Origin of the sequence: Chryseobacterium sp. c4a (assembly GCF_009900745.1) — a bacterium.
Taxonomy (GTDB): Bacteria; Bacteroidota; Bacteroidia; order Flavobacteriales; family Weeksellaceae; genus Chryseobacterium.
This window is the reverse complement of record NZ_WXVU01000020.1, coordinates 1-57671: the sequence shown is the minus strand read 5'-3', so window position 1 is coordinate 57671 and position 57671 is coordinate 1. Positions and strand designations below refer to the sequence as shown.

52 protein-coding genes (1 of these 52 running past the window's edge) are annotated in these 57671 nt (G+C 36.3%); 34 read left to right on the top strand and 18 right to left on the bottom strand.

Annotation, left to right across the window (positions count from 1 at the left end; genetic code table 11):
- The 12 genes from GTR01_RS21070 to GTR01_RS21015 all read left to right on the top strand — a co-directional run.
- A protein-coding gene (locus GTR01_RS21070) for a cupin-like domain-containing protein (RefSeq protein WP_160139698.1) crosses the window boundary here: on the top strand, positions 1-647 show its 3' portion. 235 nt of this gene lie to the left of the window's left edge; 647 of the gene's 882 nt are visible here — the last part of the coding sequence; its start codon lies off the left edge, out of view; it ends in the stop codon at positions 645-647.
- Between the two features lie 88 nt (positions 648-735).
- The gene (locus GTR01_RS21065) at positions 736-1458 is read left to right on the top strand and encodes a hypothetical protein (RefSeq protein ID WP_160139697.1); all 723 of its coding nucleotides are present in this window, start codon (positions 736-738) and stop codon (positions 1456-1458) included.
- A 274-nt stretch (positions 1459-1732) separates the two neighbouring features.
- Positions 1733-2269, top strand: a complete 537-nt coding sequence (locus GTR01_RS21060) for a TetR/AcrR family transcriptional regulator (RefSeq protein WP_160139696.1) — start codon at positions 1733-1735, stop codon at positions 2267-2269.
- Between the two features lie 44 nt (positions 2270-2313).
- The gene (locus GTR01_RS21055; RefSeq protein WP_160139695.1) at positions 2314-3174 is read left to right on the top strand and encodes a tail fiber domain-containing protein; all 861 of its coding nucleotides are present in this window, start codon (positions 2314-2316) and stop codon (positions 3172-3174) included.
- A gap of 91 nt (positions 3175-3265) precedes the next feature.
- Positions 3266-8908, top strand: coding sequence for a hypothetical protein (locus GTR01_RS21050; RefSeq protein ID WP_160139694.1), 5643 nt, complete (start codon positions 3266-3268; stop codon positions 8906-8908).
- Between the two features lie 486 nt (positions 8909-9394).
- On the top strand, positions 9395-10228 hold the full coding sequence (locus GTR01_RS21045) for a sigma-70 family RNA polymerase sigma factor (protein ID WP_160139693.1): 834 nt from the start codon (positions 9395-9397) through the stop codon (positions 10226-10228).
- 83 nt (positions 10229-10311) lie between these two features.
- Positions 10312-10668 (top strand): nuclear transport factor 2 family protein, encoded by a 357-nt coding sequence (locus tag GTR01_RS21040; RefSeq protein ID WP_160139692.1) that lies wholly within the window; start codon positions 10312-10314, stop codon positions 10666-10668.
- A gap of 186 nt (positions 10669-10854) precedes the next feature.
- The gene (locus GTR01_RS21035) at positions 10855-11238 is read left to right on the top strand and encodes a hypothetical protein (RefSeq protein WP_160139691.1); all 384 of its coding nucleotides are present in this window, start codon (positions 10855-10857) and stop codon (positions 11236-11238) included.
- Between the two features lie 101 nt (positions 11239-11339).
- Complete coding sequence (locus GTR01_RS21030) at positions 11340-12482, top strand: DUF4236 domain-containing protein (RefSeq protein WP_160139690.1); 1143 nt, start codon at positions 11340-11342, stop codon at positions 12480-12482.
- 164 nt (positions 12483-12646) lie between these two features.
- Positions 12647-15457: a TonB-dependent receptor gene (locus GTR01_RS21025; RefSeq protein WP_160139689.1), complete on the top strand. Its 2811-nt coding sequence runs from the start codon at positions 12647-12649 to the stop codon at positions 15455-15457.
- 3 nt (positions 15458-15460) lie between these two features.
- A complete protein-coding gene (locus tag GTR01_RS21020) occupies positions 15461-16495 on the top strand; it encodes a phytase (protein WP_160139688.1) in 1035 nt (344 codons plus the stop codon).
- Positions 16496-16919: 424 nt separating this feature from the next.
- The gene (locus tag GTR01_RS21015) at positions 16920-17198 is read left to right on the top strand and encodes a hypothetical protein (RefSeq protein ID WP_160139687.1); all 279 of its coding nucleotides are present in this window, start codon (positions 16920-16922) and stop codon (positions 17196-17198) included.
- Positions 17199-17371: 173 nt separating this feature from the next.
- Here GTR01_RS21015 and GTR01_RS21010 read toward each other — a convergent pair whose 3' ends face one another.
- The 9 genes from GTR01_RS21010 to GTR01_RS20970 form a co-directional block, all read right to left on the bottom strand.
- Positions 17372-18094, bottom strand: a complete 723-nt coding sequence (locus tag GTR01_RS21010) for a sterol desaturase family protein (RefSeq protein WP_160139686.1) — start codon at positions 18092-18094, stop codon at positions 17372-17374.
- Between the two features lie 103 nt (positions 18095-18197).
- A complete protein-coding gene (locus GTR01_RS21005; RefSeq protein ID WP_160139685.1) occupies positions 18198-18467 on the bottom strand; it encodes a hypothetical protein in 270 nt (89 codons plus the stop codon).
- A 33-nt stretch (positions 18468-18500) separates the two neighbouring features.
- Positions 18501-19844: a S41 family peptidase gene (locus GTR01_RS21000; RefSeq protein ID WP_160139684.1), complete on the bottom strand. Its 1344-nt coding sequence runs from the start codon at positions 19842-19844 to the stop codon at positions 18501-18503.
- Between the two features lie 6 nt (positions 19845-19850).
- A complete protein-coding gene (locus GTR01_RS20995) occupies positions 19851-20591 on the bottom strand; it encodes a hypothetical protein (RefSeq protein WP_228452304.1) in 741 nt (246 codons plus the stop codon).
- Positions 20592-20769: 178 nt separating this feature from the next.
- Positions 20770-21696, bottom strand: a complete 927-nt coding sequence (locus GTR01_RS20990) for a T9SS-dependent choice-of-anchor J family protein (RefSeq protein WP_160139683.1) — start codon at positions 21694-21696, stop codon at positions 20770-20772.
- A 77-nt stretch (positions 21697-21773) separates the two neighbouring features.
- Complete coding sequence (locus GTR01_RS20985) at positions 21774-23072, bottom strand: hypothetical protein (RefSeq protein ID WP_160139682.1); 1299 nt, start codon at positions 23070-23072, stop codon at positions 21774-21776.
- A 335-nt stretch (positions 23073-23407) separates the two neighbouring features.
- Positions 23408-24712 carry a hypothetical protein gene (locus tag GTR01_RS20980; RefSeq protein ID WP_160139681.1) on the bottom strand — a complete coding sequence of 435 codons (1305 nt, stop codon included), beginning with the start codon at positions 24710-24712 and terminating at the stop codon, positions 23408-23410.
- 30 nt (positions 24713-24742) lie between these two features.
- Complete coding sequence (locus GTR01_RS20975) at positions 24743-28030, bottom strand: TonB-dependent receptor (protein WP_160139680.1); 3288 nt, start codon at positions 28028-28030, stop codon at positions 24743-24745.
- A 54-nt stretch (positions 28031-28084) separates the two neighbouring features.
- Entirely contained in the window at positions 28085-29032 is a 948-nt protein-coding gene (locus GTR01_RS20970) for a FecR family protein (protein WP_228452303.1), read from the bottom strand.
- A gap of 241 nt (positions 29033-29273) precedes the next feature.
- Here GTR01_RS20970 and GTR01_RS20965 point away from each other — a divergent pair, with 241 nt between their 5' ends.
- Entirely contained in the window at positions 29274-29900 is a 627-nt protein-coding gene (locus GTR01_RS20965) for an RNA polymerase sigma factor (RefSeq protein ID WP_160139678.1), read from the top strand.
- Between the two features lie 78 nt (positions 29901-29978).
- Positions 29979-30464 (top strand): hypothetical protein, encoded by a 486-nt coding sequence (locus GTR01_RS20960; RefSeq protein WP_160139677.1) that lies wholly within the window; start codon positions 29979-29981, stop codon positions 30462-30464.
- Between the two features lie 159 nt (positions 30465-30623).
- On the opposite strand, the gene hxpB is transcribed toward GTR01_RS20960, so the two are convergent.
- Together hxpB and GTR01_RS20950 are read right to left on the bottom strand one after the other, a co-directional pair.
- Entirely contained in the window at positions 30624-31271 is a 648-nt protein-coding gene (hxpB, locus tag GTR01_RS20955; protein WP_160139676.1) for a hexitol phosphatase HxpB, read from the bottom strand.
- 34 nt (positions 31272-31305) lie between these two features.
- A complete protein-coding gene (locus GTR01_RS20950) occupies positions 31306-31926 on the bottom strand; it encodes a helix-turn-helix transcriptional regulator (protein WP_160139675.1) in 621 nt (206 codons plus the stop codon).
- A 193-nt stretch (positions 31927-32119) separates the two neighbouring features.
- Here GTR01_RS20950 and GTR01_RS20945 point away from each other — a divergent pair, with 193 nt between their 5' ends.
- From GTR01_RS20945 to GTR01_RS20915, 7 genes are all read left to right on the top strand, one after another.
- Entirely contained in the window at positions 32120-32746 is a 627-nt protein-coding gene (locus tag GTR01_RS20945) for a superoxide dismutase (protein ID WP_160139674.1), read from the top strand.
- Complete coding sequence (locus tag GTR01_RS20940) at positions 32746-33267, top strand: DUF2480 family protein (protein WP_228452302.1); 522 nt, start codon at positions 32746-32748, stop codon at positions 33265-33267. The genes GTR01_RS20945 and GTR01_RS20940 overlap by 1 nt, the downstream gene beginning before the upstream one ends.
- 6 nt (positions 33268-33273) lie before the next feature.
- Complete coding sequence (locus GTR01_RS20935) at positions 33274-33837, top strand: NADPH-dependent FMN reductase (RefSeq protein ID WP_160139673.1); 564 nt, start codon at positions 33274-33276, stop codon at positions 33835-33837.
- 11 nt (positions 33838-33848) lie between these two features.
- Positions 33849-34901 carry an NAD(P)/FAD-dependent oxidoreductase gene (locus tag GTR01_RS20930; protein WP_160139672.1) on the top strand — a complete coding sequence of 351 codons (1053 nt, stop codon included), beginning with the start codon at positions 33849-33851 and terminating at the stop codon, positions 34899-34901.
- A 5-nt stretch (positions 34902-34906) separates the two neighbouring features.
- A complete protein-coding gene (locus GTR01_RS20925) occupies positions 34907-35230 on the top strand; it encodes a 2Fe-2S iron-sulfur cluster-binding protein (protein ID WP_160139671.1) in 324 nt (107 codons plus the stop codon).
- Between the two features lie 135 nt (positions 35231-35365).
- A complete protein-coding gene (locus tag GTR01_RS20920) occupies positions 35366-35716 on the top strand; it encodes a 4Fe-4S dicluster domain-containing protein (RefSeq protein ID WP_160139670.1) in 351 nt (116 codons plus the stop codon).
- Positions 35717-35826: 110 nt separating this feature from the next.
- Entirely contained in the window at positions 35827-36711 is an 885-nt protein-coding gene (locus GTR01_RS20915) for an alpha/beta fold hydrolase (protein ID WP_160139669.1), read from the top strand.
- Between the two features lie 104 nt (positions 36712-36815).
- On the opposite strand, the gene GTR01_RS20910 is transcribed toward GTR01_RS20915, so the two are convergent.
- The 5 genes from GTR01_RS20910 to GTR01_RS20890 all read right to left on the bottom strand — a co-directional run bounded on the left by GTR01_RS20910 (position 36816) and on the right by GTR01_RS20890 (position 41796).
- Complete coding sequence (locus GTR01_RS20910) at positions 36816-37760, bottom strand: ketopantoate reductase family protein (protein ID WP_160139668.1); 945 nt, start codon at positions 37758-37760, stop codon at positions 36816-36818.
- A gap of 365 nt (positions 37761-38125) precedes the next feature.
- On the bottom strand, positions 38126-38704 hold the full coding sequence (locus GTR01_RS20905) for a Crp/Fnr family transcriptional regulator (RefSeq protein ID WP_160139667.1): 579 nt from the start codon (positions 38702-38704) through the stop codon (positions 38126-38128).
- 213 nt (positions 38705-38917) lie between these two features.
- Entirely contained in the window at positions 38918-39712 is a 795-nt protein-coding gene (locus GTR01_RS20900) for a class I SAM-dependent methyltransferase (RefSeq protein WP_160139666.1), read from the bottom strand.
- Between the two features lie 238 nt (positions 39713-39950).
- Complete coding sequence (locus GTR01_RS20895) at positions 39951-41417, bottom strand: T9SS type A sorting domain-containing protein (protein WP_160139665.1); 1467 nt, start codon at positions 41415-41417, stop codon at positions 39951-39953.
- A gap of 94 nt (positions 41418-41511) precedes the next feature.
- Complete coding sequence (locus GTR01_RS20890; RefSeq protein WP_160139664.1) at positions 41512-41796, bottom strand: hypothetical protein; 285 nt, start codon at positions 41794-41796, stop codon at positions 41512-41514.
- A 363-nt stretch (positions 41797-42159) separates the two neighbouring features.
- Between GTR01_RS20890 and GTR01_RS20885 the strand changes: the two genes are divergently transcribed.
- From GTR01_RS20885 to GTR01_RS20830, 12 genes are all read left to right on the top strand, one after another.
- Positions 42160-42717: a GNAT family N-acetyltransferase gene (locus tag GTR01_RS20885; RefSeq protein ID WP_160139663.1), complete on the top strand. Its 558-nt coding sequence runs from the start codon at positions 42160-42162 to the stop codon at positions 42715-42717.
- A gap of 556 nt (positions 42718-43273) precedes the next feature.
- Complete coding sequence (locus GTR01_RS20880; protein ID WP_160139662.1) at positions 43274-43636, top strand: hypothetical protein; 363 nt, start codon at positions 43274-43276, stop codon at positions 43634-43636.
- Between the two features lie 118 nt (positions 43637-43754).
- The gene (locus GTR01_RS20875; protein ID WP_160139661.1) at positions 43755-44108 is read left to right on the top strand and encodes a hydrogenase maturation nickel metallochaperone HypA; all 354 of its coding nucleotides are present in this window, start codon (positions 43755-43757) and stop codon (positions 44106-44108) included.
- Position 44109: 1 nt separating this feature from the next.
- The gene (hypB, locus tag GTR01_RS20870; protein ID WP_160139660.1) at positions 44110-44823 is read left to right on the top strand and encodes a hydrogenase nickel incorporation protein HypB; all 714 of its coding nucleotides are present in this window, start codon (positions 44110-44112) and stop codon (positions 44821-44823) included.
- A gap of 1 nt (position 44824) precedes the next feature.
- Complete coding sequence (locus GTR01_RS20865; protein ID WP_160139659.1) at positions 44825-45286, top strand: urease accessory protein UreE; 462 nt, start codon at positions 44825-44827, stop codon at positions 45284-45286.
- Positions 45287-45291: 5 nt separating this feature from the next.
- A complete protein-coding gene (locus GTR01_RS20860) occupies positions 45292-46305 on the top strand; it encodes an ABC transporter substrate-binding protein (protein ID WP_160139658.1) in 1014 nt (337 codons plus the stop codon).
- Positions 46305-47315, top strand: coding sequence for a FecCD family ABC transporter permease (locus GTR01_RS20855; RefSeq protein ID WP_160139657.1), 1011 nt, complete (start codon positions 46305-46307; stop codon positions 47313-47315). The genes GTR01_RS20860 and GTR01_RS20855 overlap by 1 nt, the downstream gene beginning before the upstream one ends.
- Positions 47312-48082: an ABC transporter ATP-binding protein gene (locus GTR01_RS20850; RefSeq protein ID WP_160139656.1), complete on the top strand. Its 771-nt coding sequence runs from the start codon at positions 47312-47314 to the stop codon at positions 48080-48082. Before GTR01_RS20855 ends, GTR01_RS20850 begins: the two co-directional genes overlap by 4 nt.
- 5 nt (positions 48083-48087) lie before the next feature.
- Positions 48088-48609, top strand: coding sequence for a GNAT family N-acetyltransferase (locus tag GTR01_RS20845; RefSeq protein ID WP_160139655.1), 522 nt, complete (start codon positions 48088-48090; stop codon positions 48607-48609).
- A gap of 26 nt (positions 48610-48635) precedes the next feature.
- Positions 48636-51071 (top strand): TonB-dependent receptor, encoded by a 2436-nt coding sequence (locus GTR01_RS20840; protein ID WP_160139654.1) that lies wholly within the window; start codon positions 48636-48638, stop codon positions 51069-51071.
- A 280-nt stretch (positions 51072-51351) separates the two neighbouring features.
- Positions 51352-52107: a helix-turn-helix domain-containing protein gene (locus tag GTR01_RS20835; protein WP_160139653.1), complete on the top strand. Its 756-nt coding sequence runs from the start codon at positions 51352-51354 to the stop codon at positions 52105-52107.
- Positions 52108-52132: 25 nt separating this feature from the next.
- Positions 52133-53296, top strand: a complete 1164-nt coding sequence (locus GTR01_RS20830) for an FAD-dependent oxidoreductase (protein WP_160139652.1) — start codon at positions 52133-52135, stop codon at positions 53294-53296.
- Between the two features lie 909 nt (positions 53297-54205).
- Here the strand turns inward: GTR01_RS20830 and GTR01_RS20825 are convergent.
- Together GTR01_RS20825 and GTR01_RS20820 are read right to left on the bottom strand one after the other, a co-directional pair.
- On the bottom strand, positions 54206-55534 hold the full coding sequence (locus GTR01_RS20825) for a hypothetical protein (RefSeq protein ID WP_160139651.1): 1329 nt from the start codon (positions 55532-55534) through the stop codon (positions 54206-54208).
- Positions 55535-55736: 202 nt separating this feature from the next.
- Positions 55737-57164 carry a tetratricopeptide repeat protein gene (locus GTR01_RS20820; protein WP_160139650.1) on the bottom strand — a complete coding sequence of 476 codons (1428 nt, stop codon included), beginning with the start codon at positions 57162-57164 and terminating at the stop codon, positions 55737-55739.
- Positions 57165-57465: 301 nt separating this feature from the next.
- Here GTR01_RS20820 and GTR01_RS20815 point away from each other — a divergent pair.
- Positions 57466-57671, top strand: a 206-nt coding sequence (locus GTR01_RS20815) for a helix-turn-helix domain-containing protein (RefSeq protein ID WP_160137680.1), incomplete at its 3' end; no start/stop codon positions are given.

Genomic DNA, 57671 nt, shown 5'->3' with positions numbered 1-57671 from the left:
AAATGCCTTTTGGAGAATATGTAGATCTTATTCAGCGTGAACCTACAGATCTGAGAATTTTCTTTTTTGATCCTATTAAATTCGCTCCTAAGCTGCTTAATGATTATATCCCGCCTAAAAACCTAATGGGAGGATTTCTGGATAAATATCCGAGTATGTTCTTCGGTGGTAAAGGCTCTGTGACATTCCTTCATTATGATATCGATATGCCTCATATCTTCCATACCCATTTCAACGGAAGAAAGCATGTCCTTCTTTTCGAATACAAATGGAAAACCCGTTTGTATAAACTTCCTTATGCTACTTATGCTCTGGAAGACTATGACATTGCCAATCCCGATTTTGAAAAATTTCCTGCGCTAGACGGTATTGAAGGGATAGAATGCTACCTGGAACATGGAGATACCCTATTTATGCCTACCGGATGGTGGCACTGGATGAAATATCTGGATGGTTCTTTCTCTCTTTCTCTTCGTGCATGGGATAAAAGCTGGGCAGTAAAAGCTCATTCTTTATGGAATCTGGCTATTCAACGAAACTTTGATAATTTCATGAAAGGAAGGTATAAAAAAAGATACATGGACTGGAAGGAAAGAAAATCTGTAGAAAAAGCGAATATTGCCCTAAAAAAAGGACTTCCAAAATAAATAGCCTTTAATTCACTGGTATTATGCGATATGCAATTTAAAAAATGATTAAATTGCATAGTGAACCCGTTCCCTTAATACCTCGTGTATGTTCGAAAAATTGATTGACAGCTTTGAGAAGCTATGTCTTCAGATCATTATTGAAATATTGCTGGTACCGGTGACAATTTTCAAATTGTTTCAGGATTCCCGGCGTTGTTATGACCTGCCCGTTCATGAAATGGAAAAGGAAAAAACTGAACGCTTTCATGATTATCTGTCTCCCATCAAGCTCTCTGTATATACTTCAGTAATTATTTCTGTTCTTTTAATGGATTACAGCGGCCAGCAGAACATCCTTTCAAAGATCAAGGGATTGAGCATGGTAGAAAAAGCTTTATTTATCTTTTTGATGAACAATTTTACGGCAGTGTTGTTCAGTGTTATATTGCTATGGTATAAAAAGGAAAAGGTAAATACGGCGACTTTCCGCACCTTCCTTTTTTCTTTTATCTATACAACCGTTTACACTTCTACTCCATTTTTCATTCTGATTATTTCAACCATGTTTTTGGGACAGACCATCAATGTGCAGTCTTATCTGGGGCATCTTAACCAGGTATTAGATTCTGGAGATTATAGTTCAAGGGATTATATATTTTTTATTATTTTTTTTCTGTTTTTTGCTTTAGGAATAATTGGATTGATCAAACTATTCAAAGCACTCCATTATATTCTGAAGGAAAACTTTCGATATCATCCTTATGTAGTATGGTTCTTTACTTTATTATTTTTCCTGATTCAGCTTTATTATGCGAGAGGGTTTGTATAATGAAAGATGAGAACAAATAACTAAAAAGGACAATTAACAGCTAATTACAGTGGAAAAATATAATCAATTAAATTACGAAAGCTTTTTCTCCTAAAAACCTCTAAAAAAGACTAAACAAAGCACCTCTATTCAGTAAAAACCTTGTATGGCAGCGACTATTTGCCTCGGCTCCCATTTGTTAGTTTCGTATTAATAATAAGGAAGTTATATGTTTTTTTTAACAAACATACCAGTCTGTTCATTTTTTAATTACATTTGTGAAAATTTTCAACCAATGGCTCGACCTCGCGAAAGAATATTAAGTACCACTTTGCTTTTGTTTCATACACAAGGTTTTAATAGTACTGGCATCAATCAAATCATTGAAGAAGCCAAGGTTTCAAAGGCAAGCTTTTATCAGCATTTTAAGTCTAAAGATGATCTGTGTATTGAGTTTCTCAACAAAAGGTATGACTATTGGGTATCTGAATTGGAAAAATTCATATCTGGAGCTTTAACCTCTGAAGAAAAGATTCTGAGATCTTTTGATTTTCTCATTGAGATGAATGCAAGAGAGAACTTTCGCGGGTGCAGTTTTTGGAATATTCTATCTGAAATACCGGCTGATAAAGAGGAAATTCACGTTGTTCTTCGTTACCATAAGAATAAATTGAGATTATTCTTCAACGATGAAGCTAAGGATGAAGCTATTGCGGCTCATATCTATCTTCTTTTTGAAAGTTCAATCCTGACCAGCCAGCTCTACCGATCAAACGAATTTATCGAGACCTCAAAAACAATTATTAAAAATATCCTTCATTCCTCACACTAGGGAAGAATTAATATACTCAATCAAAAAAAACAATTAAAAAAACTATGCAAAACTCTACTTTTCTGCAGAAGACTCATTCTGCAATGTTCAGGCTATGTCTTATCGGAAGCATCACTACCAGTTCGCTGATATACTCTCAGGCCGGAAGAATCGGGATGAATACTCCAAACCCGAAAGCTACTCTGGACATCACAGCTAAAACAGATGGAAGCTCACAGGCAGAAGGTCTTATGATTCCCAGGCTTACCGGAGATCAGATTCAAACCATGACGGCAAGCATACAACCCGGAACAGAGTCCTTGATGATCTACGCAACGGCTTCTCCTGCTTCTCCCACTTCAAAAGTGGCAAAGATCACGCAACCTGGGTATTATTTCTGGAACGGAAGCAATTGGGAAAGCATGGGGGTAAACTCCAATATTTATACCTCAGATGGAGCCATCACAACTTCTTTGGCCTCAAGAAATGTAGATTTGAACGGTAAAAACCTTGTCTTTTCCGGAAGTGGCAGTGTAGGGATTGGAACCGCTCCCTCCGCTTCTGCTAAACTAGATGTTGCCGGAACTGTAAAAGCAAGCGCAATAGACTATAATTCTGACGAGAGATTGAAACAAAATATCACTGAAGTAAAAGCATCCAATGCAATCATCAATAAGCTAAGACCAGTGTCTTATTTCTGGAACGAAACAGGAAAAAAGAAAGGTGGGAATGCCCAATTACAGTATGGCCTTGTCGCTCAAGAAGTAGAAAAAGTCTTACCCAATATTGTCAGCACAGATAATGATGGATATAAGTCTGTTAATTATAATGAGCTGATTCCTCTATTACTACAGTCCGTTCAGGAACAGGGAAAAAAAATCGAAGAATTACAAAGAGAAATACAGCAGCTGAAAAAATCGAAATAACTCATAGAGAAAATGATTTTAATGTATTCGATCTTATCAAAGTCGGATCATTTTATCTCAGCTCATTATTAATCTTATAATTCAAAAAAACATGAAATTAAAATTATATTTCACTCTACTCTTTCTAATCAGTCAGAGTATTTTCGCCCAGAATAATTATTACTGGGTAGGCGGCACAGGTAGCTGGAATGACCTGAATCACTGGCGGATAGGTTCAGCATCCGGACAGGCTGCCACTATTATTCCTTCCCGCTATGACAATGTTTATATTACTTCAGGGAGTGGTTTCCCAGCCAGTGGCGGAACCCTTACAATTCCGTCATCAGCAACCTGTAAAGATTTTATTATAGATGATTCCTTTACTACTAAACTCAACTTTCCGTCAGCAAGTGTTTTTAATGTATACGGAAATCTGAAGTGGAAGTCTAATGCTTCTGCATTATATAATCTTACTATGAATCTGTTTTCAGACAGCTCTAATCCGGCTCCCAATCTGATTGACATTCCTGATAATATGATTGACCCGTCCTATATCAGTGGCGGTTATCAATCTAATTTTAATCTTAATGGAAACGGAACCTTTAAGCTTGTTAAAAATTTTGCAAGCAATGGCTTTTTCTTTTTCAATGTCAATGACAGTGCTTTTTTAGATACTGATCATAAAAATATCAATGCTATGGTATTCAGCCATAGTTCTACAGCAGCCTCGAATTTCAGATCTTCAACAGTGACGGTCACGAGTACAATGACATTAAATTCAGCCGCTAATCTTACTCAGGCTACTATTTCATTTCCTATTCTGACAATACAGACTAGTCAGAATATCAAAAAAATACTCCTGACTGCTTCAGGTTTTTCCCAAATAACAGGCGGAAATCTTCTTACAGTAGATGAGGTAACAGGAGTAGGTACTGCAGGGGGTAGTTTTACCGGAACTCAATTTAATATTAACAAAATTAATTTATATGCCTGTGTCATTAATGCCAATTTATTTAAAGGCAATGATATGGTTTTGGGTGATGGAAGCGCCGAACTGGCCGGAACCCGATTTGAAGTAAAGAATATGACCCTTGGGAAGGGAAATAATATATTGAGAGCCACACAGTTTGACATTAATAATCTTATCCTGAATGGCGGACAGTACAATTTTCGGCAGACTGTTGCCAATGCCACTTTTCAGGTTAATCAAACTCTCATCACCAATATTCCATGTAACGGAAGCATCCCAAAATTTGGGGCTGTAGAACCTACATTACCCATAAATTTGATTCTTCCGGGTAGTATCAATGGAAACGGAACAGCCTCTTTTAATGGTTATAATTTTACTTCTGTAAAACTCACAGGAGGAGCTGCTGTAACAGCGGGTATAGATGGTGGAAGTAATACGGGGAATATCACTTATCCTGGAATACCAGCAAAAACCTATTACTGGATAGGTGGCGGAGGGAACTGGAATGATCCGTCCCACTGGTCGTTCACATCTGGAGGGCCTTCTGCCAACTGTACTCCTATTATGTATGATGATGTGATCTTTAATGAAAACTCAGGGTTTACCTCAGGAAACAATACCATCAATAATGGTGGAACAGTAGCCATGATAAGAAATATGACCTGGAATAATGCTCCTGCCAATCCTGTTTTGAATATTAACACGACTCTGTATGGTCATCTTTATCTTCAGAAAGATATGTCCCTTCCTGTGTCAGTCAATTTTCTTAAATATAACACAACAGATCCGGCAGTCAACCGTTATATGAGTTTTGAAGGGCAGAGAGTTTATCAACTGACAATCTATGGGGCTGATAATTTCTATCTCATGCCTTCTAATTCCGGAACTCCCTATGATGTAGAAGTGGGCGGTATTTTCAATTTTGATAACAATGCTTTAACAAGTAACCTTTATGCGGATGGAAGAAAGATAAAAGCTGGTGAACTTTGGCTGGGCGGAAACAATGTTAATATAGATAATGCCTTATTAAGTCAGGGTATCCTAAATATTTTAACCAAACAAACCATTACCGCGCCTAATACTTCTGTATACTTCCAAAATTACAATGGACGATATTACAGCTCAGGAAATACCAATCATTTTTTTGGTAAAACCTATAAGGAAGGAAGCAGTATCGGAAGCATACAATATCTGAATACTGATACCTTTCAGGTAAATAGTGGTGATATCAGGCTTTTTGGAGTTAATAAGACAAAAAATGTAGTCATCAATGCAGCTTCCAATATTGCTTTTTTTGATACTACGGCAAAATTGACGATTACTGACAGTTGGTTATTCAATCGTACAGACTGTGATCTTATTCTTAATTTAACAGGTCAGGGTGGAAATAATCTTATTCTGGGGAACAATATTAATGGGAATGGATTTGTTGAGCTAAACAGAATGAATATCTCAGGAATCAATGCAGGTTATGTTACTCCTGTTGCAGGTGCTAAACCTATCAATGCCAGCAACTCTATTGACAATGGAAATAATTCAGGGATCAATTTCAAAGCCACCACTTCTAAAAACTTTTACTGGAAAGGCGGATACGGAAGCTGGAATGACCTCAGCCATTGGTCTTTGGATCCATCAAGCACCAGAATAACAGCGAACTGCGGTCTTCCTACCATTAACGATAATGTTTTCTTTGACCAATACTCAGGTTTCTCTACTACTGGAATTACAGCTATACAGTTGACCAATGATGTTTCAGTAAATGATATTACATTCAGTGGATTAGCTCCCGGATCAAGATCTTATTTTGCAGGAAATAACAATTACTACAAGATGAATGTTAACGGAAATATGGTGCTGCATCCCGGATATTATGATGCCGGATACTTCAGTGGATTTACGTTGGTCAACATTAGTAAACCTGCAGGAACTTTAAAAATTATAACTCCCAATGGAGCCGCCACTTCTTTAAATTTTTCAGGCGATGCCCAGTGGAAAATGAACAGAGGAACTTCACAGAATGACCTTAGCAACAGCTCAAATATCACCCAAACTGATATTTCCGGTAATAGCCTGGATATAAGCGGTACCGTAATGAATATCAACAGTTTTAATCTAAACGGTTCAAAACTGATAATGGATAATGCTGATCTTACGGTTAATAACGGCTTTGCAATCAATACTAAGCAACCTGTTGTAAATACGGCTAACAGTGTTATCAAATTATTCAGATCTACTGGTGGTTCTGATTTTGACATTGCCTTCAGTAATGTAAATCATTATTTTGAAAAAATAGAATACACTAATACAACAACTAATACGGACTATATTATTTCTTTTAATTTTCCTGGTGGAGTTATCAATAATTTCGTCATCCACTCAGCAATAGCCCCAAGAATTGATAAAGTAAACCCTTCCATTATTCTTAAAACCCCTATGTCCGTCAATAATCTGACCATAGAAAAGAATAATAATGTTTCTTTAGAAGGTAATCTACAGGTTAATCAATCATTGAAGATCCTTGGAGACTGTTTAGATCGTATTACTTTAGCTTCATCAGGCTCACCGTTGAGAACTTTAATACTTCCTAATTACAGCGCTAATCCAACCAATTATGTATTGGATAAAGTGCAGATAAAGTATATCTCTTCTTCTGGTGGACAAACCTATACTGCGACATCAAGTACGGATCTTGGCGGAAATAGTGGAATTAACTTCCTTGATGCTATTCCTTCTACTTCAAGAAATCTTTACTGGATCGGAGGACAGGGACAATGGAGAGATCCTCAGCATTGGTCATTAACTTCAGGTGGAACTCCTGTAGGAGCATGTGATATTCCGACTGCCGTTGATAATGTTTTCTTTGATCAGAATTCAGGGTTTACGCCTACTTTGAATAAAATACAGATCAGGGGAAATTATCTTTCAAAAACTAATAATATTACCTTCAATAATGCAACCAACCAGCCTGTTCTTGATTTTACGACAGATGGTGGGAATCCTTATTACCTTAGCGTTTATGGAAATCTTACATTACAGAGCGATGTAAAAATTATAGTTCCGATGTCTACTTTTGGTCTGACCCGAAATATCATTATGGCTCAGGGAGCTGCCACTGGAAAAACAAGGTATATTGATACAAAAGGAGCCTTTACCCATGTGAATGTGAATGCTCAGGATTATTTTGAACTGAAAAGCCCATATCAGGGCGATATTAATTTCCTTAATGCAGCAGGGTTCAAAACCAACAGCCATCCTATGACATTGGTAAATTTCAGCTGGAATCAATCTATTAACAATAATCCGGTTGTAGATCTTGGACAGTCTGTTCTTACAGGTACAAGAACGAACAGTTTAGGTACTGTCAATTATTATATGCCATCTATTCCGTACTATAATTTTTACAGTCCTTATTTCTTTATCTCTACAGGTAATAATCTACTCACGTTAAATGCTGCTGATGCGAAAGCCGATATGGGATATTTTACTACCAATACTCCCACAGCTTTCAATTTTGGAGACTTAACGATTTGGAAGGATGGAATTGTAAATACCGGAACAAGAGTCTGGAATTTCAATAAAATGACCTTCCTTGGAAGTACAACTGCCAATAGTGTAAGTACTTTGAGTTCCTCAGGTAAGTACAAAACCCTGTACTTTAATCCAGGATCTTATCAGATTGACAACCATCAAACCGTTACTGAAAATCTCTTTATGACCGGAACTCCGTGTAACAGAATTTCTGTATTAAGATCTACGGCAGGACAAAATACAATCAATCTCGATCCTACAGCAGCATACACCATGTTCTATGCTTCTATCAGAGATATGAATTTCTCCCGTGCTGTAAGTGCCTATGGAAACAGCCAGGATTTAGGAAATACAGCAAACCTTTCCATCATCCCTACAGATGTTCAGGCTGCTGGATTTGGAGGAAACAAAGCAATCTGTGCTTCAGAATTCCCTAAAACCTATGATGCTTCTACCTTATTCGGTACGGATCCTAATGCTGCCTATACCTGGACTAAGCTTAACAGCCCTAATTCGGGAGTGATAGGTACAGGACGTTTAGTCACGTTTACCCAACCAGGGAACTACAGAGTAAATGTCACTTACAGTCAGGATGGTTGTAATATTACAGAAGACTTTACCATCTCTTCTATTGCTCTACCGGCAGACAATACCACATCTTCATCCATGAGTGCAGCAAAACAAGCTTCAGGAGATATACAAGTAAAGTTTAAAGGTTCACTTGCTCAAACCTATATTTTCACTTATACCGTTAATAATGGCCCGGATCAGACCATTACTTCTGCTGCAAACGGAGAAGCAATTATTCTTCATTCCAAAGGTCAAACGGGAACAGTGGTATACCGTCTCAAAAGCATCCGTTTTGCGACCGGAGAAGCTTGTCCTGTGGCAATCAACAATAAAGAAATTATTGTAAACATCAATCCGGATTGCCCTACTCCAGGGGTGATGATGGTAATGGATAATGTATTGAGAGGCTGTACTTCCGCCTTGGGAGCAAGACGTTTATCAGAACTAAATCCGGTAACTGTTTCCAATCCTCCGACAGATGCTGGTGTGACAAGAATAATCTCAGGAACAGGTGTTGTAGTGAAGGAAGGAGGTGATGTATTGATGATCCGAAATAGCAATGCCTTACCAGAAAACCTTACTCTTCCAGCCAACAAATCCCATATTCAGGGGGCTATCATTTATCATAATGACCATTTCTATGAAGGAGTAGAAAACGGAAAATGGATCAGAGTAGATAATGATTAGAAATCATCAGAAATTCATTCAAGCCAACTAATAACCATGAGCCGCATTGATGTATTGTCAATGCGGTTTTTTTATTGCATGAAAGTTGAGGGAGAAAATAAAATTTGAAAATACACTTCAGTTGATACAAAAAACATCTGAATTTTTCCAATATTACAATTGAAGGACTACAATATTCCCCTCTCCTTGAGGGGTGTCAAAAATTTTTTAAATTTTTGACGGGGCGGTTTTATAGCGCAAAGAATATTCTACAACCCTTTCTAAATGGGATAATTATTTTAGGTTTTGGCTAAAGCCAATGGAATTTTATTTATTTAGCCGGCCCCTATTGATGTTGACATCCGGATGGATCATTAGATAATTGATAATAGTTGTTTAATGACAAAAACTTTTTACTTTTTACTTTTTACTTTTTACTTTTTACTTTTTACTTTTATCCAAACTTGTCACGTTTTCTTCACTAAGTTTGTCTTAAAAAGAAATATCATGCAGGAACATTACAACAGGCTGCTCACTTATGCCTATAATATTACCGGTTCTTACGAAGATTCTCAGGATCTGGTACAGGATGTAATAGAAAAATATATTTCTTTGGACAAGTCAGAAATCAGAAATGAAACCAACTTTTTGATCAAAAGCACTATTAATCACGCGATTAATTTCAAAAACAGACACAGCAAAAAAATGGTCTATGGAGAATGGCTTCCTGAACCTCTTTCTTTTGAAAATGCAGAAAATAAACTCATTAAGGAACAAACGACCCGCTATACCCTGCTCGTTCTTTTAGAAAAACTGAATCCAAGAGAGCGTGCCGTATATATTTTAAAGGAAGCATTTGATTATTCTCATCAGGAGATCGCAGAAACTCTAGACATTTCGGTAGAAAATTCCCGAAAGCTGCTAAGCCGTGCAGGAAAACAATTACAAAATATACAATACAAACCGGATAACATTAATACTTCCATTCATACTGATATTCTTCAACAATATCAGCTGGCATTAAGTGAGGGAGATGTTCCCAATATTGAAAAGCTTCTTATTGATGAAATTAAGCTGTCTGCTGATGGTGGAAAACGTGTTCGTGTCATCAAAGCTGTAGAAGTTGGAAAATCGGCTGCCGCTCAACTTTTGGCATTTGTACAACAGCAGTTTCTGGGTAAAAAACCTCATACTTTTCATACTTTTAATCATCAACCCGCTATTTGCTTCTGGCAGGATGGCCGTATTTATAACTGTCATATTCTGGACATTGATTCTGAAGGAATGATCCGTGAAATCTACTCTATTGTTGATCCTGAAAAATTAAAAAGACTGCAATAATCTGTCACGTTTTAAAAATACGGAGTGTCTTTAAAGAAAATGATCTTACAACAGTTTGAAACTTTAAAACACCTAGATTCATTATGGAACAGATTAAACTAGCCATCGAAAAGTTCATTAAAGGTGGCGATAATAGTGATACCGCTCTTTTGGAAGATATTCTTCATAAAGATTACCAGAATATCCAGGACGGATTCTTTGATAAACCGGGAATCTTTGTTATTCCCAAACAGGAATATATTGGGTTGGTACGGGATAAAATTTTTGGCGGAAAACCTCGTAAAATTACTTATCATTTTGTGGAACAAAAAAATAATATTGCCTATACCCATGTATCTCTGGAAAGTCATGTATTATTATTTTCATCCCTTATCACTTGTGTACGGGAAAACGGAAAATGGCAGGTTATTACCAATATACCCTCTATAGAAAACAAGTAAAAGCAACCTGAATACTCATTGGCCATAGCTACACCAATAAAAATGTATGAGTGAAAATAATTTTATTATTTGTGGATTCATGGCTTAAGAAAGAATCTGTATGAATATTTTCTGAACAAACTGTTTACAAATGTTATCATTTACTCTTCAACTTTGATCATAACTTTGTTTCATAACAATATCCTTATGAAATATATTATCCAAAAGGTTTTCACCAATGTTCTAGAAAATCCTGTATTTGATTTATCATTAATTGAAAGGTATTTCTCCAAAGATTATATCCAATTTGTAGATCATCAACAACTCAATTATAATGAATTCATCCTACATATTAAAAAACTCAAAGAAAAAGTAGCTGACCAAAAGATTGACCTCATCAATTATGCTGAAAATGGAAATATCATTTTTACCCATCATATTGCAAAATCAGTATTAAAAGACGGCAGCATTATTCTTCATAAAGTATTGGCTGAGTTCACAATTCAGGAAGGTAAAATCATCAAATGTGATGAACTTACTTTTTTGCTGGAAGGAGATCTTTCTGCAAAAAATCTTGGATCTGAAATATAAAAGAAGTTCGGATAGCTAGGTATTGCTTACGGTTTCCCGTAAATTAATAATAGTATTGCTTGGTAATTTTGCCCTACAAAGTAATCTATAAAACAATAATCATGGCTTGGAGCTACAGAAAAAGAATTAAAGTAATCCCTGGTGTACATCTTAACTTTAGTAAAAGAGGAATATCTACAACAATTGGAATAAAAGGAGCCAGCATTAATTTTAGTCAGGCAGGCACAACTCTCAATACAAATGTCCTTGGGTTTTCTACCCGTCATAAGCTATCCAGTTCTCATGTAAGACCACAATATCAATCGGGAATTAATCCTACTCCTTCTTATCCTGAATCTCCTGTTAATCAGACCTCTTCTCTTCCTGAAAACATTTTCAGTGCTGACATTCATGAAATTACGAGCCAAAACATGCAAGGGATCAAAGAGGCTATCATCCTGGCTCAACAACAAAAAAAAGATTTGACTTCTGATCTCAAAAAAATTACAAGAACTTTGTCTATCACAAGGGCTAAGAAGATTCTAAGCTATGCATTTCTTTATGGGTTGATTAAAAAAGAAATTCCTCAAAATTCAGATCGGGATATCAAGGCTCAGCAAGAAGCTATTAAGCAAACAAAAGCGATGATTGAGAAATGTTATGTAAATCTGGAAATAGATTTTGATCTCGAAATTAAAAGAAAATTTGAAAAAGTCTACGAAGCCTTTAAGAAGCTTGGTACATCTCAAAAAATATGGGATATTACAAGTGCTCATTTTCAGGATAGAGTGGCAACACGCTCTTCTGCGGGTACCATCGTGAGCAGAACACAGGTTCATTTTGCATTGAAAGCCATTCCTTATATAAAGTCGGATTATCAAGCATTATATATGAAAAATGCAAACGGAGCTGACATTTATATTTATCCAACCTTCATTGTGATGTATACCAATGAAAATAAATTTGCCATCATCGGAATCCATGAACTTAATTTCCAACATACCTATACTCGTTTTACCGAAACCTCAACAGTTCCAAAGGATTCCAGAATCATTGGCCAGACTTGGGCAAAGGTTAATAAAAATGGAACGCGCGACAAAAGATTCAAAAGTAATTATCAAATTCCAGTAGTACGCTACGGAAATATCAGACTTTCTACTCAAACAGGGCTTCGCGAAGAATATGAATTCAGTAATTATGAATTTACAGAGGAATTTGGTAAAGCTTTCAAGGAATTCCAAGCAGAATTCAGATCAATTCAATAATCTATCTAAAACTGTCTTCATAGAAATGTTAAGGCAGTTTTTAAGCTTTAATCAGGCTTCCAAACACTAGTATTAACAATTCTTAAAATAACCTTAATTTTTATTTCAAATCATTTCCCAAACAGACGTTTAATTTTGTTTCAATTTTAATCTATAAAAAGAAAGTGAAGAAAATTTTTACATCTGTTTTGTTTTGTGCTTCTCTATTTTTCTATGCACAAACCGGTACTCTTTCCGGAAACATTAACGACGACGCTAAAATTGCCCTGCCGGGAGCCAAAATCTCTCTAAGTCCGGGAAATATCTATACCACCTCCGATGAACACGGAAATTTCGTTTTCCTGAATGTTCCTTCAGGAACCTACACCATGAAAGTAGATTATCTTGGTTATGGAGCTCATCAATACAATGTAATTGTAGAATCTGATAAAAATACAAAGCAAAATATCATTTTCGATAAAAAGGAAACAAGTATTGGTGAGATCGTAGTTTCAGGGGCAACATTAAAAAACCAGGCAAGGGCTTTAAACAAACAAAAAAACAATGCCAACATTACCAATGTTATTTCTTCTGATCAGATCGGACGTTTCCCAGATGCCAATATCGGAGATGCTTTAAAGCGTGTTCCGGGAATTACCATACAAAATGATCAGGGAGAGGCCAGAAACCTTATTATCAGAGGCCTTGCTCCCAATCTGAACTCTGTCACTTTAAATGGTGACAGAATTCCTTCTGCGGAGGGAGACAACCGTAATGTTCAGATGGATCTTATTCCTTCTGATATGATTTCCACCATTGAAGTGAATAAAACTTTAACTCCGGATATGGATGCGGATGCCATTGGAGGTTCTGTCAACTTAATTACAAGAGCTTCCCCTAATGGGCAAAGGATTTCGGCGACATTGGCAGGAGGATACAATCCTATCCGGGAAAAAGGGAATTATACAGCAGGATTGGTCTACGGAAATCGATTTCTCAACAAAAAACTAGGGGCTGTATTCAGCTTTTCTTATAACAATAATAATTTTGGTTCAGACAATATAGAACCTGTGTGGAGCCAGGCTAATGATGCCGCGAAAACTGCTTATATCAGTAAAATGGGTGTTCGTTACTATAATGAACATCGTATCAGACATAGTTTTGACCTGAATATGGATTATGAATTCAATTCTAAAAATAAGATCTATGCTTCAGCAATGTATAACTTCAGAAATGATAAAGAAAACAGATTTGCACTCGGTTATAAAATAAAACCGGTTTATAATGCTGATGAATCTGAAATCATAGATTGGAAAGGCAGTATCACTAGACAGAATAAAGGTGGAGATTCTAATAACGACAACACTCGTCTTGAGAAGCAAAAAGTACAGAACTATGCTTTAAGAGGAGAACACTTACTGGGCTCTAAAGTAGATCTAGACTGGTCTATGAATTATGCAGTAGCAAGCGAGGATAAACCTCATCAACGCTATATTGAATTCGAAAATAGCAAGATGAGTTTCTCACCTGACCTGAGTGATCCAAGAAAACCAATGATTAATCTGCTTGCAGCTGATCATTTAGGAAGTTACAAACTAAGTGATCTTTCTGATGCCAATAGCTTTACCCAGGAAAAAGAATTTGGAGCAAAAATGAATGTCCGTTTTCCTTTTTCTGTGATTACTGATCAAAAAGGAAGGCTTCGTACCGGATTCCGTATGCGTTTGAAGGAAAAAGAGAGAAACAATGATTTTTTCGCCTTCACTCCTACCAGCACTATGGGAAGTTTACTTTCTGTACCTACGGTGTATCTTGATGGCACCCACTTCCAGCCTGGAAATTATGTTCCTGGGACGTTCGTAGATCCGGCATATCTGGGCGGATTGGATTTATTTAATACAAGCTTATTTAATGGTAAATCGAAACCATCAAAATTTCTTTCTAATAACTACAGTGCAAAAGAACAGATCTATGCCGGATATATCCGTTGGGATCAGGACTTTAATGATCAATTATCTATGATTGTGGGAGCTCGTGTAGAAACCACTCAGATTGATTACACCGGAAATTACGTAATGAATGAAAAGGATTTGGTTGGAAAAATCAATAACACCAATACTTACACCAATGTGCTTCCTAGTTTGTCATTCAAATATGTTCCGGTTCAGGATCTTGTGCTTCGTGCGGCATTTACTACGGCACTTGCCCGTCCGAATTACTATTCACTAGTTCCTTATCTTAACGTTATCTCGGAAGACGAAATCATTTCAGCTGGAAATCCAAACTTAAAAGCGACCTACTCCTATAATTTCGATTTCATGGCAGAAAAATATTTTAAGTCTGTAGGGATTCTTTCCGGAGGATTATTTTATAAAAACCTGAAAGACTTTATTTACACTTTTTCAAGAAGAAATTATACAAACAATGACTTTGCTGCTGATTTTGCAGGGCAATCCAATCCAATTCCTGCAGGAGAAAGCAATTGGAAATTTACCCAGCAGCGTAATGGAGACAATGTAGCGATCTATGGTTTTGAAGTAGCATTACAAAGGCAATTAGATTTTATTCCCGGAGCATTTTGGAAAGGAATGGGAGTGTATATAAATTATACATATACTCATTCCAAAGCTAAAGGAATCACCAGTGAAGATGGAACAGAAAGAACAGATGTAGGATTTCCGGGGGCAGCTCCACACATGTTCAACGGCTCGCTTTCTTGGGAAAATAAACGTTTCTCTGCCAGAGTTTCTATGAATTATGCTTCTCGATATATTGATGAACTTGGTGGAAAATCTTTTGATGATCGTTATTATGACAAACAGTTTTTCCTGGATGCTAATGCTTCGTATAAAATCACAAGTCAATTGAGAGTTTTTGCTGAAGCCAATAATCTGACCAATCAGCCGTTAAGATATTACCAGGGAATTCCAAGCAGAACTTCTCAGGCAGAATACTACAGACCTAGATTTACATTAGGAGTAAAATTCGATTTTTAAAACATGAAAAAGATAACATACTATATCGCAGCACTCGCTGTTTTTCCTTTTGTGATCAACTGTAAGGGGCAGAATCAATCAGGAGAAAAGTTAAAACCAACGGTTATTACAGAAACAGTAGTTCATGATACTGATGACCCGGCTATATGGATCAACCCCAAAGATGCCTCCAAAAGCATCATTATCGGAACAGATAAAGATACTAATGGCGGACTGTACGCCTTTGACCTTAATGGCAAAATCACCCACAAAGTTTTAGGGCTTAAACGTCCCAACAATGTGGATATTGAATATGGTTTTGTTTTGAATGGAAAAAAGACAGACATCGCAGCGGTTACAGAACGTGAAACAAATAAAGTGAAGCTCTATGCTCTTCCCGAGCTCAAGGAAGTAGGTGAATTTTCCGTTTTTGATGGAGAAACGGAACGTGGCCCTATGGGAATATCAATGTACAAAAACCCGAAAACGGAAGATATTTTTGTGATTGTAGGACGAAAATCCGGGCCAAAAGACGGCTATCTCTGGCAATATAAACTTTCTGAAAAAGCAGGAAAAATTACTGGCGATGTTGTTCGAAAGTTTGGTAAGTACAGTGGCTTGAAAGAGATCGAAAGTATTGCCGTGGATGATCAGATGGGATATATTTATTATTCTGACGAGCAGTTTGGAGTACATCAATATAATGCGGATCCTGCCAAAGGAAACGAAGAGCTTATGGTTTTCGGGCAAGGTGATTTTAAATCTGATGTAGAAGGAATTTCGATTTATCCTACGTCCCAAAATACAGGATATATTCTGGTATCTAATCAGCAGAATGATACATTCAATGTTTATTTAAGAGAAAATCCGGCTAAGGGAAGAATTGCCGAAATCCCTGTTTCTACTCTTGAAAGTGACGGCTCCGAAGTAACAAATGTGAATCTGGGATCAAAGTTTCCTAAAGGAATGTTTGTTGCCATGAGCAATGGCAGGGTTTTTCATTTTTATGACTGGAGAATTGTTGAAGAAAGAATACAAGCTGCTATAAAGGCAAAATAATAATTTTTAAACACGAAGAACACTAATATTTTCACAAATAACACAAAGAATATTGTGGATGTTTGTGGTTATAATATCATTTTAAACCATTAAGAGATCTCATAAGGGTTTAAGGAAAGTTAAGAATGAGGCTTTCTTTAAGAGTTGAGGCTTATAAAAAGCGTAAGATTTTCTCTTAACGATTCTTATTTTCTTTAAAAAATCTTAATGGTTTCTTTTTTTATTCAATATGCTGTCTCAAAAATTCTTCAGGAGTTCACCATTTCACCAGATTTCCCAGTTTCATGGTAATTCTATTACCTAGGAGACAAAGGCTTAGATGAAATTAAACTTTAGCTCGTCAGATTACTCATAATTAATTGTATTTTTGGGAGCATACTTTATCAAACAACATCACCTTTACACCAAAGATTTAAATTCTAAAATGTCAAAAAAATATACAGAATGCTCTCTTCATGGAAAGCAGGAAATAGGTTTATTGTGTACTCACCTTGCGCATAGTCTTTTGGATCGGATTCCCGTAGGTTTCCATGAATATAATGAAGAGGATCTTGGTCGTCCCGATGCCTGGTGCAATCTGTGTGAAAAGAATCAGGAACATATTGAAACTGATCAGGATCGTGAAAACTGGTTCACTAGTTGTGATTATAAAATCCTTTGTGCAGCCTGCTGGGATGAAGCAAAAGAACTGAATGAAAATTAAATAACCTGTGTGATTATTTTAAACGCAGTAGACGCAAGGAAATTCCAAAATAATGATTAAAATAAAGTTCGCAAAGGTATTTCACTCAGCTAAGGATCATTAACAACTCCTTGTAAATAGAATTCTATTCAGGTGTTCGTGGGAATGAAACGTCTTTTGAAGAATTCCATCTCTTATTTGTACGTTCCAAACAATCTATCCCAAATAGAGGTATAAAATCCGAAATTTTTAGTCTCATCCAAATGATGTTGATTATGGAATCTGGTAGTTCCCACAAAGAATCGATCAAACCAGGCTGGGAAAAACTCTCTGTTTAGATGCCCTATTGTACCCCAAATAAGATTAATCAGCAAATAAATGGAAATAGAAACCACAGAAAAATTGTACCCAATCAGTAACACCAGCATCATCAGCCCAAAACCTATGGTTTCAAAAGGATGCAATACAAAAAGGCTCAGATAATTGGTACTTACATGCTCGTGATGTTTTCCATGTACCATTTTATATACAAATGGTACATGTGCTGCATAATGAAAGAAGTACATGAAAAGATCCATTAAAAAAAGGAGCGCTATAATTTCAAGACTGATCATTATTCCAGATTGGGTATTTCCCAGCTCAATCCAGCCATTTTTCCATAGAAAAACACCTATCAGCATCACAAGACTATTACAGATAACCGTAAAAAGGCTCAGATAGAAATCTGATTTTGATACAGGATGATCTTTATCCTGCAATGGACTTTTACGACAGGTTTTATCAATAAAGAGATATAATCCTATTGAAAATAAATACAAAAAAACATTGCAAATCAGGCTGAATAGAATCCATTGTGACCAGGAAAACTGCCAAAACATATTGATATAACCGGAAAGTACAGTTTCATTAAAACTCATAAAAGCATCTTCTTTCAACTTGATGTCATAAATGTATGAATTTTGGAATAAGAAGAGAAGAGCCTATGTAAAATCTTTTGAAATGATACGTTTTGTAAAACCCCTATTTCTCTCTCGCTTTTCTTTTGATTTCGCGAAGCCGTACTGTTAATTTTTTTCTTAGATCAGTATGATATGCCCTGTAGCTTTTTATACTTTCTTCAAGGTTCTTTTTATTCTTCAGATATTCTTCATACAAATTGGCCAACTCAGCAATTTGTGTAATAACATCAGAGGAATGCGCTTCAGAATGATCTGCAGCTTCTATCAGCAGTCGGTAATATTCGATACGACTGGTCAGATTTGTGTGAAGTTTTGGTTCAATTCCCTGCATGATTTTAGTTTTTTTTAATAAGAGTGCTATGTATCAATTTCTACCCGCAGATATAGGTGGAACATCACTTTGATATAAGACCTTCACATTTCCGGAAGATATTCCCTGATTTACAGATTTAAACTGGGCTCCGTTCAAAACAGAAGAAATCAAAGTTTCATTAGGATCACCTAAAGGCAATAAGGGCAATACCGTATACTCATTAACCGAAACCTGCGGTGAAATCCCATTGCTATATTCTCCGACACCATTAGCATTAAATACTTTATAAATAACCGGGTGCATTTGCCAATAGATTTTTTGAGGCTTACGTTTATCTTCTACTGTGAATCCTGCCATATCTTTTCCTAACGTTACATCTCCAACTTGGACAACCTGAAGGTAAGGTTTCAAATTATTAATAACGATTTCAGCTGCAGAAGCTGTACTGTTTGAGCTCAAAATATATACTTTGTTCAACCCTAAGGAATTTGCCCGTAGAGTATTAAAATCAAGTGCTTTTGGATCATAGGCAATCTGTTGGGAAAAAGTTCTTTTCACTTCGCCCCCATTTTTATTTCCTTTAAAGATGATGAATGGAGAAGTAGATGATATCCCTGAAGGAATAAGGGAACAAAGAGCAGCAGCAGCAGATACAGAGCCTCCATAATTATATCTCAGATCGAGAATCAGTTCTTGTACTCCGGCAGCTTTAAATTCTGCAAACTTCTGGCTGAGCTTCTGTGTCATCCCATCCGGAAAATCATAGATATACAGATACCCTACTTTTTTGCCATTTTTTTCAAATATTTTAGACAATAAAGGCTGATCAAAAGATACTCCATAATAGACTTTTATTTCTTTTTCATCAGTTATGGCTCCATTTTTCCAATTTCCTATACTAAGATCCAGTACTGTGAGATCTTTCATGGTTGAAGTTATAGATTCTGCATTATTTGCCGTCAGTGTTTTTCCATTAATTTTGGTAATAATCATTCCACGTTCAAGTCCGGCATTGAATGCCGGGGAATCTTTAAGCACTAATTTAATTGTTGTTACTACCTCGCCGTTTGACTGCTGAATAACGGTATAATCGAAGCCATACATATTCCGAATCGAGCGTGGATAACTGGAAGGGTCTTTAGTATTTACAATAAAAGAAAACCGATCCTGAGGAGCCAGCATACTTTTAAAAAAATCTTTTACAGGAAGATGATAATCCGGCTTTGATGGCATCTGATCTGCCCAGTAATAATACCGTTTCAAGCTATCCTGTACCCAAAGATTTACAGATTCTGTACTTCCTTCAGGAAAGTCAGGAGCTTTTTCATCATTATCCGTACAAGAAATAAGGATGAATATGATGGCAATGAACTGAAGTTTTAAAAATTTTCTCATCCCGGATTATAAATATTCTGCTACATCCACATCTCCTTTTACTACCCATGCGCCATTTTCCAATTTTTCCTGCAAGATGATCATATTAGCACCCATATCTTGTTTTATTTTCACCTTAATCATTTCGGAACCTACATAAGGTTCTGTCGTTCCAGGTTTATACAATTCCAGATATACAGGAGCTGTAATTCCGAAAGAGGTGTATATCTTTACCGGAGTAAAGCTCTTTTTCCCAATATTATCAAACTCCGCCAGAACAATACCATTTTCTCTTTTTAAAACTCCTTTCACATTTTTCAGAGATGTTCCTGAAAACTCTCCTAAATTCGGAAAAATAAATTCAAACCCCACCCTTCCAAGGTTGACCTGCGGTTTTATAACCTCAGCCTCCAGAAAGATTCCCGGAAGATTGAAGAAGTATAGTTTTTTATATTCCTCTATATTATTATAAGTAATATTGTATTGTATAATTTCCTTTCCTGTTTCATGATTATATATTGTCAGTTTGTTGATCTCTCCCTGATCCTGTACAAACTGAAGCGTGGTTTCTATTTTATTGGTATAAGAGGTTTTCCCGTCTATAGATATTGGTTCTCCATTGAATCTCAGCTGAAGTACATCAGGTTTAGAGAACCCTTTGATAGTCACTTCCCCTGGTTTTTGTGCAAGATCATATTTTTCCATCACCGTGTTGTCTGTGCATGAAAATAATATGACCAATAATAGTAATGCAAAGATTTTATTCATCTTTTATCTTATTTTAAACTTTAAAAATATTGCCCTACCCATTGTGCAGGGCAATACAACAATTATAAAAAAACTAGTTGAATATGTTCTGAATAACCGCTTTTTATCAAAGCGCCAATCCATTATTGTATATTAAAACTTTATATTTTGTTTTATGATCAGCTTAAAAGCAGCCTATTTATTTCTTAATAAAACTTAACCGCTCTGTAGTTTTTCCATCAGTAATTTCCGCTATATACATTCCTTCTGATAAACCTGCTATATTGATTGATCTTGAGTATTGAGCGGTAAGAACTTTCTGCCCTGCCATATTATAAAGATAAACTGTCGTTATATTTTCTTTTAATGCAGGATTAAGCTGTAGTTGTAAGTGTTCTTTTACCGGATTTTCTACAATTTTTGTAAGATTTTCTTTCTTTTTTACATCTTTTGTGCTTAGCGTAAGTGAGGTAGCATAGATAGCCATTTCATCAATATTGATATTCATAATATTATTCCCGCTGGCATTTCTGTTTGCCCACATTCCTATATAGATCTTCTTTCCTGCAAAAGCTGAAATATCTACAAGGTTTTCTGCAAATTGGGTAAGGTCTGCCGGAAAAGGATTTGTAGATGAACCTACCTGTATTTTATAAGGGCTTTGTAGATAATTTCCTGATCCATCTACCGTCATAGCCTTAAAATCTGCTAAAGTGGGAACTTCTTTTTGAGGTGTACTTACATAGATATAAAGATCACGACTCACAATAGTATGAGAAGCTCTTTGTCTTCCAATATAAGAGGCAAGAGTGATTGTTCCTGAAGCGGTTGTAAGATCTATCTGAGGAGAAATAATCCAGTCATCTTCAGTTCCGAACCCTGCAACACTTCCAGTAGGAACCAGATTAGTTGAATGCCTTAGAACTCCGGCACTTCCATACACTAAAGAGGTACCATTGTGATAAATATTAGCGCCTTGAATCCACCCGTTATTATTACCATTCTGGTCATGGAATGTCCATCCCTGAAGATCGGCAGAAGTATCAAAAGTATTTCCCCATACCAAAGTTTGAGCTGTAGCCAGCTGAGATAAAAACAGGACAGATGATAAAATTATTTTTTTCATGATACTGATTATTAAAATTATGTAAAGAAAATAAAGCAAGGAATTAGCCTGAGCTTCTTCCCTGCTTTTATTATTTTTTAGTTTACAATGGCAAAATTGTATTTCGTCCAAGCACCTTGGAATCCACCACAATTTCTTGGAGATACATTCCAGCTTCCTTCATTAAAGAATGGCTGGCTCATTCCCCATAGTGCAGCAGTACTTCCTGTAAGAAGGTTAGATGCCGGAATTCCCGCTGTACCAGCTCCTATAATAGAAGTTGTAAAGCCATGAACCTGAATAGAAGCAAGGTTTGAAGCTGAAGAAAGCTCTGATCCTGTACCTTCTACTCTGATTCCAACAGGATATCCTGTTACAACAGCATTGTTTAACGTTAATTTACCATATCTTCTGATGTGGATACCATTTTCATAAGCTGCTCCTTGTCCTGCACTACCGAATTTAGCGCCTACGATCGTAAGATTATTGATCACAGGATTTGTAATCAAAGAAGTCGCTGTACCTGTTGCATTATTATCTAGCTCAATACCGTTAGAATCTGGGCTTCCCCCACTTACTGTATGTGCTGAATTGTAATCTGCTAAAGAAAGAGCACATGTAATGGTTCCAGTATATCCATTATCAAAGTCAAAATTATCATCTTCTGCAGCAAAAGAAATCAGGTTAGAAGCATTCACAGTTCCACCGAAGAATTCAAAAGAATCATCCTGACCGTAAGATACCTGGATATGATCTAAAGTAGTCCCATTTCCAACTCCTCCTAATGATAAGGCATTTACTTCATTACCAGAGTTAGCTCCTACAAAGTCATAACCAGCAAACTCAATACGTACATATTTCATTGTTCCAGCGTTATGAGAAGGGTTAGTTCCTCCGAAATAATAATCACTACCTGTTAATCCTTCAATAGTCGTTGTAAAAGGTACATTCGTAGGGGCATCACCTAAAAGGATTACACCTCCAAAATCTCCCGGAGTTGCTGTAGTATCTTCATCTCCATCTAAAAGTCTATAACTTGTAAAAACAATTGGCTGAGATTCAGTACCTGTAGCATTGATTTTACCTGTTTTAGTAATAACCAGGATTCCTGAACCTTCTCCTATTGCATTAGGTTTTGCTTTAATGAATGTTCCAGGCTGAATGGTAAGTGTTGCTCCATTTTTAACGGCTACAGTACCATCAATTTCTATGACACCGCTCCATGTTGTATTAGAAGTAATTGGCCCACTCACTTTAGTAACAGGAAGAGCAGAAGCTGTAAGATACTCAGCTGAAGTAGGTTTCATTTCAAAAGGAGTTGAAGAATCTGCTAAATGATCGTTCTGGCAAGCTGTAAGTGATAATGCAGCAGCTGCAATTAGAGTTAATCTTTTCATTGTTATAATTTTTGATAGATCCGGTTATTTATTTTTATGACCGGAAATTTTTAATATTCAGAAATATTCGCCTCCATATTTCTGCGATTTGGTTATTGTTTTCATCCTACGGATCAGGAGGAGCTGAGCAGTAAGAGTTCCCTGTTGAATCACTATATTCCGGGAAAAGGCAATAGCGGCCGGTTTTTAATTAATTCGGTACTGTTGTGCGCATCATCAGTATTATTCCAAAGTCATTTTCAGGATTCCGAAACCTGTACCTATCTATATTAAGAGCTCTTTTTATGTTTATAAAAGCTGGAGAGTTGTGTATTCAACAGCTCTGCTTTTAGCAATTATTCCAAAATCGAGAAATCATATTTTGTCCAGCTTCCCAGGAATCCGCCACAATTTCTTGGAGACACATTCCAGCTTCCTTCGTTGAAGAAAGGTTGGTTCATTCCCCATAATACGGCTATACTTCCTATAAGAAGATTAGCTGTTGGGATTCCTGCTGTACCTGAACCTGTAACAGAAGTGCTGAATCCATGTACAAGGATTGAATTCAGGTTAGAGACTGTAGAAAGCTGTGAACCTGTCCCTTCCACCCTTATTCCTGTAGGATATCCTGTTACAACAGCATTGTTTAACGTCAGCCTTCCATTTCTTCTGATATGAATTCCGTTTTCATAAACAAGTCCCTGCTCTGCGACTCCATTTCTTGCCCCAATGATGGTAATGTTGTTGATGGTAGGATTTGTAATCAAGGAAGTGGCTGTACCAGTGAAATTGTTATCTAATTCGATACCGTTAGAATCAGAACGTCCACCGCTCGTGGCATGATAGGATCGATAATCTCCTAAAGAAAGAGCACATGTAATCGTTCCCGTATATCCGTTATCAAAATCGAAATTATCATCTTCGGGAGCAAAAGAAACCAAATTAGTAGCGTTTACTGTACCTCCGAAAAATTCGAAAGAATCATCCAGACTGTAAGACACCTGAATATGATCTAATGTAGTTCCGTTCCCAACACCTCCTAATGTCAAACCATTCACTTCGTCACCAGAGTTAGCTCCTACAAAGTCATAACCGGCAAACTCGATACGTACATATTTCATAATTCCGGCATTATGAGATGGATTAGTTCCTCCAAAATAATGATCACCACTAAAACCTAATCCTTCAATAGAAGTTGTACTGGGTACATTCGTAGGAGCATCTCCCAAAAGGACTACTCCTCCAAAATCTCCAGGGCTAGCTGTTGTATCTTCATTTCCGTCCAGAAGCTTATAGCTTGTAAAAATAATGGGCTGAGATTCTGTTCCTGCTGCATTGATCTTTCCTGTCTTGGTAATTACAAGAATTCCTTTAGCAGCTGCCCAATCATAATTCGGTTTTGCTTTAATATAGGTTCCCGGAAGGATCGTTAATGTAGCTCCATTTTTAACCCTAATAATTCCATCCATTTCAATAACACCACTCCAGGTTGTATTGGAAGTGATATCTCCACTCACAGAAGTGACAGGAAGTTCAGAAACTGTAATATATTCTGCTGAAGTAGATTTCATTTCAAAAGGAGCTGGTGAATCTGCTAAGTCATCTTTTTGACAGGCTGTAAATGAGAATAATGTTATCCCGGTTAATAGTAATTTTTTCATTTTTTCTTTTGCTTTATGTGTTCAATGATTTTAAAATGTATAAATGACATTTAATCCGAATATTCTTCCACTGTAAGCACGAAATAAGATCTTATCAATATCTTTATCATATTTAGTCGTTGCTCCGGGAACCAAGGTCTGCAATTCCCGCGCAGTCTTATTTCCTGTATTGTCTGTGTGCCCTAAATAAGAATTAAAGTTGTTGTAATACTCCTTTACCGTATTGAAGATATTCCTTACATTCAGTTTTACTTCCAGATTTCTGTTTCTTAAGAGTTTATACGAGATTTGCGCATCTGCAACAGCATAAGGACGTTGGATTTCTTCTCCGTTATAAGCATATCCCACCGTTATATACTGATCTCCTTTCGCATTGTATAAAAAGTTGAAGCCCAATCTATCTCCATCATACATCAATCCTACGTTATATGCATAAGGGGTTTGCCCGTAAAGAGGCCTGTCTACTTCATAGGTTTCATCATTCTCGCCTGTTCTCGCCTGATCTTTAAAAGCGATTACCTTTGTTGTATTGTAAGTAAAATTTCCGCTGATAAAAAGCTTTTCCAGGAATGATCCTTCAGCAATAAATCCCAGATTTTTCCGTACTTCTAATTCTACTCCTTTCAGTTTTGCATTTTTTGAATTTCCGTTGAACAATGATAGGTTTCCGTCGTTTGAAATACGTCCTTCACGCTCAATAGGTCTGTCGATATCTTTGTAATACAATCCGGCAGAGAATATTTCTCCCAATCCCGGAAACCATTCAAATTTAAAATCATAATTATTGACTGTAGAAGATACCATGTGTGTATTGTAAATCATCCCATTGGCTATCGGATCAAAGTAAGGCAATCCGGTTCTCTCATTAAACTGAGGACGAATAACGGTCTTCCCATAGGCCAATCTCAGATTTATCTTATTGGTAGGACTATAAGTAAAATTGGCAGAAGGCATCCATTGCCACGGTTTATCATCGATCCCTACTTCAGCGAAATTATTGGAATCATTCTTAGATTCAATTTGCTGAAAAATAGGATCATATTGAAAATATTCTGCGCGTAATCCCCATACCAATCTGAATTTATTTTTCCAACGGTTATCAAACATCACATACATAGCATGTTGTTCAACTTTCCCTTCATATTTTCCATCATCTACATACAATGGTCTGGTCTCCCATCCGATTCCTCCGGGTGCATAATGAGAACCATCAAACCAATCAGCAAGAGATCCGTACATTTCCAAGAATTTTGGATTCGGTACATCCCTTTTCCCATCTACTCTCAATAAAAATTTCTGCTGCTGATTCGTATTGGATTTTGAAGCTCCTGCATATCCTACTTTGATATCATTTTTGAAACTTCCCTTGTCGAATCCCCATTTAAAAGAAGCTCCATAATTATAATCTGTTTCTTTGCTGGTAATATATCCTCTTGCAAAGTCACTGGCACTATTGTTAGCTACATGATAATTAAGGATCTCACGTCCTATAAATTTATATAAAGTCTTGTATTGAGTATAATCCTTTGTGTCTGATGAAACTCCTGTTCTGGCTGCAAACCAGTTGATTTCCATATTTCCAAGCTTATGACTTCCTTCCAGTTTATTCTGCAGAAACATCTGATAGACCGGATACACTATATTCTCTGTAAAAGGCTTATCTAAAGATGGAATTTTCGAAGGATCATTATTGGGAACAATTCCATGATAAAAATAATTGTATGCAGCTTCTGCAGCGGCAGGTGAACCACTTCCGTTAGTATTTTCATCCCAGCCTGTAATTCTTGTCAGTGTATTGTCGTAAATATGAGTATATGAATTACGGAATGAAATTCTGCTCTTTCCCAATTGCAATCCAAAATTTAGCATTCCTGCTACTGTAGAATTATAATTATAGGATGCTCCGGTATTTTTAAAATTATAAAAAGGCATTTTCCCGTCAGCATCAAAAGCGAAGCCTGTCGTATCCAGCCAGTTTCCCCTTCCTGTATGATCTATATCCAGCTTATTCTGTTCATTTCTGATAATGAATGCTCCTGCAAAACCCCATTTATTATTATTTTTCAGAGCATACGTTCTTCCTAATGCCAATTGCAAATTGGATCCCATATCTCCTCTGGTCTTATAATTGGTGAAGTTATCGTTCTTAAACTGACTGGATTGTTCAAAAAACATCGGATTATCCCATTTCATAGGCTGAAGCCCCTGCGGAAAATCTCTTGTTCCGTCATCATACCCAAAATAATCATATTTTCCACGCTTACGGGTAAGAAATTCTTTAAAAGCAGTCTGATCATTATAAGAAGTTCCCATACTTACGGAAGTAAAATTTTCATTAGGAATATCTTTGGTTCTTACTTCTACAAAACCTCCTGCAAAGCTGGCATTCATATCGGGTGTTGCAGATTTGCTGACGACAACGCTTTCCACCATGGCTGTAGGAATAATATCAAAAGAGAAGTTCTGATTATAGGCTTCGGTACTTGGCAGATTAATTCCGTCCATAGCCGCTGTATTCCATCGTTCTCCCATAGATCGCACAACTACATATTTATTATCTATCGTTGTGATTCCTGTTACTCTTTTCAAAGTTCCCCCCACATCATTATCAGGAGTTTTAGCAATCTGTTCCGCAGAGATTCCGTCACTCATTTGTGCAGCCTTCTTTTGCTGAGTCAATAGCCCTGCCTGAGTATCTGCTTTACGAGATGCCGTTACCACCACTTCCTTAATGTCTGTGATTTTATCCGAAGCCCTGTTCAAAGCAAAAGAAACGGCATTGGTTTCTTTATTGACGATTGATAATTTTTCTACTCTGAGAGTGTTGTATTTTGGAGCTTTTATCGTCAAATTATAAAGTCCTGAAGGAAGATCCAGAGAAAAATCTCCATTATTATCTGTCATAGCTGATCTCCCTGCAATCTGTACTTCGGCACCCACAACCGGATTTCCTACTTCATCAACGATTTTCCCTGATAAACGTCCATTTCCCGGTATGCCTGTATTTGAACTTTCATATTTTATTGAAATAAGATCTCCATGCAAACGGAAGACTACCGGAAGACCATTGGTAATGTCTTTCAGACAACTATTGATAGAGGAGTTTTCACATTTTACGCCTTTTACCTTCAGCTCTTTGATATCATATTTTGAATAGGCCAGCCTCATTCCTGTTTTTCCTGCAAATTCTTCCAAGACTTCAATTAATGGTTTGCTTGCAGGTGCAGAAAATGAAACTTTCTGAACCAATTCCTGCGCTTCTGCGGCAACAGTAAAAAATAAGGCTGCTATGGTAAAACCACATTTCAAACTTTTCATAGGTAAGTGTTCTCTTTTGATTAAGGTTATCTGATGAGTTAATGTTTTTGATGGTTATTTTTTGAGGATATAAACATTATCTTGTTTTTGAATTTCAAATCCCAGAATAAAGGCCAGGGCTTCAATATTTTCATTGACAGTTCCTCCTGTAAAATCAGCGGTAATCTTTCTGTCTCCAGCTTCTTTCGGATAATGAATTTTTGTACTGTAATTGCCTTCCAACACCGTAATAACTTCTTTTAAAGGAACATCGTTAAAACTTAAAGACAATAACTTAGGATGTTCTTTCCCTGAGGTTTTATCCATAGCGAATGAAAGAATTGCTGTGGTACGGGCAACACCAAGATTCGTCCATTTTTGATTAGGTTTCAGATAAGAAACAGGAACACCTTCAGAAGAAACGGCCACTTTTCCTTCATAAAGATCCACCGCTTTTTTCTTCCCCGATTGAGAAACTTTGAATACCGTTCCCAATACTTTCGTACTAAAACCATCTGCATGCACAATGAAAGGATGAGTTTTTGATTTTGCTACTGAAAAGAGAGCGTCCCCTTTTAAGTCAACGACTCTGGTAGATCCCGGAAATGATTTTGCCACCGTAAGTTCTGCTCCGGGTAATAAAGTCACCACAGATCCATCTTCAAGATGAACGATCCGGTTTCCAACGATAGCTTGATAAACATCCGGTTTGAAGAATGTATGATAAGTAAATACCCCACCCAATGTGAAAAGCAAAATAATGACCGCTGCAATTTTGTAAACATTCTTTTGAAGCAGAGTTCTATGTCCTATTTTTTCATAAGGAACAAAATAATGCTCAAGCCCAGCCAATACTCTTACTCTGGATTCCTGAAGATGAACCTCATCCAAATCTTTTTCTGCATGGATCTTCCATTTCTTTAAAATTTCTTTTTCTTTTTCGGAGATTTTTTCCTCCGAAACTTCACGTGTCCAAAGTCTGAAAACAAAGGCCTCGATATTTTTATAATTAAACCGTTTCATAAAATATTTCATAGTATTCACCGATACTTCTATCAATAAGACTATGAAAATGAGAAACTTCCCCAGGGTATTTTTAACATTTTGTTCATACTACCACCGGAATTCAAATATTTTTCAACCTATTTTACAATTACTAAACATTAAATTCACAATTAAGGGATATTTTCTAGAAATATTTAACCTTACCATAATTAAAGTTCACAAAAAGTTAATTTTCCTTTAGGTAATTTTGTCCCATACTATGAACCTAACAGACTCTACTTTATTAAAGAAAATAAAATCAGGCGACCGCCCTGCATTTATGCTGTTGTATGACCGATACTGGGATCATCTGTACCGTTTTGTTTTCGTTCGGACAAAGGATAAAGAAGTTTCTGAAGAGATCCTTCAGAATTTATGGATAAAGATTCTTGAGAATACGGAAATGATCCAAACGGATGAATCGGAAAGCGCAAAAGGTTATCTGTTGCGCCATTTGCATTATCGGATTCTGGACTACTACAACAGCTTTAAAAAGATACCTCCAACATTGAGTATTGATGAATTTGATATCCCTGCAGAGATCGAGATGCCAGACCATGAATATTTTGAAATTCTTGAGGAAAATGAGATCAGTGTTTTGCTATCTATGATTGATGAGGTCGTTTCACAATTGCCTGCTACTGAACAACAGGTATATGAAATGAGGATCCGAAGAAATATGTCTGTCAATGAAACCGCAGATGCTCTAGGAATAAGCAATAAAACAGTCAGCAATAAGCTAAGCAAAGCATTGGGTGAAATCCGTGATCAGCTAAGTCCCGACTATCAGTCTTCCAAAAAACTAATATCCATATTAATGCTGATGGAAATGCTCACGAAATATTGATAGTATCTCATTAAATTATAATTTTACTGTTATTTTTGTTACATTGCATCATATTATCCTATCAATACAAACACGAATATGATCTCATCGGAATATTTACCAATAATTATTTCAATAACTTTCTTTTTCACTGTCATCATTGGGTCAATCCTTGTTTTTGTAATTCTGAAAAAAAACAGAAACAAACAAAATGAACCCATCACGGAAGGCCCAGACCATACTATTAATGTACCTCTGATCGGTTCATTTATTCTAGTTAAAGGACTTTACCCTATTTCCATAGCGAACAACAGTATTTCACCGCGTCTTATACTCCATGATACTTTTGTAGAATACAAAGTTTTATTCACAAAAAAAAGAGCATACAACGAAATACAGCAAGTACATATCTTACTAGCACCATTAACCACTAATATTATTCTGGAGTTTAAAGACAGCAGAAAATCGTTTGCCGGAAATCTTAACAATAAACAAAAGCTGGCGGAGGTATTGAGAATCTTAAAACAAAAATGTCCTCTTTCTTTAAAAGCACAGCAATTCATAGAAGAAGCAGAGCAAATGTAATTTTCTTTTAAGTTCTACATCTTTTTGTATAGATAAATCTCTGAATAATAGTACAGGATCTGTTTTTATTATTTTTAGTTCACTTAAACTAAAATCATGTGGAAGAGAAAGATTCTATATTTTCTATATCCTCACATCACCAGTTGCAATAAAAGTTAATTAGTGGATTAAAACAGGTAATAAACCTTCCTTAAAGTTCTGTATTTTAAAATCTGCCAGCTCAAAATCTATACTTTTATCATTGTTGGTAAAGACGATCGTCTTCATTCCGGCAGCTTTGGCAGCTTTTAATCCGGAATGACTATCCTCAATGGCAATACAATATTCCGGCAGGATGCCTAATTGCTTCGCAGAAGTAAGGTAAACGGCAGGATGAGGTTTTCCTTTTTCTTCAAATTCCGCAGAGTGAATAGCATCAAAAAAATCGCGAACCTGAAGTTTTTCAAGAACGGCATCTGCAACCCTTATAGGAGCATTGGTTGCCAATCCAATTTTATATTCTTTATTTTTAAGGGCTTTAATAAACTCTTCTATTCCAGACATTGTACAGTTTTCAACTTGTATCAACTCAATCACTTTAGAAACAACTTCCTGTTCTACAGAAGGTATATCAAGATTTTCCCATGGAAATTTCCCATACCAGAACTCTGTAACCTCTGTTGTCGTCATATATTTGGTCTGTGAGGCAAGTTCGTCCGTTACCTGCACTCCATATGATGAAAACACTTCCCGTTCAGCTCTTGCCCAAAAACCTTCAGAGTCTACAAGAACACCATCCATGTCAAAAATTACCGCCTTTAAAGCCATATAAAAAAATAAAAATTTAAAACATGAAAATATATTACTGACTGATTTTATATACACAACGCTGTCCTCCTGAAATAATGTGGTCTACCCTTTCCACAGTATATTCAGCTCCAATCAATGATTGAAAGTTTGAAAGTTCGGCTCTGCAAAACCCCTGACATTCCGTTGCTGCAGCACAGATTGGACAATGATTTTCGATCAGAAAGTATTCCTCGCCTTCTTTTTTCCATTCTGCCATATAACCTTCTTTACTTCTCGCTTCTGCAAGGGCATCCAAACGTTTTTCTATCGTTTTTGCTTTAGAAAGAGCTTTTTCATAACGCTCATAAGTATTCTTTTCCCGATCACTAATCAAGAGATCCAGCGCATTTTCTCCTAAAAGATTTTTTACAGATTGTAAAAGCTGAACCGTTACTTCTGCATGAGTATCGGGAAACTGAGCCAAGCCTTTATCAGTAAGTGTATAATAAGTAGAAGGCCGCCCTACTCCTTCACTCTTCATGGTAGGCTCAATTAATCCGGCATCTGCAAGGTTGAGTAAATGCTTTCTCGCTCCTTCTTTTGTGATGGATAATTCTTTAGCAATCAGAAGTGAAGTCGCTTCACCTCTCATCTTTAAAAACATCAGAATGCGATCTGCTGCCGGCTTCTTCATTTGACAATGTTTAGGTTGTTTTATTTTTCAACAACAAAGATAGTCATTTTCTATAACCTTTAATTTAAATCTATAAAACATTCATTTACATCAATTTACTATAAAATTCAGCACAACCAATAAAACAACCTAAAAGTTGTTTTATTCAAATATATTACTACCTTTGTCCTACATTAATCAAAAAATAAATGCAATGAAACCATTTACACTACCTCAGTTATCCTATGCCTATGATGCTCTGGAACCGTTTATAGATAAAAATACAATGACTATTCACCATCAGCGCCATCATCAAGCTTATGTAGATAACCTGAATACTGCTTTGGAACAAACCAACGAAACAAATCCGGATCTTGATTCTCTATTACAACGAATCAGCGAATATAGTCCGGCAGTAAGAAATAATGGTGGCGGCCACTTTAATCACTCTTTATTCTGGGAAATCCTTTCTCCCAATCCTAAATTAAATCCGGAAGGAAAGCTGAAGGAGGCAATCATTTCCACATTTGGAAGTCTTGATGATCTTAAAGCAGAAATGAAAAAAGCAGGTCTTGGGCAATTCGGATCCGGATGGGTTTGGCTGTTTATAAAATTCAATGGATCCCTTGCGGTAAGTGCCACTCCAAATCAGGATAATCCTATGATGGATATTCTTCCGGTAAACAGAGGGTTCCCTATTCTTGGGATTGATGTTTGGGAACACGCCTACTACCTGGCTTACCAAAATAAAAGAGCAGATTATCTGGATTCATTTTGGTCGGTATTGGATTGGGCTTCTGTAGAGAAAAAATATGAAGAAGTACTTTCAAAAATAAGATAATGTGTGATTGCAACCCCGTTATGAATCAGGAGACTTTTATCAATAAAGCACAAGCTTCAGGCATCATTGCTCTTGACCTTTTACAATATAAACCTACTACCGAGATTGTAGAATTGGATATTAAAGATCATCTTTTTATGGGAATGATCGTTAAGGAGAAAGAGTTTAAAGAATCAATTGCTGCGGTAGATTATTCAATATATGACGGAAAAGCGGTAGGAATCATTTGCTCTACGGATGCTATCATTCCGCCATGGGCATATATGATGCTGATGGAAAAACTGGCTCCTTATGCTGTTTATGTAGATTTGAACACCGCCAAAACAGTGCTTATTGATCTTTGGAAACGCCGTCTTATCTATGCAGACCTGAAACATTATAAGGATCAGAAAGTCGTCATAAGAGCCAACTCGGATCATGATCCTTCTCTATATTTATCAGCTGCGGGACTTCTGAGACCTTTGGTTAAAAGCTTAATGTACGGAGAGATAGGTCTTCCAAAAGTAATTTTTAAAAAATAAAACAAAATGAAAGCAATCATATTCAACGGATCTTTGGAAAGAAGAGCAGAATCTACTTCCGGGCTTATTGCAGCTTATGTATCAGAACAGCTGCAAGCCCTTGGAATAAAGACAGATATTTTTACGCTCGCAGATTCAGGCATTCCTTTATTTGATGTCACTCTTACTAAAACCCCGCTGGCGGTGGAAAGGATGACCCAGATGTTTCAGGATGCAGAGCTTCATTTCTGGCTGGCTCCCCTTTATCACGGAAGCATTCCGGGGGTGATGAAAAACTGTCTCGACTGGCTTGAAGTGACGGCCAACACTTATGAACCTTATCTTACTGACAAAACCATAGGGCTGGTATGCTGGGCAGATGGTTTACAGGCTATGCAGGGAATCAATACGATGGATACCATTGCCAAATCATTACGAGCATGGCCGCTTCCCTTCAGTGTTCCGATTCTGAGAAATTCTTTATTTGATAGTGAGAATCCCAAACAGATCTCAGCATTCTATTCCGGTAAACTTGATAAGCTTATCAGCATAGCCACCACGAAGAAAATAGAAAAACTACAACTACAATAAATCATTACAATATGATAGAAACAGATATACTGATCATTGGTGCCGGCCCTGCAGGGTTATTTACAGTTTTTGAAGCCGGCCTTCTCAAAATGCGCTGCCATATCATTGATGCATTGCCACAAATGGGGGGCCAGTTATCAGAATTATATCCTAAAAAGCCCATATTCGATATTCCCGGATTTCCCAGTGTGCTTGCCGGAGATCTCATTGATAATTTATACGAACAAGTCAAACAATTTGAACCCGGTTTTACTTTCAATGAAACGGCTGTTCATCTTCTTAAACTGGAGGAAAACCTATTCGAGGTTATCACAGATAAAGGAACAAAACACAGAGCCAAAGCAGTTGTGATCGCCGGCGGTCTTGGAAGTTTTGAGCCTAAAAAACCGCCTATTGAGAATATCTCTTTATATGAAGATTGTGGTGTTAATTATTTCATCAAACGTCCGGAAGACTATGCCGGGAAACATATTGTAATTGCCGGCGGTGGTGATTCTGCATTGGACTGGACGATTCATCTTGCTGAAATAGCATCATCACTCACTTTAATTCACCGAAGAAACGAATTCCGAGGTGCTCTGGATTCTGTAGAGAAAGTAAAAAAACTGAAGCATGAAGGAAAAATCAACCTCATCACTCCTGCTGAAGTAATCGGCCTTAAAGGAGAACATACTTTACAGGAAATTGTAGTGGAAAAAGAAGGAACCATACAGACTCTTGAAACAGATTCTTTCATTCCTTTATTTGGATTGGTTCCTAAGCTTGGCCCTTTGGCAGACTGGGGACTGGAACTGGAAAAAAACGCCATCAAAGTAGATAATAGTACTGATTTCCAAACCAATATTGGCGGAGTTTATGCTGTAGGAGATATCAATACCTATCCTTATAAAATGAAACTGATTTTATGTGGATTTCATGAGGCGGCGATTGCCTGCCAAAGTATTTATCAAAGACTAAATCCTAATAAAAAGTTTGTACTAAAATATACTACCGTAAGTGGCGTGGAAGGTTTTGACGGAACTAAAAAACAAGCAGAAAAACAAGTAGTAGCAACGATTGACTAATAACCATGAAAGACGAAATAACAATCACAGTGACAGATCAGACTGGTATTCAGCATACCCTGATCTGCCCACTGGAGATGGGACTTACTTTAAAAGATATCTGTAAAGCCTATGAATTACCTATGGAAGCTATGTGTGGCGGAATGGCCATGTGTGCGACCTGTCACTGCTATATTCTGAATGGAACGGCATCATTGTCGGAAAAAAATGATGTGGAAGATGCCCTTCTTTCAGAACTCTTTACTACTAAGGAAAGCAGCAGGTTAGCATGTCAAATCTATCTGACAGCCCAAATGGACGGCCTCTCCATAGAAATTGCGGCAAATTAACAGATTTAAGATACAAGTTTGCACAGTTTATGATGTGATAAATTGTTGGAACTGTTTTAATTAAGTTTAGTAGGGATTTCTAAGACAGTACCATGTTGAAGAAGTCCCTTTTTTACAACATTTAAAAAAAAGAATATGGCAATAAAAATAACTGATGACTGTATTAACTGCGGAGCCTGTGAACCGGAATGTCCCAATTCAGCCATTTACGAAGGAGCCATCGACTGGCGCTGGCAAGATAAGACCAAACTTTCAGGAACAGTAACCTTCCCGGATGGAACTGTAGCAGATGCGGGTACTTACCATCAGGCGGTGTCTGATGAGGTGTATTATATTGTATCCGGAAAATGTACAGAATGTAAAGGATTTCATGAGGAACCTCAATGCAAAGCTGTATGTCCGGTAGACTGTTGTATTGATGATCCTGATCATCGGGAATCTGATGAAGTGCTTCTGGATCGGCAAAAATTCATGCATGAAGTTTAATATTTTTAATAGAATTAATTCTTTCAATTTATTCTGTAACAACAACTTCCCATTTTTACACTAATCGGGAAACAAAATATCAACAATAATTTAAACCCATATTATAAATTATGAAACAGATATTATTTTTTCTCGTTATGTTTCCTGTTTTATTATCAGCACAAACCGATATACCAAAACTCAAAAAGGAATATATTCAGCTCTTGGAAAAATCCAATTATGGAAATAATCCAAAAGCAGGTAAATATTATGATGTCAATGGAATTAAAATGTACTGTGAAACCTACGGAGAAGGCCAGCCCTTACTTCTCATTCATGGAAATGGAGGTTCAATTGTAGATTTTTCCAAACAGATTCCTTTTTTTTCAAAGCATTATAAAGTGATCGTTGCCGATAGCAGAGCACAAGGAAAATCAATTGATAAAGGGAGTACCCTTACTTACGAAATGATGGCTGATGATTATGCAGAGCTGCTTCAGAAAATGAAAATTGATTCTGCTTTTGTAATGGGCTGGAGTGATGGAGGAATTAACGGGCTTTTGCTCAGCATGAGACATCCCGAAAAGGTAAAAAAGCTTATTGTTACAGGAGCCAATTTAAGACCGGACTCAACAGCAGTACAAGCTGATATTTTTAATAGAGTAAGTAATAATTATACAAAATTTAAAGAAATATTTGCTGCTAAGAAGGATAAAACAGACCTGGACTATACAGTTCTCAAACTTAAAAGATTATTAAGTGAGCAGCCCAATATAGATCCTAAAGCTTTGCATACAATTAAAGTTCCCGTTCTCGTTATTGGCGGAGATTATGATGTAATAAAACCGGAGCATACTCTGGAGATTTTCAGGAATATTCCTAAAGCCAATCTGTGGATTTTACCTGATTCCGGGCATAGTACCTTGGTCGTTTATTCGGATGAATTCAATGCTAAAGCTGATATTTTTTTCAAAACAAAATTCAGAATCATTAAAGACAGAGATCGAGAGTTTTAATGATAAAGATTAACTTATCTTATAAACAACATTATATTTAAATTTCTATTCAATCAACAAAGGCGGATCAAAACCCGCCTTTGTTGATGTTATAACTCCTGTTTTTACTGAAAGTGTTCATCCTTAATCTCCTCATAGATTTTTTGAGTAAAAGGAGTGCTTACCTGAGTATCTTTACTATATTTCAAAACAGCCCCGGCAAACAGTTCCAGTTCATTCTCTTTCTTTCCCGAATGAATATCCAATTGCAGAGACGTTGGTGTTTGAAAAGGAAAAGTAGATGCTTTTTCAAAGGTTTTTGCTATAATATCTTCAGAAAGATGAATTTCTTTTTGATGTGCAATTTGTTGTATCTCCTTCATAATCTCTGTAGCCTCTTGTTTTTGTTTTTCGTCAGTACATACAGTTCCAATAGATGAATTATGCTTAGCTGTTACCAATCCAAAACTTGCGATGAAAATAAACTTAGTCCAGATGTCCGTTAAAGAATTGTCTTTGAAATCAAAATCAATTTTACTTTCCTGAAGCAGATCGGCTACCCATGCCACGTCGCTGGAAAAATGTTCCGGATCTTTTCCTACAATCATCTTTCCGGCTTTTCCTTTATGCTCTACTATACCTCTTTCTTTAATATGAGAAGCCACATAGATGCATGTAGGTAAAATGATGTGCTCAGGAATTATTCTTCTGATTCTGTCGTAAATATCTGCTCCATTCATCATCGGAAGCAATACTGTATCTTTAGTAATCACCTCTTTAAGCTGTCTGCAAACATTCTCCAGATCATATTCTTTTACACAAATCAGCACAAGATCAGGGTTTTTAATATCACTTATATTTTGCTCAACAGCATTAGGATGAGTATGGTCATTAGGATGTTCCGGAGAGAGTAAGATCAATCCGTTTTCCTTTACTTTATCATACGTTTCTCCTCTGGCGACAAAGGAAATCTTATATTTCCCAGAAGTTTCATTGATCTGGTTTATTTTAAAACCAAAATATCCACCTACACCACCTAACCCTACAATAACGATATGTTTTTTATTCATGAAATTATTTTTAGCAAAGATGGTAGACAAATTTCAATCTATCACTTGACAAATGAAAAGAAATAACGATTTATACAATAAGTAAGGAAGCTTGATGCTGGAAGTTGGGAGCTATGGAAGTTTGAAAGACAACTGGTACTCCTCTTTATTAAAGGATAGAATTGATAACCTCCATTTTTTTCTAACGCTGAGAACGCAAAGATCTTTTTATAAAATTTTATTTACGGTCGCAAAGCACTTCGTTTAGCCAAGAAACAACTAAATTTTCTACCTTGCTGAGTGAAACGCCTTTGCGAACATGGCGTTAAAAAAAGTCCAAAAACCATTAGACTGACAGGAACTTACAGCCTCCCTCTTCCTACCTTTTACTTATTAATCTCCCTTCTGATTCGGCTTAACGAACTGTCTTTAATTCCGAGATAAGATGCAATGATTTTCAAAGGAACATGCTGAAAAATATCAGGATCTTTCTTCATCAGATTATAATATCTGGTAGCTGCCTTCTGGCTTGCCATTTCGATCAGCCTGTCGTGAATATTGTGATAATTCAGGACAAAAAGAAGCCTGCTGAACTCCCTGAATTCAGGAATATTATGAAAGTTGTACTGTACATTTTCCAATCCGGTTTCCCAGAACATACAATCTGTTATTACCTGATAAATTTCTTTGGTAGGCTGTTGCCTGAAGAAAGATAAAAAATCATTTACAAAACAAGGGGCCGTATAAATATTGGTTGTAATTTCCTCGTTATCTTCATTCAGCAGATAAGAGCGTACATACCCTTTTTCAAGAAAATATGTTTTGGTACTGATGGTATTTTGATCCAACAGAACAGCATTAGCCTTCAATTCAAACTGAGTGAAAGTTTCCGTGATTTTTTCAACCACTTCTTCCCGGATACTGAACAGAGAGTGGAAATAATTATTGATCGACGATTTATCCATTGGAAATTACAATATCACTTATTTTGGCCGGCTAAAATAGGGATAATTCTGTGAATTTCAGCGAAAATATAAATTGAAAAACAGATAAGGAACCACCCCGTCAAATCTACGATTTGCACCCCTCCCGTGGAGGGGAATGATTACGTTTTTAACTGTAATATCAGTAATGATTAGAAATTTTAATTTAAAAAGTTTCAGTTTTTATGATTTCATCTAATTTAGTTTCACTGCTTTTGTGGCCATGAAAGTCGGCAGGTATTGATCAATTAAAAATCTTGGCTGAGGCTGCATTTCTTCTGTAAAATCAGCAATCACAAAACCAGCCTTGAGTTGGCCACCAATCAAATCAGAGAGTGTATGTCCAAAAACCAGGGCTTCCTGCTTCTCTATTTTACAAGCAATTTGCTGTTGATCCAGATCCTTAATATCAGCATAAGGTAAAGTATATTTAGGTCTGATAATCCCATCAGCCATATCCTGTGGATTACGGTCTGCTACAAATACAACAGGATTGAAAAAGCTTGCCAATAATGAGCCCCCTTTTTTCAGTACTCTGTATGCTTCTTGCCAGACAGGATTTACATCTTCCACATAATGATTGGATATAGGATGAAAAACAATATCAAAAGATTCGTCTTCAAAAGCACTAAGATCTCTCATATCTCCCTGAACCGTCTTTAAAGACAATCCGTCTCGTTTTGCTACTCGTTCATCTTGTTTCAGCTGTTCTTCTGAAATATCTAAAACTACAACATCAGCTCCTGCTGCGGCCAGTACCGGAGCTTGCTGCCCACCAGCAGATGCCAAACATAGGATTTTTTTCCCTTTCACATTACCCAACCATTCTTTATGTAAAGGTTTGGGAGTAAGGTGTACTTCCCACTTCCCTTCTTTTGCCTCATTAATCAACTTTGCGCTTACAGCTTGAGACCATTCATTCTGTTCCAAGGCCTGTTTATTCCAGGCTGACTCGTTATGGTGTAAAAAGTCTATTTTTTCTTCTTGCATAGTAATTATTCTTTTTCATTAGCATTATAAAACATTTACAATGCGTTATCGTATTCAAATATAGAGACTTTAAGAGGCATCGATATTGAAAAGGCTATTCATTTTCGTGAAAAAAGACTGAATTTGTCCTTTATTGATTGGTTATAAAAAAAACGGCCACCCATTTTATAGAATTTAGAAATCACAAACCAATAAAAAAGCCCGGCAATATGCCGGGCTTCGAGAATATATTATCTGTTTATCTCGAAAGAATAATCTTACGGGAAAATATCTTCCCTTCTTTTGTCTGAAGATTAAGAATATAGATTCCACCAGGAAGAACATCTGGTAATTCAAACGTTTTTGTTCTGAATGCCGAACGATATACTTCTTTTCCGCTGATATTGCTGATAGAAATTTCAGAACCTTCTAACGGTATATTTCCATCCAGCGTAATTTGTCCGCTGGTAGGATTAGGAGAAACATTAAAAACACCCTCTTCTGCAGAAACTACATTAGAACTTGTTTTACTAGCCCGTCGATTACAGAAAACCATATTAGTACCATAAGAACAATTCAAATCCTGTATCTCGTCTTCAGTAAGTTTTCTATTATAAATTACTAGTTCGTCCATTTTACCCTGAGTAAGAGAAAGCTTAATAAAATCCATGTTACTTCTTTTCACCGGATCCCATTCTCTACAATAGCTAGCAGGGCTAGAATTAATAATAATTGGCCATCCATCTAGATACATACAGATATTATTACCACTATACACCAAAACAAAATGCTGAAGCTTATCTCCATTCATAGGATATCGAAAAGGATTTGGATCGTTATTTAATACTGCATAACCAGAAAACAGTTCCAATACTGCTCCAAAAGCCATAAGACGGAGTATACCAGCATCCATATGAGCCCAGAAAGAAACCGTAATATCACCCGTTTTAAGAGCAGGAGGTATTTGCTCGATATATAATTTTATGTCTTTATCAGGAGAAGATGTAGCAAGTCCCTGCTCACAAATCAAATTATTTTGATATAGAGGACTATAGTCAGGTGAATTAGGATAGATTGGATAAGATGTAAAATTAAATCCGGATATACTTTCATTAATATTTCCATTAAAAGAATAATAATAACTAGGATTAAAAGGAGGTAGACCACAACTTGTAAAATAATAAGCATAGTATATTCTAAGCTCATCATTCAGATCAAGCAGCCCGCCGTCCAGTTTTACTCTTACCCTGTCGAATCTTTTCTTTGGAATGAACTCTATCGTTCCTCTTTTAGTTCCCGGATCGATATTTAGCATAGTATCATCTATCTTTTTAGCATCTCCATTGGAGACATTTCCTAAAAAAGTTTCGATCTCCATTTTTTTTAAAAGTCCAACAGATATCTCAGAGTTTTTAGCGCCAATACCGATAATGACTTTTCTAAAATTACCAGCAACAGCCTCCGGAAAAATTAAAGTCTGTGTAACATTTGCACCCAATAAAGACAAAGGAACTTTTATTGTAGAATAATCATTTTCATTATTTCCTATAGCATTTTGAGGATTCGTTACAGAACAGTTAACACATAGCCCACTCACTGCATTAGTTTGGCTGTTGACATAGACCTTGTTTTGTGCAAAAGAAACGCTACTTACAAACAATAAAAGCAAGACCATTATGATGTCTTTCTTGGAACGACAAGGCCTTGATAACAAATTAATTTTCATAGTATTAAAATTTAGGTTTGGTTTTTATTTTGAGCATCACCAAGCATGATCCCATTAAAAATGGCATCACCTTCTGATTTTAAAAATGTATTGCTTAACGGATAACCGTATACCTGCAAATATTTCTATCCTTTATCTTTACTGTAAAACTATAGCCCACCAAAGCATCAGGCAGAATTTCAAATATTTTTGATTTGAGCTTTCCATGGTAGAGCTCTTCTCCAGAACTATTACAGATCGAAATATCAGGAGTTAGTAAGGGGATATTTTTATCAACCTTTCCCTTCCTGTAAACAGAACTTTGACAAACAGGCACAAATGCCTTTGATGAAACGGCCTTAGGGAAAAGACACATCTCAGGTAATAAACTAATTTTCATGGGCGTGGTGTTTTAAGCTTTAAAATTATTCAAATTTAAACATAATAAGAATACAATTAACATATTCAGTACAATAAATAGCAAATAAGCATAAATTAAATAATAAAAACAAATATTATTGGGAATTTAATAACATTAAAATAAAATTTAAATCTTTAAATATCAACACCTTGCAAAATACCCCCCTCCATCATCTTAATAATTATCCCAAGCTGAGACTTTTTCAATAAAAATATGCATCCCATAAAAAGCAAGTGATTTTAGAGAATAATATTTATCTTATATTCATTGGTATATACAGGATCTTATTTTTATTATCAATATATTGCCTATTCTACTCTATCTAAAAAAACTGATTATTAAATGAACGATATTATATTAGAATCAAAACGGCTCACCTTACGGCCATTCAAAGAAAGTGATGTTTTAAATGTACATGAAATGCTTCTAAAACCAGAAAGTACAGCATTTAATCCAACGTCTTATGTTGATGATGAAAATGAAACAAGAAAAATAATAGACACCTGGAGATCAGAAACAGAAGATAAACAGAGTCGCAAAAAATTTACTTTTTTAATAGAAACAACTATTGACTCAATCTTTGTAGGCATTATTGGCCTTGATCTTATTAAACTTCATTACAAAAATGCTGAAGTCTGGTATAAACTTAGTCCTGAAATCTGGGGAAAAGGTTATGCAACAGAAGCGCTTGAAAAAATAATCCGGTTTGGTTTTGAGAATTTGAAACTCCATAGAATTCAAGCAGGTTGCGCTATTGACAATATTCCGTCTTATAAAGTCATGGAAAAATGTGGAATGATAAGGGAAGCCCATCGCAGGAAGCTACTTCCTTTAAAAACCGGATGGAGTGATAATTATGAATATGCTATTCTTGAAGAAGACTATTTTGCGAAACTATAAACCCATCAATCGTTTTTTGTGCAACCCTCAAATTTCGAGGGATAAGTTTCAAAATATGGGAAGGAAGAGATTCCTCAGAAAAAAATGATTGTTTTATAAATTCTTAGAACTGTAATTTTTACACCACACAAAGGTTTCTTTCCTGACAATATACTTTTGGAAGCAAAGAAAGAATTCATATCTAAAAATATTGAAAACATTCTTAAGCCACGAATGCACCAATTTCTTTTCTATTCGCGTATTCGTGGCATTTTTTATCAATTACATTCAAATATAGATTCTATAGCCTAAAGGCTTATTGAAGATAATAAAAATATATTATTTTTTTATCATATCAGGCCATTTTTTTAACATTATGACAAAAACATAAAATTTAACAAACATTATAAACACAATCACAAAACACTGATTTAAAGATACATAAAACAAAAACCATACTTGTAAAATATAGAAAGAGAACAATTTCAACAGGTTCATTCAGTCCGGATTTTGAACATTTTTAAAAGGTTTTTGGTAAGAATGCAGACTCTGAAATGATGTAAATTTGCTATACTCAATGAAGAAGTCTCTTTACATATCAATTACTTTTATGCTTGTCCTGTTTTTTACATTACTACAGGGATTTGCTCACCTCAAAAAAAGTAATATTACGATTCATTCTTCACAAGATCAAATAAGTTTCAAAGTCTCCAATTCTGTTCAGCAGCACGATCTTTTATTCATTGCCTCCATTGCTGAAAACGATTTTGATGTTGATAAAACTTTCTTTGATCTCCCTTTTGTCCTTTTTGAAAAAGAAATGTTTTCATGGGGATCTACATTAAACGCTGATGTGATGATCAATTCCAAAGCAGAATGGATACATCATTATCACCTTCCCAAATATCTTTTATTCCATAATTTAAAGATCAGAATATAAGCTTCACGCTGCAATCTACTTTTGTAAACGCCCATCCATATTGGGTTTTACACCTATTTTCTCAGTAAGATTATCCGAAAAATTCAGGTAATCAGTTTCACCTATAAAAATATAAGCTATGCATGAATTGAGTATAGTGAAGGATATCTTTGATACTTTGGAAGAGCATTATGATGCTAAAGTTGAAGATATTCAGCAGGTTCAGGTAACTGCAGGACTTCTTTCCAATGTTCAGCCTGTCCTTATTCAGAATGCGTTTGATGCCTTCATTACCGACCATCCATACTATCAGGAAATGGAACTTGAAGTACTCGTTAACGATATTGTTGCTCACTGTGACCGGTGCAATAAAGATTTCAAGGTCAGGTACCACAAATTTGTATGCGAAGACTGCGGAACTCCCTCATCCAATATCGTTCAGGGAAACGAACTCTTTATTTCAAAAGTAATTTTTAAACAAAAAAACCATTAATATGTCAACAGCTAATCCAAAAAGTTTAGGAAACCGCGTAGGATCGGTTCAATGTGATAATACCACTCTTCATTTATTAAAGGCTAATGATTTTGTAGCCAAAGCCATCAGAGACCGCTTAAAAGGTATTTGCGTTATCAATGTATGTTCATCTCCGGGATCCGGGAAAACGACTTTAATGCAGGAAACGGGTAAAAGACTGGCTCAGGATCTTAATATTTCAATCCTTGTGGGTGATCCTGAAACAGAGCGTGATGCGATCAGAATGCGTGAAGTGGGAATCAATGCCTTACAAATTGTAACAGGTGGAATGTGCCACATTGAGGCTCAGATGATTTTACAGGCTTTAGATCACATCAATTTAGAAGGTATTGATTTATTATTCATCGAAAATGTAGGAAATCTTCTTTGCCCATCGGCATTTGACCTTGGGGAAGATTATCGTGTTACTCTTCTGGCTTCTACTGAAGGTGATGATAAACCTAAAAAGTATCCCCGTATGTTCTTAACCAGTGAACTGATGCTTGTTTCTAAAGCAGACTTGCTTCCCTATGTTCCATTTTCTGTAGAAGCGGTAACAAAAGATGCCCATGAAGTAAATCCTAATCTTGAAGTAATGACCATCAGCACACTCAACGGTGACGGAATTGAAGAATGGTGCAACTGGCTGAAAGAAAAAGTAAAACTGAAAAAAGAAAGCGCTAAAGAAGCTTAATATGAATACAGTACAACCAGTCGTAATTGATGAAGTAAAAACAGGCATTGATCTGAACGGTCAAAGCTCTGACGTTCTGGAACTCGAATGGTTTGAAAACAAAAAACAAAAACTAACCCGGACTACCAGATCCGGGCTTGTTTTGGAACTGAGGCTAGGAAATATCAAAGAATGGCAACAGGGAGATCGTTTATACAACAATGGGCAACTGATTGCAACGATTAATTTTAAAACCTGCCTTACCATAAGCTTTCCTGCAGAAAACGACTCCGAAGCTGCAGACTTCTGTTACTTTATCGGCAATCAGCACCTTCCGGTATTTATGACCTCTAATCAACAGTTTTCTGTTCCTTATGACGGCCGTCTGTATGAGCAGCTTTCTTTAAGATATGGTCATCGTATTGAGCTGATGGACGCTCAGCTTTTATCTCATCAATCCTTACGTTATCTGGCAAAAAAATAGAACCTATGAAAATTAAAAATCTGTTTATTATAAGTTGTTCTGCTCTGTTCCTGGCATTGCAAAGCTGCAATAACCCGAACAATTCCAGTACTAAAGAAAACGCTGCGAATGCAGAAGTATCCGCAACAGACAGCAGAGGTAAAAAAATTATTCTTCCTCATGAAGCCATGCGGGTGGTTGTGCTGTACAATGCACTGGTGGATGATGTTTATATGCTTCAGGCGGGTGAAAAGATTGTAGGAATTCCACAACAGATTTACGAAATGGAAGATACTTACAGCTTTCTTTCCAAACTTGATGACCGTATTAAAAACAAAAGCATTGCCACACCTACTTTTGGGGGACAGTCCAGTAATGCAGAAAGTATTGTAGGATTAAAGCCTGACTTGGTACTGACCTTTAATACAGATGAGGATAATATCAATCAAATTGAAAACCTTGGAATCCCGGTATTTACTTTTTCTTCTTTAAATGATGAAAAGATTCTTGAAGAATTAAAAAATGTCGGAAAACTGCTTGGAAAACAGAAACGAGCTGAGGAAGTTACAGGATATGTTGCTGAAGAAGTAAAAAAGATGAGAGCATCTCAGGCTACTTCTCCTAAAAAGATCTACTATGCCTGGTCAAAAGGACGTATTATGTCAACATCAGGAAAAGGAAGCCTTATTGATATGGCGATCACCCTGTCAGGAGCTCAGAATGCCTGCCCGGTTCCGGTAGAAGCGCCGAATATCAGTGCCGAAACGATGTACAAATGGAACCCTGATCTTATTATTCTGTGGAATTCAAAATTATCGGATGTATATAGTCTTAAAGAGTTAGAAGCGCTTCCTGCTGTAAAAAATAAGCAAGTATTCGTGATGTCACCTTCATTTCCTTATGATCCGCATACCGTGAAGTTCATGTTATTTGCTAAACAGCTCCGTCACTGGTGTATGCCCGAATACACACAGGAACAACTCGATCAGGATGTAAAAAATGCATTTGAAGTAATCTATGGTAAAAAAGGATTAATCTGATGATAAAGAGCATTCAAACAGTTTCTCTACTTATCCTGCTTCCTATACTTTTGGTGTTTGTTTCACTGATTATAGGTTCCAGTCAGAATATTGGTATGGGAGAATTGTTTCATCATATCGCTCTGGAGTTGGGAATTTCTAAAGATGAATCAGTTCTTCAGGGAAGTCTGCATACAATTTTATGGCAGGTTCGTTTACCAAGAATTGTCCTTACATTTCTGGTAGGTGCTTCTCTGGCCTCTGCGGGAGGAGTTTTACAGTCTGTTTTCAGGAATCCGATCGTTGATCCGTTTACATTGGGAATTTCCTCAGGCTCTGCATTTGGAGCAGCATTAGCTATGTTGTTCCCCATAATGGCAGTCAATGTTTCAGCCTTTATTTTTGGAGTCGTGGCAGTAATTATTACTTATCTGGTATCCTATGCGGGAGCGAAAACATCCATTGTCAGTATGGTACTTGCCGGAATGATTGTATCAGGAGTATTTACAGCCTTCCTTACCGTTTTACAATATCTGAGTGATCCTTATAAATTGCAAGCTATTGTACAATGGACAATGGGAAACCTGCATACGGCTTCATGGCAGAAAGTGCATACAGCTGTATTTCCAATTCTTATTGGCTTAACAGTTATTGTTGTACTTCGATGGAAGCTCAATCTTCTAGCTTTGGGAGATCATGAAGCCATGGCTGTTGGAGTAAACCCAACGGTATTGAAACTGATCCTGATGGCAGTAGCTACAATGATTACAGCTTCATCTGTAGCTGCTGTTGGAGTTATCAGCCTATTTGGATTGATTGTTCCACACATCAGCAGAATGATTTTTGGGCCGAACAACAACATCACCGTTTGGGCAAATATCAGTATCGGAGGAACATTTTTATTATTAATTGATGATTTTTCTCGTACGGTAATGCCCTTTGAAATTCCGATCGGAGTATTTACCATGATTATTGGAGCCCCGATTTTTATTTATCTCATGCGTAGAAACGCTATAAACTGGAACTCATGAATAGTGTGATTAGTATAGAACAGCTTTCTTTTGATTATGGAAAAGATCGGGTGCTGAATAATGTCAATGCAAAATTTGCAAAAGGAAAACTTTCGGTCATTTTAGGAAGAAACGGAAGCGGTAAATCAACGTTATTTAAAATCATTGCCGGGCTTGAAAAGAATTATAAAGGAAAAGTATGGATTGCCGATAAAGAGCGTCGAAAAATAAAAATAGGAACGTCCTCTCCTGTTCGCCTTGGATTTTTAACCCAGTTTCACCAAACTACTTTTCCATTTAAAGTCTTTGATGTGGTCTTAACAGGCCGTGCTTCTTTTTCCAGATTCTCCCCTAAACAATTGGATTATCAGGAAGTAGAAGCCATTCTGAAGAAATTTAATTTAACCCACTTAAAAGACAAACCTTATACTTCTCTTTCCGGCGGTGAGCGTCAATTGGTTCTCTTGTGCCGGGTATTGGTTCAGAAGCCGGACATTCTGATGCTGGATGAACCTACCAATCATCTGGATCTGCATTATCAGGTGGCTGTACTGGAAGTCATCCGTCAGTTGGTGAATGAAGGAACTACGGTTTTATGCGTCATGCATGATCCCAATCTTGCTTTTCTCTTCGGAGATAACTTTTTTGTCATGCGTCATCATGAACTAGTGGCTGTTCAGTCCTTGGAAAAAAATGAATTGAAGCAGCTTCTTGAAGAAACGTATCAGGTTCCTTTACTCGCATTGGATAATCAGGGCACTCCCATGTTTGCACCTCAATTAAAATAAAATATATGAAAAATCATGAAGAAATAACGATCTCATTGGTACAGGATTACCAGGTGTTTGAAGTCCTTCCTTATGTCATGGAATTCAGACGACAATTGTATCCTTTATTAGATCCCTTGATCGTCCCTAAAGACCTCGTCAATTTTGAGCAAAATTATCTACAGTCACCTACCGGAGCTTTTTTACAGGCTCGAACCACAGCCGGAAAACTCATTGGTGTTATCGGAATGATGCCTTTTGACTATCGTTTTCCTCATCTGGATATTGATGAAAAAACGACTGTAGAAGTCGCAAGATTATTCGTCAATCCGGAATACCGGAGAGCAGGAATTGCTACCCGTCTGTTTCAGGAATTACTAAAAACAGCCCAACAGAAAAATATAAAAAGATTATACCTGCATACCCATCCTTTTCTGCAGGGAGCCTATGATTATTGGCTCAAACAGGATTTTACACTTCTGAAATCCTGCTATGAAGGTACTTATCCCACCCTCCACATGGAGCTAATGATTTCAGAAAAACAATAAATACTACAACTGCGTAGAAAGATACAATGAAGCACACAACCAAAAAAGTATTGTACATCAATGGTATAATGCTCTTACTCCCTTTTGCCTTATCCGCACAGGAAACCCATCCTATTTTCGGAAAAATCCTGAATCAGGAAGGAAAAATAATTTCTAATGCCAAGGTTTCCATCAACCAGGGAACCATGACTACAACGAGTAAAGACGGCAAATTTCAGTTTGAAACTCAGGTTCAGTATCCGGCTCAGCTAACAATTGATGCGAAAGGATATTCCGGATCCACTGTCACTTTGGATTCTCTTTCTTATGACGATAAAAATGGGATTACCATTCATCTGGCCAACAATCAAACGGATCTTCAGGAGGTTTTAATTACCGCCCGTAGAAATAACTCCTACCTTACCAATAATCTGGAATTGGGTGGTAAATTTTCAGGAAACCTAAAAGATCTTCCACAATCTGTATCTATTGTCAGCAGTGAATTTATGGAAGACAAACAGGCATATACTACCCGCGATGTCGTACAAGATTTAGCAGGTGTAACCACCGCTTCTTCTTACGATGACCTTATTATCCGTGGGTTTAAAAGTGGCTACGAAACCGGAATCCGTCTTGTCAATGGACTTCGTTCGGGATATAGCTATGGAAACAGCTATTATCGTTCTCCTTTAACTATAAACCTGGAAAGTGTTTCCGTTTTAAAAGGCCCAGGTGCTTCATTATTCGGAGATATCACTCCCGGAGGAACCATCAATATGGTAACTAAAAAACCTTTGGATAAACAAAAGGGTTCTATTAATTTCTCTGTTGGCAGTTTCCAAACCATTAGAACCAGTATTGATCTCACAGGACCATTAGACAAAGAAAAGAAAATCTTATATCGTCTGAATGCAGGGTATGAAGACAGCAAAACCTTCAGAAATGTCAATCAGCAAAAGAACTTTATGATTGCTCCGTCCTTTACTTTCAAACCTCTTGACGGAACTCAGGTAGATATTGATCTGGTATACGACCAGTTTCATGGATATCTTGACAGAGGAATGGGTTTGAGAAACAATGACTTTTATGCTCTGGATCGATCTTTTACTTTAAGTCAGCCATCAGATTTTTATAATACGAAAACCTTATCATTCAGTGCAAGACTTAGCCAACGTCTTACCCATAACCTTTCATTGAATGCAAGCTATATGAAGTCTATCTATCAGGAAGATGTGAATGAACACCGTACTCTGAACAGCTATGCAGATGCACCCAATAATACGATCATGAATATGCGTTTCTTTGACCGTCATGGAAAAGATTATACAGATAACTCTGTAGTATATTTAAAATGGGATCTTACCGGTCATAAAATCGAAAACCACATTGTTGCAGGAGTAGATTATGCACAATATGAAGGAGACAGCAATAACCAACAAAGAGAAGCAAGACAACAAAAAATCGATGGAAAAAACGTTCCGTTGACATTTGATCTTAACAATCCTACCTATACCACTCACGATCTGAGTAATTATGTATGGTTATCTCAAGGAAATTATCCCTTTTTAAGTCCTTATAAAACAACCGGAATCTATGTGCAGGATCAGATTTCATTTGCAGACCGATTAAAACTTATTGTCGGACTCCGTCATGAGCATTATTACTCGGAAACAGTAAGTGGTAAAGACCGCTTTAGTGCGACTCAGAATGCATGGCTGCCTCGTATTGGATTGACCTATCAGATCAACGATCAGATCAATTATTTTGCAAGTTATTCCCAGGGATTTGCTCCTGTTGGGGCTAATTTCATCCAAAATTATCAGGATTATGGTGCTGATAAGCCCTTCACCGCTGAGCACAGCTTCCAGGTTGAAACAGGACTTAAAACAGGATTCTTTAAGAATCAATTACAAGTGGATTTATCGCTTTTCCAGATTGAGCGTAAAAATATGCTGATTGCAACGGGAGAAATTAGCACAACCGGATTTCCTGTCTACAGACAATCGGGAGAAGCAGTCTCAAAAGGTGTTGAATTGGACATCCGCGGACAGCTGACCAAAGAGTTTCAGATCATGGGAAATTATACTTTTAACTCTACTGAAGTGAAATCTTCTTCCATCGCTTCCGAAGTAGGACAGGCTTTGCCCGGAGCTCCTAAGAATATGGCCAGCATGTGGTTGAAATACGTCTTCTCAACCTCTGCTTTACAAGGACTTGGTTTTGGTACCGGGGTGTATTATGTAGATACCAGACGTATGGATAACAGCATCGGAAAAGACAGCAATGGAAGTGCTCTTTGGGGAAAATGGCCTTCTTATACAACAGTAAATGCTGCAGTTTACTATCATATCGGAAAGATGAAAATGGCAGTGAATGTCAACAATATTTTCGATAAATATTATTTCCTTGGCGGGTTCGATTATACACGAGCCTTTCCGGGAGCTCCAAGAAATGTAACAGTTTCTGTGGGGTATTCTTTTTAAACTTATTTTTAATCTTGATAAAGCCTGGGCTGTTTTTTACAGTCCGGGCTTTTTATTGTATTGGAAATCTATAAGATGTAATAATTTTATCACCGATAAAATTGAATACTGCTAAGCTTCTGTTAATATGGCTACGAATCACGAATAAAATGAATTTTTGCGTTGCTATAAATTATTTATTTATGAGTTAGTGGCTTAAAACAATTCTTTCTTAGGTAGTGCATTAATTATTAGACCTATTTTTGTAATTTAATCTATTAAAGAATAGTACAATCTTTTTATGGATAATGACTTTCACTTTCATTTTATTGAGCCGGATCAAAGCATTGCAGATTTTGTAGAGAATTTGGGAACATTCCATAACCTATCAAATGAAGTAAAAGAAGTGGTTATCATTCCGGACGGGAGAGTTGATCTGTTTTTTATGGAATCGCCTTCGGAACCTTTTCACGTTGCTCTCATTGGATTAGAAACGTATCCTGAACAAAGACAGATTCCTCCACACACCCGAGCTTTCGTGGTGAGTTTTAAACCTATTGCCGTTGAATATATCTTACAGACAACTATTGCTGATGTACTCAATTCAGCCAAAGAGCTTCCTCATAATTTCTGGAACTTTAAAGCTGAAGATTTACAGGATTTTGAACTTTGTTGTACAAAAGCACTCCAAAAAATACAGGAACTGATTCCCCAAAAAACAGATGAAAGGAAGCATCAACTTTTTAAGCTGATCTATACATCAAAAGGAGAAATGAGTGTAAATGAACTTTCTGAAAAAGTGGGCTGGAGCAGCAGGCAGATTAATCGTTACTTCACGAAACAACTTGGTTTATCTTTAAAGGCCTACTCTACTATTCTTCGTTTTAGAGCTTCTTTGGAGCATATTGCGCAAGGGCAATTATTTCCGGAGCTTAATTATACGGATCAGAATCATTTCATCAAGGAAGTCAAAAAGTTTTCAGGAGTGGCTCCCAAAGAATTATCAAAAAACAAAAACGACCGATTTATACTATTATCAGTGTTGAAAGGAAAGTAATTTTGTCCTATATAATTTAAATACAATGCTGATAGATAATATATCAATAGCCATCGTTGGGGGTGGCCCTGCCGGACTTACCCTGGCCAGACTTTTACAGCTGAAGAATGCTAATGTAAAAGTATATGAAAGAGATTTTAATAAAGAAGCACGTGTACAAGGATCTCCGCTTGATATGCATGAAGATTCCGGACTGGCAGCCTTGCGAAAAGCAGAGTTGTTAGACGAATTCAAAAAGACATTCCGTCCTGGTGCTGATAAAATGCTAATTGTAAATGAGCACGCAGAAATCATGTTCAGCGACCATGATACGAAACCACAGGAGGATTTCGGGGCTGAACATTTTCGTCCTGAAATAGACCGTGGCCCGTTGAGAAATATGCTGTTGGAATCTCTTCATCCCGAAACCGTTGTTTGGGATAGCCATTTCTTGTCTATGGATCCGCAAAATGGCGGCTGGCTGCTTCACTTTAAAAACGGAACATCAGCTTATGCAGATCTTGTGATTGCAGCAGATGGTGCACACTCTAAAATCCGACCTTATCTCACAGATAACAAACCAGTTTATTCAGGAGTAATTATGCTGGAAGGAATTGTTTCAAAGGAACATGCTCCCAACATTAATGCATTAATTAATGGTGGAAAAATAATGGCTTTTGGCAATACCCAAAATATCCTATTAGGACAAAAGGGAAACGGTGATCTTGGCTTTTATGCCAGCTTTAAAGCGGACGAAAACTGGGCAAATAGTATTAATCTGGATTTCTCAGATTCTAAAGCTGTTCTCCAGTGGTTTAAATCAGAGTATCCGGAATGGAATACAATATGGTATGAATTGTTTGAGAATGCAGTTCCACCTTTTATTCCCCGCCCTATTTATGCCATGCCGCTGGATCAGACCTGGGAAACCCAACCGAACTTAACTTTAATGGGTGATGCCGCTCATGTTATGCCTCCGTTTGCAGGAGAAGGGGCTAATATGGCGATGCTTGATGCCCTTGAACTCAGTGAACATTTAACAGACCATCGTTACCATACGTTACAGGAAGCTATTTCTCAGTATGAAATCAATATGCAAAAACGAGCTGCAGCTGCTACTCAGGAGTCTCTTGAAAATGGAGAACGGATGCATTCTGAAACTGCTTTAGCAACCATGCTGGAATTCTTTAATGGGCATATTTTGCCATAATTTAATTTGAATCCGTTACAGGTATTAAGATCATAAAAAAGGCTGCCTCACAAGAGACAGCCACTTTTTCCCACTAAAAATCATTTTTTTTCTCTCCGTTTTAGATCCTGATGATGGAGATTCATTTGTGTTTTTTATTTTTCTTGTATTCCCAATACCTCTCTTTTTTCTAATTTTTTCATCTTTACTCTGGACAAATCAGGGATAAAATATCCATTTTGTTGTGACATTCAATCGTGCCTTCCCAAGCTTATCTGCAAATCTATATTTTAAATTTAAAAAAGTAAAAATTTAACCTACTACTCTGATACAACACCTAATTAAACAACTCATAAACTGATACTTAAATACAATTCTAAACAAAAACAAACATTAATCAAAATCAGAATATAAAAAGAAAAAGTGTAAAAAATACATATAGGATGTATTTTAGATTCAAATCAATAAACATATATGCAAGAGTATATGTCACTTGTATTCTTTGAATTCACACTCATTACTATCTAAAACACGATAAAAACACAACATGATGATTATCAGTAAATTAAAATACAAAACATTAGCTGTAGTATTCGTGTAGTAGAGTTTTTTTTCATTATTTGACAAAAAATTTTCAAATTTGAAAACAAGAGACCACAAAGAAATCCGAGTGGCGAAAAAAAAATATTTCGTAAACTGTCTGACATGAGAATCAGACAGTTTTTTTTTCGTGAATCCAGATGATCAAAAAGTGAGTAGAAAACCTTCGGTCAGAATGCAGACCTTTTCTGAGCCAATTTTTCTTTCGAATGTTTGGTACTGAATAAAAAGAGGTATGGAGATATTCTTAGAAATATAAGGTTGTTTCAACAGTGTTTAAGATTTTCATAGCAATGACTAATGCTATTGAATGTTCAGATCTTTTCTTAACTACTTAATATTATCAAAAAAAACGTAAATATCTGTTTCTGTAGGAATATTCATTTTTTTTCTGATCCTATATTTCTTCTGCTGAATAGTTCTATGCTGAACGAGTGTATAATAGGCAATTTCTTTGGATGTGAAATGGAGTTTAAGCATAGCACAGAAAATCAATTCTGAATTTTCCAAACTAGGATTAATGGCTAAAAGTTTATCTAAATATCCTGGATATCCTTCCTTAAAAGAAGAAAGAAATTCAGGGTCATTTCTTTTGGCCAATTCGATGATTTCTTCCTGCCTGTTATCATTAATCTGATTTTTCAGATTTTCGGCTTCTGATTTCAAGGCTGCTTTTCTTTTTCTTAATGTATTAATGATCCTCCATGCATAAATAGCTAACAGTGAGAGTCCGGCAAAAGATAAGAAAACAACCCACTGCACCTTATTTCTATGCTGTTCAGTATCTGTTTTTGCTTCTGAAGTAAAATATTCCATGTCCTGATTAATGGTAGCCAATAAAGCCGTATTGGTTTTATTCTTAGCTTCCGTATAAGCATGCAGATAAAAATAAGCTTTTTCCTTATCTCCCGTTAATGCATATAAGGATCTCAGATCATTATAAATATATTTAGTGTATTGTGCAAAAATACGGTTGGTCTTCTTATCAATTTCCAACGCTTTCAAAAATTCTTTTTCCGCTTTATCATATTCTCCATAAGCTACATAATACTCTCCCATCACTGTATGGATATTAAGAGCTATAGCATCGTCTTTGTTAGACATACTCATCTTATGATAAGCTCTTGTTATGTATTTAGTAGCTGAGTCTTTATTTTTATAATTGTATATATAATCACATATTACTCCATCCGCAATCCCTGTATCATCCAGCATTCTTGCCTTATGGAAATATTCCAATGCTTCTTTGGTTTTCTTTTTTTGAACGTAATAATCTCCCTGCTGTAAATAAATATTATAGAGAACCGTCTTTTTTAATGGAGAGTTTTTCGTTTTCTCAATATTATTAAAAGCTTCTTTGTTATACTCAAATGCTTTATCAATTCTTCTTAATTCGGAATTAAATCTGCCAAAATAGTTATAGAATATTGCCTTATGCAAAGGATTGTCCGAGTTATTTAAAATGGTTTCGGCATTATTAAAAAGAATATTGGATTTCTGATAGTTCTCCAATGACATGTTGACCCGGGCAAGATTAATATAACACAATGCCTTACCCTCTTCATATCCTATTTTCTCTGCTTTTTTAAAGTATTTTTTATTAAGATCAACCAATGAATTATATTCACCGGCAAGACGCAATTCTTCATTCTTCTTCATCAGGGGAATATCAAAGCTCTTTTCGTATTCCCTAGAATCAGGACTGCAGGAAATGAAAAGAATTAGTACCATAAAAAGTAGAACGCGTATCATAATGCTTTTTCCCTTTAACTGAATTTTTGCAAAAATTAAGATTAAAAAATGATTTTTCCGAATTTGTGATATTACATTTTTTTTAAATCCGCCATCAATTTATAATTTTTCAACCACTTATTTTATCAAAAAAATCATAAATATCTTCTTCTCCCGGGATATTAAGTCTCTTTCGGATTCTGTATTTTTTTTGTTGTACCGATTTATGCTGAACAAAAGTATAATCCGCAATTTCTTTGGATGAAAAATGAAGTTTCAACATAGCACAAAAAGTAAGTTCAGAACTTTCAAGATCCGGATTGATCTTCAAAAGAGTATTTATAAAATCAGGATACAGCTCCTTAAATTTCATCAGAAAAGAGGAGTCATTTTTCTTGGCAAGCTCAGTAACTTCCTTCAGCATCTTTATTTTAACGTGATTTTTCAATTCCTCGGTTTCATCCTTTAAGGCTTTCTTTTTCAATCTCTGCGATCGAATTACCTTTTTAACATATATACCGGAAATTGTAAGCGCTGTAATAGATAATGCAATCGCTAAAGGCAGATCACTTCTATGCCAATCGGATTCGGGCTTCATTTCAGAGATAAACTGTTCTGTTGCCTTATTCATCGTATTTAATCGGGCTACATCCAGTCTTCCCTCTTCTTCCATATACTTTTTCAGGTAATAATACGCTTTACCACCATCATCTTTCTTTTTATAAAGTTCCGCCAGAGATTTATATACATTATTGATATGGGAAGAATAAGTACGTCTTGTTTTTATATTAATTTCTAAGGCTTTTTTTAATGCTTTTTCAGCCTCATCATTATTATTAATCTCATTATAATAGTATCCCATGGTATAATACACCCAAAGCGACTCTGCATCACTTGTTTTTTGGCTGAACATCTTCTCTTCTGATTTGGCGATATACATTCCCGCAGAATCCGGCTGATGCCTGAAAAGATAATACTGAGCTACCATACAGTTGCTATAGGCTGAATTTTCCAGATCGTTTCCTTTCAGAAAAGACTTCAGAGCGGTTCCATACCAGCCTTTAAAAGTAAAATAAATCCCTTTATTGATATAAAGTCGGGAAAAGAGTTTCTTTTTAAGTTCTGAATACTTTGCTTCTTTCAGATAGAAAAATGCTTTGGTATTACATTCTATAGCCTTATCATATAATTTAAGATGAGAGTAATATTGGCTATAGTCATCATAAAAAGCTGCTTTATGAAAAGCGTTTTCAGAGTTTTTAAGATCCTTTTCTGCTTTATTGAAAAAAAGCAATGCCTTTTCATAGTTTCCGGCAGAAACATTTACTTCTGCCATATTAAGATAACAAAGCCCTATTCCTTCTTTATATCTCATTTTAGCCGCCTTTTTCAAATACTCAACATTGAGTTTGATAAGTGCTTCATATTCTCCGGAAAGCTGCAGGTCTGAACTTTTATTAATCAAAGTAACATCGAAGGCATCTCTTTCTTTATCCTGAGAATTTGTATTACAGGAAATCATATACAATAACAGACCTATGCTAACTACACAGATCATTATCTTTCGTATAATTCTCGTATATATTGTATTGTTTTTAATAATAATCTATTTTAAATTTCCTCCTTCTCCTCCATTGAACTTCTCCACATACTTACCTATTATAATTTTTTATGGATGGGTGAAAAAAGATCATAAAATGGATATTTCCATCAATCTCTGTTATAAATATACATAATTTATACCATCAATTTTCAAATAAAATCGCTTCAATATGAAAAAAAGAGCTGTTTTCTATTGCCTTCTTTTCCCTTATTATATGTCCCGTCCTGAAATAAGTTGACAACTAATCGACTTATTTATGAAACATCAAGGATTAACAAGAGAAAAGCGTACACAAAAGGACTATAGTATAGCCTTTAAATTAAGAATTGTTTCTCAAGTAGAAAACGGCGATTACACTTACAAGCAGGCTCAAAAAGAGTATGGTATTCAGGGAAAGAGTACCGTTTTGGTTTGGTTGCGAAGATATGGTAACTTAGAGTGGAGTAAACCCAAACTTCATAC

What these genes read in the sequence shown, in the direction of transcription:
- GTR01_RS20950 (WP_160139675.1), bottom strand. Translation starts at nt 31,926, where the DNA reads ATGAAGAAGCCGGCAGCAGATCGCATTCTGATGTTTTTAAAGATGAGA.
- GTR01_RS20970 (WP_228452303.1), bottom strand. Translation starts at nt 29,032, where the DNA reads ATGAAACGGTTTAATTATAAAAATATCGAGGCCTTTGTTTTCAGACTT.
- GTR01_RS20975 (WP_160139680.1), bottom strand. Translation starts at nt 28,030, where the DNA reads ATGAAAAGTTTGAAATGTGGTTTTACCATAGCAGCCTTATTTTTTACT.
- GTR01_RS20990 (WP_160139683.1), bottom strand. Translation starts at nt 21,696, where the DNA reads ATGAAAAAAATAATTTTATCATCTGTCCTGTTTTTATCTCAGCTGGCT.
- GTR01_RS21010 (WP_160139686.1), bottom strand. Translation starts at nt 18,094, where the DNA reads ATGAGTTTTAATGAAACTGTACTTTCCGGTTATATCAATATGTTTTGG.
- GTR01_RS21000 (WP_160139684.1), bottom strand. Translation starts at nt 19,844, where the DNA reads ATGAGAAAATTTTTAAAACTTCAGTTCATTGCCATCATATTCATCCTT.
- GTR01_RS21045 (WP_160139693.1), top strand. Translation starts at nt 9,395, where the DNA reads ATGCAGGAACATTACAACAGGCTGCTCACTTATGCCTATAATATTACC.
- GTR01_RS20900 (WP_160139666.1), bottom strand. Translation starts at nt 39,712, where the DNA reads ATGCAAGAAGAAAAAATAGACTTTTTACACCATAACGAGTCAGCCTGG.
- GTR01_RS21060 (WP_160139696.1), top strand. Translation starts at nt 1,733, where the DNA reads ATGGCTCGACCTCGCGAAAGAATATTAAGTACCACTTTGCTTTTGTTT.
- GTR01_RS20855 (WP_160139657.1), top strand. Translation starts at nt 46,305, where the DNA reads ATGATAAAGAGCATTCAAACAGTTTCTCTACTTATCCTGCTTCCTATA.
- hypB (WP_160139660.1), top strand. Translation starts at nt 44,110, where the DNA reads ATGTCAACAGCTAATCCAAAAAGTTTAGGAAACCGCGTAGGATCGGTT.
- hxpB (WP_160139676.1), bottom strand. Translation starts at nt 31,271, where the DNA reads ATGGCTTTAAAGGCGGTAATTTTTGACATGGATGGTGTTCTTGTAGAC.
- GTR01_RS20830 (WP_160139652.1), top strand. Translation starts at nt 52,133, where the DNA reads ATGCTGATAGATAATATATCAATAGCCATCGTTGGGGGTGGCCCTGCC.
- GTR01_RS20845 (WP_160139655.1), top strand. Translation starts at nt 48,088, where the DNA reads ATGAAAAATCATGAAGAAATAACGATCTCATTGGTACAGGATTACCAG.
- GTR01_RS21020 (WP_160139688.1), top strand. Translation starts at nt 15,461, where the DNA reads ATGAAAAAGATAACATACTATATCGCAGCACTCGCTGTTTTTCCTTTT.
- GTR01_RS20930 (WP_160139672.1), top strand. Translation starts at nt 33,849, where the DNA reads ATGATAGAAACAGATATACTGATCATTGGTGCCGGCCCTGCAGGGTTA.
- GTR01_RS20890 (WP_160139664.1), bottom strand. Translation starts at nt 41,796, where the DNA reads ATGAAAATTAGTTTATTACCTGAGATGTGTCTTTTCCCTAAGGCCGTT.
- GTR01_RS21035 (WP_160139691.1), top strand. Translation starts at nt 10,855, where the DNA reads ATGAAATATATTATCCAAAAGGTTTTCACCAATGTTCTAGAAAATCCT.
- GTR01_RS20850 (WP_160139656.1), top strand. Translation starts at nt 47,312, where the DNA reads ATGAATAGTGTGATTAGTATAGAACAGCTTTCTTTTGATTATGGAAAA.
- GTR01_RS21005 (WP_160139685.1), bottom strand. Translation starts at nt 18,467, where the DNA reads ATGCAGGGAATTGAACCAAAACTTCACACAAATCTGACCAGTCGTATC.
- GTR01_RS20825 (WP_160139651.1), bottom strand. Translation starts at nt 55,534, where the DNA reads ATGAAGAAGAATGAAGAATTGCGTCTTGCCGGTGAATATAATTCATTG.
- GTR01_RS20865 (WP_160139659.1), top strand. Translation starts at nt 44,825, where the DNA reads ATGAATACAGTACAACCAGTCGTAATTGATGAAGTAAAAACAGGCATT.
- GTR01_RS21065 (WP_160139697.1), top strand. Translation starts at nt 736, where the DNA reads ATGTTCGAAAAATTGATTGACAGCTTTGAGAAGCTATGTCTTCAGATC.
- GTR01_RS20835 (WP_160139653.1), top strand. Translation starts at nt 51,352, where the DNA reads ATGGATAATGACTTTCACTTTCATTTTATTGAGCCGGATCAAAGCATT.
- GTR01_RS20905 (WP_160139667.1), bottom strand. Translation starts at nt 38,704, where the DNA reads ATGGATAAATCGTCGATCAATAATTATTTCCACTCTCTGTTCAGTATC.
- GTR01_RS20840 (WP_160139654.1), top strand. Translation starts at nt 48,636, where the DNA reads ATGAAGCACACAACCAAAAAAGTATTGTACATCAATGGTATAATGCTC.
- GTR01_RS20980 (WP_160139681.1), bottom strand. Translation starts at nt 24,712, where the DNA reads ATGAAAAAATTACTATTAACCGGGATAACATTATTCTCATTTACAGCC.
- GTR01_RS20935 (WP_160139673.1), top strand. Translation starts at nt 33,274, where the DNA reads ATGAAAGCAATCATATTCAACGGATCTTTGGAAAGAAGAGCAGAATCT.
- GTR01_RS20820 (WP_160139650.1), bottom strand. Translation starts at nt 57,164, where the DNA reads ATGATCTGTGTAGTTAGCATAGGTCTGTTATTGTATATGATTTCCTGT.
- GTR01_RS21050 (WP_160139694.1), top strand. Translation starts at nt 3,266, where the DNA reads ATGAAATTAAAATTATATTTCACTCTACTCTTTCTAATCAGTCAGAGT.
- GTR01_RS20925 (WP_160139671.1), top strand. Translation starts at nt 34,907, where the DNA reads ATGAAAGACGAAATAACAATCACAGTGACAGATCAGACTGGTATTCAG.
- GTR01_RS20965 (WP_160139678.1), top strand. Translation starts at nt 29,274, where the DNA reads ATGAACCTAACAGACTCTACTTTATTAAAGAAAATAAAATCAGGCGAC.
- GTR01_RS20880 (WP_160139662.1), top strand. Translation starts at nt 43,274, where the DNA reads ATGAAGAAGTCTCTTTACATATCAATTACTTTTATGCTTGTCCTGTTT.
- GTR01_RS20940 (WP_228452302.1), top strand. Translation starts at nt 32,746, where the DNA reads ATGTGTGATTGCAACCCCGTTATGAATCAGGAGACTTTTATCAATAAA.
- GTR01_RS21040 (WP_160139692.1), top strand. Translation starts at nt 10,312, where the DNA reads ATGGAACAGATTAAACTAGCCATCGAAAAGTTCATTAAAGGTGGCGAT.
- GTR01_RS20995 (WP_228452304.1), bottom strand. Translation starts at nt 20,591, where the DNA reads ATGAATAAAATCTTTGCATTACTATTATTGGTCATATTATTTTCATGC.
- GTR01_RS20910 (WP_160139668.1), bottom strand. Translation starts at nt 37,760, where the DNA reads ATGAATAAAAAACATATCGTTATTGTAGGGTTAGGTGGTGTAGGTGGA.
- GTR01_RS21015 (WP_160139687.1), top strand. Translation starts at nt 16,920, where the DNA reads ATGTCAAAAAAATATACAGAATGCTCTCTTCATGGAAAGCAGGAAATA.
- GTR01_RS21030 (WP_160139690.1), top strand. Translation starts at nt 11,340, where the DNA reads ATGGCTTGGAGCTACAGAAAAAGAATTAAAGTAATCCCTGGTGTACAT.
- GTR01_RS20920 (WP_160139670.1), top strand. Translation starts at nt 35,366, where the DNA reads ATGGCAATAAAAATAACTGATGACTGTATTAACTGCGGAGCCTGTGAA.
- GTR01_RS20875 (WP_160139661.1), top strand. Translation starts at nt 43,755, where the DNA reads ATGCATGAATTGAGTATAGTGAAGGATATCTTTGATACTTTGGAAGAG.
- GTR01_RS20945 (WP_160139674.1), top strand. Translation starts at nt 32,120, where the DNA reads ATGAAACCATTTACACTACCTCAGTTATCCTATGCCTATGATGCTCTG.
- GTR01_RS21055 (WP_160139695.1), top strand. Translation starts at nt 2,314, where the DNA reads ATGCAAAACTCTACTTTTCTGCAGAAGACTCATTCTGCAATGTTCAGG.
- GTR01_RS20985 (WP_160139682.1), bottom strand. Translation starts at nt 23,072, where the DNA reads ATGAAAAGATTAACTCTAATTGCAGCTGCTGCATTATCACTTACAGCT.
- GTR01_RS20915 (WP_160139669.1), top strand. Translation starts at nt 35,827, where the DNA reads ATGAAACAGATATTATTTTTTCTCGTTATGTTTCCTGTTTTATTATCA.
- GTR01_RS20860 (WP_160139658.1), top strand. Translation starts at nt 45,292, where the DNA reads ATGAAAATTAAAAATCTGTTTATTATAAGTTGTTCTGCTCTGTTCCTG.
- GTR01_RS20895 (WP_160139665.1), bottom strand. Translation starts at nt 41,417, where the DNA reads ATGAAAATTAATTTGTTATCAAGGCCTTGTCGTTCCAAGAAAGACATC.
- GTR01_RS20885 (WP_160139663.1), top strand. Translation starts at nt 42,160, where the DNA reads ATGAACGATATTATATTAGAATCAAAACGGCTCACCTTACGGCCATTC.
- GTR01_RS20960 (WP_160139677.1), top strand. Translation starts at nt 29,979, where the DNA reads ATGATCTCATCGGAATATTTACCAATAATTATTTCAATAACTTTCTTT.